The organism is Arthrobacter sp. MP_M4, assembly GCF_035984855.1.
GTDB lineage: Bacteria > Actinomycetota > Actinomycetes > Actinomycetales > Micrococcaceae > Arthrobacter.
In genome coordinates, this window is the sequence record NZ_JAXCHX010000022.1 from 1 (window position 1) to 56,453 (window position 56,453).

A 56,453-nucleotide genomic window follows, 5' to 3' on the forward strand; every position below is an offset into this window, starting at 1 on the left:
ATGTCTGCGTGCCATGATTCGTGAATTTCCTCCTGTGTCCATTCTCGGACACGAAACTCACACAAACACTGGACTTCTACATGGGGACCCAACCAATACCAATATTGCCACTACCATCGTCAGGTAGAGCAAGGCCGGGGGCGTCAAGACTACCCATACAGCCCTTCGCCGCGCCTCTCAACTGCTCTGGGGGCGAACTACACCCCACAAGCAAAACGGCCAATGCGCATGACATAAATCCAAGACTCTTCACGCCCCAAACACTACTCAAACGAACCCAACGTTCCTCACGAACCGCGCGGAAGGGACTGCCTGCAAAATGTCCGGTGAACGTGCCCTAAACGCTACGCTCCAGGTCGTCTCTCAACGCTAGGAGCACTGCCTAGAGAAGATATCGGTAGACAGTAGCGCGGGAGACTCCGAGCATCTTGCCGATGTCGGAGGCACTGATTCCCTTGCCTTTGAGTTCCTTGGCCCGGGCAGCGGCAGCGTCATCTACTTTGCGGGGTCTTCCGCCGTGGCGGTTGTTGGCCGCGGCCGCAGCGAGGCCGGCTTTGGTGCGTTCGATCATGGTGTCGCGCTCCAGCTGCGCGAATGCGGCCACGATCGTCAGCATCGCGGTGCCCATGGGCCCGGTCGTGTCCAGACCCTCGGTCAGGGACCGGAACCCTGCCCCCCGTTCTCGGATGTTCTCGATAAGGTCCAGGACGTGCCGGGTGTTGCGTCCTAAACGGTCGAGCTTCCATACGGTGAGTACGTCGCCGGTCTCCAGCCTGTCCAGGGCTTTGGACAGCTGAGGGCGTTCGGCGGCGGATCCACTGACGCCCTTGTCGGCAAAGGTCCGGGCGGCGCCGGCCGCATGGAGTGCCGTGAGCTGCAGATCAAGGTTCTGTTCCGCGGTGGAAACCCTTGCGTACCCGATTACAGCCATAAGACGTCCCCGTATTCTCGTAATGCCGAGCAATTTGCCGTTGAGAGACTATCTGTTGTTGGACGGCATTCTGAGACTTTGGAGGGGCGTGTCGAACCGCGAGTTCCTCAACATTCCTTACGTCCCTTGGAACACGACTCGACCGTCTCAGCAATGGATCGTTTGTGAGACTGAGGTGTGTTCAGGATTTAGGCCAGTGCCTGACACTGTGGGGGCTGTCGGGGAACACGACGGAGATCCCCGAAGCTGTTCTGCACGTCTTTTCGTGGAACATCTTCGTTGAAGATAGCTGTCGAACGAGACCGCCGCGCGAATCTCCGCATTCCAATGTCATTTTCATCCACTTGCCTTTATGCGCTTCCGCGTCTTCCCCGGGACGTAACGTGTCAATACCGGATGCGTTCAGGTCTGAGCGCCGGCATCAACCGCAGGGGAACCTCCATGCCATCGAGCAGTTTAGGCTCATTGAAAAGTTCATCTCAGGGAAAATTGGAGCGTTACACCTCTACGACCCGTGGGTACGCCTTTAATACCTACGATCACCAAGGAGAGGCTGACGGCCCCCTTGCCCCAGCGGACGTGCTTATGGCGAACCTCCTGAGTCTTCAGCTCAGCGCCCGAGACGTGATTCCGCTATTCACGGTCGGTGACGGACCGCCACAGCGCCTGCGGCAGTCACTCGACATAGCACTGGTCGATCTTCGGGACGCCGACTGCTTTGAGTCCTACGACGAGCTGTCCGGGTTGGAACGGGCCGTGGAAAGCCTGGCCGCTGCCAACACAGCAGCCTTGTCGGTCAAATGGTGGACGGCCGTAACGGTTTCCAAGGTCCTTCACCGGCGCCGCCCGCACATCGTGCCGCTGATCGATTCCCGGGTGTACGAATTCTATGGAACGAAACACCCAGGTCCGGTTCGCAAAGCACTTTGGGAAGACATTCGCGAGAACTCTGGTTGGCTTACCGATTTGGCCGCGACCATGAAAACCCCCGACGGCCGCCCATTGTCCCTCCTGCGTCTAGCAGACATTTTGATCTGGACGCCCTGACCGGAACCCGGAATCGAACGAGACTCCACCTCAAAGTTCATCGGCGGACCCATGCTGGCGCTCATCCCTCCGGCCGAACAAGTGGGGGCCTTTTAAGTGACGACGGCCCGCCGGGAGCTCGACTGCAGGTAGTTCCTAGCCCTCAGAAGCAGTTGCTCGGTTACGTTTCCGTCTTTTGCCACACGGTCGAACAGCACTTCGCGTCTCCGGCGCGCACCCTCAGCGAACTCCTCCCGAATCATCTGCAAGAGATCTTGGAGGACGGCCTCAGTAGGAATATCGCTCATCTGGGCAATCTCTGCTGCCGTCGGTCGGTTCTTTCGCGTCGCGGCGATTGTCGCCAGCATGCTCAGGTGAAAGCAGAAATCTTCAACCTGACCTCGTGTGGTGGCCTCCGCACGCAGAAATCCCTCGCATTCCCTCTGCATACGAATTGCCGACAGATAAGCACCGATTGGATGCGTGGAAGCAAATAGGAGGTCGTAGACGTCGTCCTCAAAGACTTTGCTTACTTGGCCTCGAGCAACATGTGGCATCTGGACAAGTCCGGCGAGGAGCGCTTGTCCCATTTGATCGATGGATACAAGATCATCAACGCGTATTCCCCTGTTACTGTATAGGTTCTTTCGGCGCTCGTAGTAGAGACCGTTCTTGAGTAGATACTCTTCAATTTGTCGTTGGACCTTATCGGTAGCTCGCAGGGAACTCAGGCTTAGGTTGGTCTGGCTATTAGTTGCACGAATTATTCGGTCGCGGACCGTATCGTCCTCTGCCTGGATAATTTTGACGAGGACGCTGCGATTCTCACTGCCGGTGGCCGCTCCTCTGCCACGCTTATAAATCTCATGCGACGTCTGCAAACCGTTCACAATCTGCGGTGATTCGAGTTCAAGCAGCTTGTTGGCGGGTTGTACACGATTGGCGACGATAGTGACACCGTTATTTAGCCACCAGAAATCTACGTTCTCATCATATTTCTCTAATGTCGCCTGGATGCTCCGGTTGACGATCGTTTCACCCTCGTAGTCTCGGACATTGGCTTCAAAGAGAGAAGCGTCAAGGTTGCCGCTGTCGTCCGTGATGAACTTCTCGTACTCGTCTAGTCGCACTACGCCTATGTAGCCACCTGCAGTATCTGTTGATATCGGATTCTCAGCCAATGCGATGGATCTAGTCACAGAAGGTTTTTCACGAGCCATGTCAGAAAGAGCTGAAGCATCGATGAAGTCAATAATGGGGCTGCAAGATGCAAAGGACTGGCGGAGAACATCGCCAACCAAGTTGGATTTTTCGACGGTATTCGGGTGTAGTTGATCCGCTTTGAGTGCAACGAAGCAGGTGAAAACCCTAAGTGTCGGCATTTCAAGTGCGCGATAAGCAGTTAGGAACCTACGAGTAATTTCAATTACTCGCGGGTTCAGTGTCTTCGCGAGCGTCTCCTCGTTCCTTCCGAAGTCCAAGAGACGAGGGAGATTGACAACGAGCTTGTCTATCGCTGATTCGCCAAATCCCTTCGTGTTCTTCACTTGAAGGACGACGAGGTCCAGTTGAGCGTTCCGACCCAGTCCTTTCAGCGGCGTGTCGTCTCGGATGCAGAACCCATTGGCGAACATGTATAGAGCATCGATGCCGCCGTCTTGAGCGCCGTCCACAATTCCGGAGAGAAGGTCGTCGTGCGTGGTGTTGAAGTGACGTAAGTACTGCTTCGCACTGAAGTACGTTTCATGTTCCGTGTCCCCCAGGACCGGGAACGTTTCTCCTCTAGAACGAGTGAGCATATCTGCCAATAGAACGACGTCGTTGCTTGTCATTACTTCCCTAAGTCACAGTACTTTGGAATGGCATTTCACTGCAGAAGCCAATCGCATGAGTCTACGGGAGGGGAATGCATAACGTGCCTTCGCGTGACTTAGAACTGGTCCTGCCGATCAGTGTCGAACGGTGCATACGTGAAGCCGACGATGCCCGTATCAGGTTTAGGCCACGTTTCCTTGTGGGCTGGATAGCCCTGAGCGGCGTCATGGGCCCGCTTTATGGCCTGGCAGATGCGGCCACGAGGGCTGGGGTTGTACCCGTTCTCGGTTGCTCAGTTAAGGATCTTCTGGGTTTCTTCACGACCCACCAGGCCGGCGTGACGCTAATCCCGGCCATCCCATCCTTCTCAACCTGGCCGGAAATCGGTCATCGATCGCTACCACCAGGAGAACATCCAATCCAAGTTAGCCATCCCGTTGATGCCCTGCTCCATCATGGCATTCAGGGCATCAACACCACCTCGGGCGGTTCCGGTGGCGACTAGATATACCAGCTTCAAGATCGGCGCCTTTACCTTGCCAGCATCGGAAGCCGGTGAGTGAATCTCTCCCTCTACCTCAGTAGCGACAATCTGCGCTTCGGTAGTTGCGTCATCCGGCGTGATTACAAAGCCCTAAACTTTTCCTATGGCACAAAGAGTAGTAACCCTTTTGGAAGATGACTTCGACGGTTCCAAGGCCAGCGAGACACTTTCGTTTGCCCTTGACGGCGTCGAATACGCAATCGATCTCAATGATGCTCACGCACGCGAACTGCGTGAAGCATTCAGCCGCTACACCAAAGCAGCCCGGAAGACCGGCGGCCGGGCTCGGACAACTCGTCCAGCTTCCTCCAATGCCCGCGAAGTCCGGCTTTGGGCTGTCGGCCAAGGCCTGCCAGTCAATGCCCGGGGCCGAATCCAGGCTGACATCATGGAAAAGTACGAAGCCGCGCACTAGCTAGGCCTCGGTTCGGTTAATTCCGGGGTGCGACTACTGCGCAGGGCTGTCTGTCCTGAGGTACTGGTAGAGGGTTTCGCGGCTGATGCCGAATTCGCGGGCCAGGCCGGTCTTCTGCCCCCGCCGGCCCGCCGACGCAACTCTCCGGCTTTCCGGTTGAGGGGGCCCCAACCAGACGGTCAAAAACGCTCCCCCATGCCTGTCGACCAACTTTAATATCGAACTTGAGTTCAGACCGCCAGGGCCAACTTCCGCGCGTGGTCAGCATTCGACATTCCGCCGCCCAACTACAAGCCGTCACGGTGCATATGCCGTCTCCCCCGGCATCAAGTCGATGCCGCCCAAGGTGGCACTCCCGAGAACGTCAGTAAGGGTCGCTTTTGAGAACGACGCGGACGAAGGGCTCTTGTTGTCGGCGACGGTCTAAAGGCGGGCGGCCGTAGATTGACGCCAAAGCCCCATCCAAGCGATCGCGCGATCATTCAGCAGTCCTCCACGGCGTTGGATTCGCGGCCGGAGCCTTCAGAACCTGCAGGCAATCCGCACAGCGCGTCAGTGTCTCGCAAGTTAAAGCGTCCCGCTGGAACCTGTGCTTTGGGGGGCTAGTTGACCTTCGTCACGCTTGCGCTGTCCTTCAGATAGCCAGGCGGCTCTTCCGTGTGCTCCCCGACGATCCTCCGGTAGACCTGGAGGTCTTCAGGCAGGGGTCCCGTTGAGATGATCAGCTCCATCTCACTGAACCCGGCCACTTCGGGGCTGTTGAAGAAATCGACGGCATTCTGGTTGCACACACTAAAGCCCGAAGCATCGTAGATCGACGTGATGGCCTCGCGCGGTGTGAAGCGGCCGCCGCCATTTCGGGCACCGTTGATCGCCTTCGTGCGTCCCTCACTCCATCTGAAGTAAGCCTGCTCGAGCGCAGTAGCGCAATCCACTTCGACATCCACGATGGTCACGTCAGCATATTCGTGAAGTTCCAGCATCTGAGCGTACTGCCGTGGAAGACCATGCCAGGACATAGTTCCTTCGATGACGACGTTTTCGCGCGCTTCGAGGGAGCGTTCGATGAGTCGGTCAGCCAGCAGAACGGATTCGTTGTGAACCAGGCTCGAGAGTTCATTGGGCATGATGAAGAAGCCGTCGGCCAGCCGCCGGACGAGAATCTTGCCGAAGATCCCATCACGCACCGCGGCCTCCAGCAGCCTCAGCTTGATCGCATCCGCGTCGATGACGCGCCAGCCGGGACCCCCCAGATGAAGGTTCCTGACCATAGTGGATTTGCCGGCGCCCGGCGGGCCCGCGGTCACCACAGCAGCCAGACCGTCCTTTTGGACGTCCTCTTCGCCCTCGGCGATGAGCTCGTCAAGGAGCCGACGCTGAAACCGGATGCGGTCTGGGCTCACGAGCATCCCGGGCCGATACGTGGCCAGGGGCGAGTGCCGGTGCAATTCCCCGCCGGTCGAGGTGAGGGCACTGAGCTCCGCCTCTACCCTGCGCAGAGTTGCGTCGTCCACTACGCGGCCGTCGGATGGACGGTCAGAAGTAGAGCCTCGTAATCGGCAACATCGATGAGGTCGCGGTGCACAGCGTCGACGATCTGGTCCCAATCGCCGCTCGTCAAGGCGCCCTCGGGGTTGCCCGGTTCGGCGTCTTCGGCGAACGTGTAATGCCAGTTTTTCAGCTCGTGCATCATTGCGTCATGGCTGATCTTCTCGGCATGAAAATCGAGGATGACCTCCCGAGGTGTACGCATCAACAGCTCCGGGAAGTTCTCGATCTTGCGGAGAATCCGGTGGACCTCGGGCTGGGAAATGGAGAGCCGTCGGGCTATCTCTGCCTGGGTCAGCCCCTGGGCGTGGGCCATCGAGCAGGACCGCAGCATGTCGATTCGATTCAGCTCACGGTTGGCGAAAGTTCGGGCCAAGTGGTCTTGAATGGTGAGCATCGCTTCCTCCTCCCATAGCAAAATACATTTTGTATATGCCTCACCGTACCCCCTTCACCTCCCAGGCAGAAGATCTGGAAGCTGTGAGCTGAGCTACCACCAGTTGCAAGGTCCCCTCAGGCAGGGTTCTGTAGTGCCAGCACGCCAGCCTGGCAGGTGTGTTGCGTACATGTGCCGCTCCAGCAGGCGGATGTAGCGGACGTGACGCAGCCGATTTACTGCGTGACCGTCGGTGAGCGCCGCGGGACCCTACTTCTTAGGAGCCGCCGGCCTGGCGCCAGGCTCCATAATAATCGGCTGAACACGAACCCCCGCAGGCTTTTGCCCTTCGGAGAACTTGGTGGTTCCCGAACGGCCAGTGGTCCGGGAGTTGCTAGATTTGTCGTCAGCCATGTCATATCCCCTTGTCATCGTTGTTGCCCCATTATGCAGCAGGGACATTTCCTTAAGGAATCACGGTGCCCACCGAACCAATAGCCGCCCTGCTCTACGTTTGTCTGCTGCTGCCCGGCATCGCATTCATTTGGCGGTATGAGGGCCACAGCTCGACCATCAAGCGGTCAGCCTTCCGAGAGACATCGGCAGTGGTGATCGCCAGCGCAACGTCCCTGATCGCCGTTTTCATCATTCACTATGTGCTGGCCTTCTTCTTTGAGCCTGTTCGAACCACGCTCAGACAATTCTTCTTGGACCCTGGAGAGCTATTCCGTCAGGACTCGCAGCTATTTGCCGGGATCATCCTCGCCGACCTTGCCCTGGCCGTCACGTTCGGGGCGTTCTTTGGGAGTGCCGCTGCCAGTCGACTCATGAAGGTGTCTTGGGCCGGCTGGCTGCGGCTAAGGAAAAAGAAGCCACCGACGCTGGAGCGAAATCAGTCAGCCTGGAATGCGGCCTTTGACAGGTTCCCTGACCACAAGGTAGTTGTGGGCGTTCATCTGAAGAGCGGGGCCTGGATTCAGGGAGTACTGGATACTCACAGCAGGACCGGGGATGAGACCCCCGATAGGGCTTTCACACTCGTCGGAGATCTTTGGTACCAAACAGCTTTGGGCAAGAAGGCTCACAGGCTCGAATCCCATGCGGCTGTCATTATTCAGGCTCCAGAGATTGACTACCTGACTGTGGGATACCAGCTACCTACAGCAGAGGACGATGTTATTGATTGACTCTTATGACTGCATCTGGCGCACCGGTCGGCCCTCGGTAGTTAGTGCAAACCAGCTCGAAGACGCGCCATGCTCCGTGACAAAGGCTGCTCGACCAATCGGGGCTCATAAGTCGTGGGGCCACCAGCGCCCGCACCAATGATCGGGAGGATTCAGTAAGTGCCGAATACCGTACAAACACGAGGCGCGTAATCGACACAGAAGGCGCTTACGCAGAAATGGGCCTCACGATCCGGGGACCAGTCCGGACGGCTGGCAAACTCCTGGCTATCCGCACGGACCACTCAAAGGCCGAACCGCGCCGGTCGCCATAAAGGAATCAGGCCACGCTGCTTCAGCTGTCTTTGAGCCGCCTGCCCCCGGGAAGATTTTCACCCCAGGACGGGTACATCGCACCGTCGTTGTGTTCGGCTTCGCGGCGGGCGGTTTCTGCTTCGATGGCTTTCGCCACGAAGTGACTCCAGGTGTTATCCCCTTCGGCGTAGCTGGTCGCCCGGTATGCGGCCCGCGCCCGGTTCCGCAGCGCGGCGGGGATACTCACCGTCATGTTTGCTGTGTCGGCCTCTTTGGGTTCTGACCTCTTTGGCGTCTCCGGGCGGTGCCCGGGGAGCATCCTTGCCAGCGGCGCTTCAGCGGCCGGCGCCGCTGTGCGCCGTGGGGGCAATCCAAGTGCGGGGCGGCTGGGTGTCGGTTCGGCGCTCACGCGTTGACCTCCTGGGATTCTGCGACGGCGATGCGGCGGGTCACTTCCATGGCGACTGCGTGGAGGTCTTCGGCCACGCTTGAGGCAGATTTTGGCCCGGCGTTGCCAGCCTTCGCTTCACCGCGCAGGACCTCCCACCATTTCGGTCCCTTGCTGAGCTCCCGCTCGAGCTCGTGGGCCAGCAATCCACGCTCCCGGCAGGCCTGAGCGGTGGCCTCCGCGTGGCGGATGCTCATCGGAAACAGCACTTCGTCTGTACCGAAATCGGCGATGAGGTGGTCACGGGTGACCTTGTGAACCTGCTTGGAGTTCGTACCGGTTCCTACGAGGACAACGCCCAGCAGATCCAGCGAGGGATTGAGGCCGACGACGCTGTCCATGCGTGCCGCGACGGCGGCGACACCCTTCCGGCTGGACATGTCGGTCTTCAACGGCACCAGTGCGAAGCGGGCGGCAGCTACCGCGGCGGCCTGCAGGGGCTCATTTCCGGGCGGGCAGTCCAGCAGGACCAGATCGTACTCCCCCGCGACGCTGGCAAGCAGTTTGGCCAAGGCCAGCTGCGCAGCGTCACGGTCCTTCTGGGCTTTGGCTCCAAGGAATGCCGCGGCATCGTCGAGATGAGGTCCGCCGGCAATGACATCAAGGTTGGCTCGGACGCCGGTCAGCAGGTCGGGTTCTCCCCCGAAACACAGCGAAGCCGCCAGACTCCTGCCGCCGTCACCTTGGTCGGCGTAGCCGAGATCCTCGGCGAGGTTTCCTTGAGGGTCGAGATCCACGAGGAGCACACGCGATCCGCCTTCGGCGAGAAGTCCGCCTACGTTGGCCACCAGGCTGGTCTTGAAGACCCCGCCTTTGCCGTTGATTACCGCGATAACGCGGCTTAGGGCACCGCGGTCCAGATCGTGTTTCATCAAATCCCCTTCCAGAGTGATCCAAGCGTAGCCAGTAACACTGGCTTTACTTGTGAAGCTTGCTTACGTGTCTTCGCTTTTTTCACTTGTGAAACCGGCGAAGCAAGCAAACACTTAGCAACTTGCTTTGCCGGATTTACTGGTTTTACTGTCTTAGCTTTTTTCACTTGTGAAACCGGCGAAGCAGGCAAACACTTACCAACGTGATCTGTTGGATCCATATGGTCCACGAACGCCGGCACTTTACGCAGCTCGCCACAGCGTCCCGATCAACTCCACTTCGGTTTCCGAGGGCGGGATCCAGTAGAGATCAGAATCAGGTTCGTCCACTTCGTGTTCCGCCAGTTCGGGCGCGAGGTTCCTGTCCAGCCATGCGTGCCAGGCTGCGCGTTGCCTTCGGTGAATGCTGATCTGCTCTGCGGCGTCGTCAAGGGCACCGAGCCGCCGAGCCAGGGCTGTCAGGCTGGTCCCGGCTGTGATGCTCCAGTGCCCGTGCCGGCGTCCGATCATGTTGTAGCTGCTCATGGCGCCCAACGCCGTTTCAACGGCTGTGCGGCTGAGTCCTGTGGACCGGACTATTCCTGCCGTGGTGGGGGAGAGGCGTCCGCGTTCGATGGATTCGTAGACGAGGGCAGCGACGTCGCCCAGGGCACGGAATACAGGGCGGATGCCATGGATCTTCCCGCTGCGCCAGGAGAGTTCCCGGGCAAGTTGTTCAAAGTGCTGGGGGAGTTGGATCACGTAGGTGTCGGCGTTGCGGCCGCGTGCATCGGCAATTTTGGTCAGGATGCCGTCTGAGGCTTGTTCGAGCATCGGGAGCAACCTGGAGATGGTGCCGTGGTGCTTGCCCAATGCAGTGGCGAAGGTACGGCAACCTACATCCAGCACGTCAGTTTCCATGGTTCGCATGTAGCCGAGCACTGCGCGCAGCAGCAGGCGCAGGCTGAGGCCTTCGCGGCCGCGTTCTTTGAATCTGTGGTCAAGGACTGCGTACAGGACATTTTCAAGATCGTTTACGAGCTGGTGTGCAGCAGCTTTGCTGCTGGTTCTACTGGCCCCCCCTGTGGGTATTGGTTGGCTTGTGTCGTTAATACGGGCATTCCTTTTGCCCGATGGCGGGGTTCCCGTTTTCTGGATCCAGCGGCAGGCCTCAGCCCACTCTTTATCGAGAAGGCGTTCCTGCCGGCGGGCGTCGGAGTAGAGGGCCGCGAGGCCGGGGAACTGGCCTCCCAGCTCGAGGCGGACCTGATCCAGGGTCCAGCCACAGGCTGCGAAGTGGTTCAGCACTGCCATGCGGGCTTCTGACGGGCTGGCGTACCGGGCCGTGTCATACAGGCCGGTTCGGGCCGCCAGACGCAGGGGGGACTGGCTCCCGCCAAAGGGGACCGGACTGACACCATTCGCTCTCGCCGGGGCTGCCATCTTGGCGGCGCGGGCCTTTAGCTCGCGTGCACGTTTGAGCTCCGGTGCCAGATGGCGTCGGAGGGCCGCGACAGCGTGGACAGGGTTGCGGCGTCGCAGCACGTCGTATGCCTCGTTCAGGGCGGTGACGAGTGTCTGGTGGCCGCCGCGTTTGTGGGCACTTCCTGGGACCCGAATACAGCCGTCAGTGACGTTCTGGTGCGGGCTGGGATCAAGGCTGGCTGCCGTCTGTGCGAGGGCTTCAATCAGCTCACGAGCCGCTGGTGCTTCCATGCGCTCGGCCAGGGGAATGTAGAGGTGGCGTCCGCCGCTGGGGGAGTAGTCCGCGAGGTATCGGACACCGCAGCTTTTCAAGAGGTTTCCGAGGCGTTGGGCGTCGTCATCGACTACGCCTTGCAGCGCTTTGGAAGTATCCAGGTCAAGGCAGAGCGTAGCCACGGAGCCGTCTGCTCCGTGAATGGGAACCGCTGCCGGCTGCCTTGGCAAGGAAGCGGTGATCCGCGGTGGGTTTTGCGGCCGGGGGTATTGGAATCGGCCGTCGATCCATCGCCCCGGGCGGTAGGTCGGTGCACCGGCGATTAAAGGAGCGAGAGCCCATGCCATAGCGGGTGTGATTTGACGCTCGGATTGCAGCGCGTCAGTTATTGACGGCACGGCCGCTACAGGTACCATAGACAACAGCTAGTCCCTTCGGGGTATAGCGAATGGAGCCCCCCTCGCGGGGGAGCTTGGATAAGTTCAGATCGCTGATCCGCCAAGAAGAGGATCTGAACGCATACTTTTTGAAGGCCCGCCTAGTGCGGGCCTTCAGTCTTTAACTGGCCTTCGGTATAGGCAAAATCTCCTGGTTGCGCAGTTCATCAAGGTTGATGGAATCTATGTGGGCGGCAACCAGCGGAGTCAGGTAGTCGACTGCGTTCGTACCAAGAATCTCCATGATTGCTCGCAGTTTCTCGGCCCGCGCAAGATCGGGCTTTACCACGAACGTGTGCCGGGGTCCCTTGGAAGGGCGGCCTCCTTGAGCAAGCTTCTGAATTGCCATAGTGCCATCTAAGCGGTTTTGATAAACGAAACCGCGCAGGTCCTCGCGGCGTGTCGCTCTTTGGCTTTTGGGTGTTCTAAGACTCTTCAATTGCCAATGCCCCCCGTTGCATCCCATCAAGCTTGTTGGGACGCCCTTCCGCGCGGTCTATCAAAGCACCAACGTACTCACCGAAGGACATGTTGTACCGCTGCGTCGCCTTCCAGGCGGTGTAATGCTGATCTGGGAGCACCAGGCAGTTCAGTGGTGCCTTCTTACCTATCAGCTTGGGTGGGCGGTATTCCTCCATGTCATCACCCTCACTTCGGTTTAAGACAACCTGTAGATATACAGGTCCTGTCGCGGTTGCTCCTTCAAAAGACCCAGCAAGCGACAGACTACATACATGCTCCGCACATGCACAACTCACTGCCTGCACCCTGCGGTAGGCATCGGGTAACATTTCTTGTGTCAGCTGCCCGCCCGCCCTGTGTGGCCGGCCTACACAAGTGGCTGAGCTTGGCTAAGGAGCTGTATAGATGGCAAATGGGGGCCGCAGCGTGTTTCTTACGCAGCAACAGAAGAAAGAGCGGCTAGCGGATCGCATGGGCATCCTGGTGGATATCTGGGAGGCAGATAACAACACTGCGCTCACTTACCCTCATGTCGAAGAAGCACTTTCCGCCCACGGAATCCACCTGTCGCGGACACGGTGGTCGTACTTGATCAATGGCACTGGCAGTCTGGTGACGGATCAAGAACTGCTGAAGGGCATAGCAGAGTTCGTTTTTGCCGTACCAGCCAGTTATCTGTGTGATCTCAACAGCGAGACTCCTCCCGAGGTAGAAGCGCGCATGGAATTCCTTGTGCAGATGCGGAAGCTCAAGGTGAAGAACTTTGCAGCGAGAAACCTGGGGGCCACCTCGCCAGAAACACTGAGGACGATCACGAGGATCATCGATGCATCGATGAAAGACGACGAGAAAGACGACAGGTGAATGGCTCTCCCGCCGGTCCCGGAAAAGGTTCGGGAGTTATGCGGAGACGGCACGACATCGATGAAGGAAGTTGTCGACCGCTTGACCGTGATCTGTGAGAAGCCGATCAATCTGATCGAGTACAAGGAGTCCTGGGGTGCGCTGACGGCCTTCAAAGCCGAATTTGAAGATCGCATAAACGTCTATTTCCCCCCGCAGAAGTCGCGGCACTACAAACTTCACTGCATCTATCACGAGCTCGGCCACATCTACTTGGAGAGCTTTCGGATTTCCTTGGCTCTGCCGGATCTTTCTGAAGAGATGCTGAAGGAAACCGCGGACGCGATTAGCGTTACCTGCCGGTCCGTTCCGAATCATCCTGTCGAACGGTGGGTGGAGGATTTCGCTTTCGAGATGTCAAAGAAGACCCGTGGACGCGGCTCGTCCGATCCTGATCCTTTCCTCAGCTAGACCATGAAACTTTTGCTCTTTGCGCTCCTGAGTGCCCTATGCCTCCTTCGGGTCCCCTCGGTGGTGAAGGTGGCGGAATCCCGGGCGTCGTGGCTGGCATCGATGTTCGGTCTGACGGCGCTCTATGTCCTGGGGACGGTTACACCGCTCGAGGTCATCGACAGCTACCTCGGTGGCATCAACGTGACAAACCTGCTTCAAGCCATCTTCGCGCTACTGGCGATCTTCTTCTTCAATGACAGCGTGCGGCGTCTAGCGAACGTACCCATTGTCAGATGGACCTACTACGCCCCGTTGCTGAGCATTCCCATCATGATTGTCAGCTTCGCCCTGATTAAGGACAAAGCTCCAACAGCTGCGGACTTCATTGATACCCGCATGGACCAGCTCGCAACTGCCACGTACAGCGGCACATACATGCTCGCGTTGTTGTTCACCGTGCTCAGGATCATCTACATGCTTCGGCACAAGGCGCGGGGCCCGTATGCAACATTCTCAGCGGGCCTGCTCGTGGTTGCGGCGGCTTGTTCGTGCCACATTACGTACGTGGTGCTGTTCCATTTCTCACCCTGGGATGCCTTCGCCCAAGCGATCGGATCCTGGTTTGACCGCCTTTTCTATGTAGGACTCTCGGTGACGGCGGCGGGGTGGCTGATTCTTTTCCTGTCCAAGCAGCTCCCGAAATTGCGGCTCTGGATGATCGATGCACTCTGGCTTACGGCGTTGAGGATCCGGGTAAATGCAGATCAAGCCCGAGTCAGCCCGGCGTGGGACCTTTTCAATGAAACGCTCGAAAACGGGGTCTACAAAAGCCTCATCGTTCTGCACAACTACCAGCGGGGGAACATGACGATGTTCCCGGAGTCTGTTGAGGGCAGAATCAGCAAAATTGAGGCCAAGCTAGACGCACAGACCTAGCCCTGCTCAGCCAAGATCGTCTTGCTGACCCAAGCCGTAAGTTCGTTGGAGAAGGTACAAGGCGAGGCATTCCACTCCTGGGTATGATGCGCCTCAGGTAGGGGAATCAGGGTGACGGTGTCAGGATTCGCGCGTTGGAACGCCGCTGAGATCTCCCAGGGAACCTCTTGATCTGTGTAGGAGTGCAGGACCAGCGTCGGGACTGCCACCCGCTTAGGCACATCGACCCATTCAAGTGCATCGAAATCGATCGGTTCCTCCAACCCGAGCATCCTCGCGAACGGGGAAGCCTGCAACAGGCACATGACAAGGCCGGCACCAATCGCCGGCACGCCAGCCCGCACCGCCCCCGCCGTGATGGTCTTGCGCCAGCTCGTGACCGGCCCTACCAGGACGACTCCGACGATCCGGTCCCGATGGGCGCTGCGCTCCGCTGTCAGCAGCGCAATGGTCCCACCCATTGACCAGCCGGAGAGGATGATGCGTCTGGCTCCACGAGCGACGGCGTAGGACACAGCGCTTTCCACATCACGCCACTCCGTTTGCCCAAGGTGGCTCGATTCGGCCTGTGGTGGGCTGACCTCCGGGTCGCTGCGAAATGTGGGGACCAAGGAGGTGAATCCTAAAGAACTGAATGCGTGGACGTCCCGGAACATGATCGAGCGGTCGGTCCAGCTGCCATGGATATGGATCACCCATACGTCCGTGTTCTCAGCTTCAAATAGCCATGCAGGCGCCGCACCGTACGCGGTGGGGACGTCCACCTCTTCGAACCGTCCGCCGACAGCAGAGGGCTCGAAAAACACGTCCGGAGTCCAATCGACGATTGGCCCCAGACGTCCCGGCACGGACCCAAGAGGATCAATCCGCCGTTCTACGTACTTTTGATCCTCATTGATCAGCGTGACCTCGCCGACTCTCGTGTACTTCTCTGTCGCGGGGTCGAACACGCCAAAGTCGCCCGGGGCTTTGGTGTAGTCGTCCAAATCGATGCGGACTCTACGGCCATCATCTGTCAGTTCGGCACGACGGTAGTCCTTTGGTCCCCGTTTAACGATCTTGCGGGCCATGACAACCGCGAATCCAGATAGTGCGGCCGCCGGTACAAGGAACGCGAGGCAGGCCAGGCCGCGCCGTGTCGTCAGCATTAGGTCCCACCCTCCAGCGCCGAACCAGGAAGAGGAACGGCACTCAATCATCGTAACGTCGCCTGAATCCCTCATATCTGAACAATTCATGCCCACTACAGGCGTTGTACATGTTCACTACAGGCGTGTAATCTTTTGGTTGAGCCAGTCGACGTCCAAGGGGGAGGGGCGAATCTAATGCAGCGCACATCGCTTGGCCTAGTGGCCATCATTGCCATCCCCGGGCTGTTCTTCGGACTGATCTTCTCCATGCTTCTGCTTCTCGCCCCCGCGAAGCCAGCTGCCGCCACCTGCGGTCCGGCCGTCTCTGTTGTCATCGATGATGACGCCAAGGTCGAGGGCTACACCGAGGAGCAGTTGAAGAACGCCGCGGCGATCATGGGTGCCGGTAAGGCACTGGACCTGTCCGTGAAAGGGCAGATGATCAGCGTCATGGTTTCCCTGGGGGAGTCGGGGTTGCGGGTCCTGGATACCGGCGACGGCGCCGGCCCTGACTCGCGGGGGTTGTTTCAGCAGCGCGACAACGGCGCGTGGGGCTCCTACGCAGACCGCATGGACCCCGCCACGAGCGCCACCAACTTCATCAAAGCCCTGAAAGGCGTGGCCGGCTGGGAACTGTTGGAACCGACGATTGCCGGCAACAAGGTCCAGCGCAACGCCGACCCCTACCACTACCAGAAGTACTGGCCCGAGGCCGTCAAACTCGTCCAGGCGCTCTCGAATTCGAAGTTCTCCCTGCAAGGCAGCGACTGCGCCATCCCCGGACAATCCGGCGCGGGGGATGACTACCCGTGGAAGAACTCCCCGACCTGGCTGCAGGTCGGCGCAAACTCGGCCAGCACCTCACCTCTCGGCATGTACTACCGCGAGTGTGTGGACTTCGCCCTGTGGCGGGTGAACCAGCAGATGGGTTCGACCGGTGCCCCGTTCAAGTTCCTCAACGGCACGTTCCGCCCGGACGGGCAGGGCCTTGGCTCGGCCCTGACGTGGAAGGCCGGCTGGGATGCCAAGGGCTGGGCTGCCGGCAACACACCCCGGGTCGGCGCGGTTGTCTGGTATGCGCCGGGCGCCGGGGGAGCGGACCCGAGCTTCGGCCACGTCGCGGTGGTCAAGGAAGTCAAGGAAGTCAAGGACGACGGGACTTACGTCGAAGAGGGCTACAACGGCAACCCTGCCCCTGCCGACCACGCCTATTACACCCGGACAGTGGCCAACACTGTTCCCTCCGCCTTCCTGTACCTGCCCACTCAAGAGGAGAAGAAGTGAAAAAGTCTTTGGCTCTGCTCGCCGTGGCGCTGCTCTGTGTTTCCTGCGCACCGGCGGCGAACACGACGACGGCACCGGCGGCCTCAGACACCGCCAGCCCCACAGCGTCCGCGCCGGTCTCACTGAGCGCCAACAGCGGACCACAGGCGCCGGGCGGCACGATCCCGCCCACGATCGGCATCACCTGGGATCAGGCCAGCAAGGACAAAGCGGTGGAAGTCGCAGGGAAGGCCATAGCGGACTTCGCCCGCCCAGCCATGGAGGAAAAGCAGTGGGCCAACGACCTCGCCCGCTGGCTGACCCCGCAGGCCACCGCCGACTACTCGGCAGTGGACCCGGCCAACATCCCGGTCAGCCGCGTCACCGGCCCCGCCACGCTGAACGTCGATGACGACAACGGCTTCGGCGTCATGGCAGCGGTCCCCACCAACGCCGGGACCTACACGGTGCAGCTGCTCCGCACGGGCAAGGACGCCCCGTGGAAGGTCAACCGCCTCACCCCGCCGTCGCCCTAAGCACCGCACCTCCGCATCTCACACCCACGTAAGGAAGAAGCTCATGGGTACTACACCAACCGAAGTCATGGCCTTTCCCAACATCCGGGCCATCGTCCGCGACAACGGCACCGCCGAGGTCGTCGTCGCGGGCAACTCCCGCGTCGTCCCGGCCGGAGACTCCGTGCAGGAACTGCGCAACAACGCCCTGGCCCTCATCGTGGGCGAGGCACAGACCCTCCAGCGCCCCGTGCGGGTCCAGATCGAAGACCCCGAGGGCCACGGTGAACTCATCGTGCACCCGGATAACAAGATCGAATCCGTCTCCTACGACCCCCGGCAGACCCGCCGCCGGGCAGAAGCTCCGGAAACCACACCCAAGGCAGTCGTGCCGGCGATCATTGAGACCATTCCTGCACAGGAGCCCGTGGCCACTCCAGCAGAGTCCGCGCCAGTTCCTGCCCCTGCAGCACCGGTGGACACCCAGCCCTGGCCACCCGCCCCCGTCGCAGCCGATACCGTTCCGGTGCCGGCCAACCCCGAACCGCAGACAGCCGCCGTTGCCGGGGAAGCGGCGCCGACGCGGCGCAGCTTGAAGGAAACCTCGTTCCTGGTCAGCGAACCGGTGCTGGAACCGGCCACCCAGGGCTGGCGGGGAACACTCACCCGTCTGGGACTCCGGATGGACCCCTCCGAGGAAGAACTCACCGAACGCGAGGACATCCGCACGGTCAGCCAGCACTGGCCCGGCCCGCGCACCATTGCCGTGGTGAACCGCAAGGGCGGGGCGAACAAGACCCCCACCGTGGTCATGCTCTCGGCCATCCTCGCCCGCTACAGCGGCGCCGCCACGGTGGCGTGGGATAACAACGAGTCCCAGGGCACCCTGGGCTGGCGGACGGAAAAGGGCGCCCACGACCGGAGCGTCCTGGACCTGATTGATTCCTCCACCGAACTGCTCTCCCCGTCAACGAACGCGGCCGAAATCGCCAAGGTCGTCCACCACCAGACGGCGGATAAGTTCGATGTCCTGCGCTCGGATGAAAACGAGGAAGGCGATCACGAAGTGACCGCCGAGGAAGTCGACATCGCCCACCAGGTGCTCACCCGCTATTACCGGCTCGTGGTGATGGACTCGGGCAACACGGCCCGGGCCGCGAACTGGCGGCGGATGATCGATCACACCAACCAGCTCGTCGTCCCAGTCACGGCCATCGAGGACCGCGCCGAAGCCGCACGGCTGACCCTGCAGACGCTGGAGTCACGTGGTGGGCACGACGCGGAGCTGGCACGGGGCGCCGTTGTCATCGTCTCTGAGTCCACCGACGCCAAGTCCAGCATGAGCGGGGACGCGCTCAAGCGGGCCAAGGACGAGGCCCAGCGGATCGCGGACGGTTTCGCACCCTTCGTCCGCGCCGTTGTCCGGATTCCCTACGATCCGGCCCTGGTCAACGGACCCATCCGCTACGAAGCCCTCCAGCCCGCCACCCAGCGGGCATGGCTCGCGGCCGCGGCCGCCGTCGCCGCCGGCTTCTAAACCACCCACCACCGGACTCTGAAAGGAGGCAACCATGCAACAGTCCCTGAACCCCTGGATCACCCGCCCGGCTCCAGCCGACGGCGCGGACACCGCAGCCCCGGAAGCGCATGTGCCGGCGCCGGCCGTGATCAGTGAGCCACTGAGGGGAATGGTCGAACCGGACGCCGCAGACCGTCTGGCCAGCCGCACCGTGACAGGCTCTGCAGCGCTGTGGGTCACCGGCACCCACGGGGGATCCGGTGAAAGCCGCACCGCTGACCTCCTCAACGGGGCACGGGTCACCGGTCACTGCTGGCCCGTTCTCCAGGACGGCAGCAAGCCTCGGGTGCTGCTGGTCTGCCGCGCCGATATGCGCGGCCTGACAGCTGCACAAAGCGCCCTGACGCAGTGGGCATCAGGCGCGGCACCCGCGGTTGATCTGCTCGGCCTCGCCGTTCTGGCGGACGCACCGGGGAAAACTCCCAAAGCCCTTCGTGATTTCGCCGCCATCGTCGGCGGGGGAGCCCCCCGCTTCTGGACCCTGCCCTGGGTCGAAGCCTGGCGACACGGAGACTCCACCACCCCGCCGCCGCCGGCCCGCGAATATCAACGCTTCATCAATGACTTAGCTGCCCTGGCTACCACCACCTCACCCGGCACCACCCACTGAAAGGTCTCACCATGAACTCCTTCTCCGCACTGGCAGCAAGCGTCATCCCCAACCCCACGCCGGTTGTCCCGGCACAGGCAGGTGGCCTGCTCACGATCCTGAACTGGGCCTCCGGCATCGGCTTGGTCCTCGGCGTCCTGGGCGTCATCATCGTGGGCATCGGCATGGTCATCCAGCTCCAGCGCGGCGAGGGAGCCCAAGCCATCGGCAAGCTCGGCTGGGTCCTGATGGGCTGCATCATCATCACCGGCGCCGCGGGCATCGTCCGCGCCTTCGTCTAAACCAGCACCAACAAAAACGGGAGGTTCACCATGAGCCAGTCAACAGAGAGCACCACCGAAAGCAATCCGTTCACCAAACCCGGTTTCATCATTGCTGCCGCGCTGGTGGTCGCGCTGATTGCAGCAGCCGTCGTCATCTTCCTGCTCCCCAAAGGACAGGACACCGCCCAGCCAGCGCCGGGAACAGCAGCATCCGCCAACCCGGCCACAGCCAGCCCCAGCGCCACGACAGGTGCAGGAAAAAGCGTCTGCGGACTGCCTGGGAGCCAAGAAACTGCACTTGGAGCAGCGCCTAAATCCAAATGGGACTTGCTCGGAACCATGGCCGTTCCCAGCGCTCCATCAACGGCCGGCCCTGGCACTGTGGGAAAGGACGGTTTGAGGTCGTGCTTTGCTCAATCCCCTACAGGAGCCCTGTACGCAACGGCAAATATCTGGGCAGCGTCGTTTAACGGCTATGCAAAACAGGTTTACCTGGAGCTTTCAGCTGATAGCCCTTCGCGGGACAAGGCCGTGCAGGCCATAAAGGAAGGGAAAGACGTCGGCGGTGCAACCTCACCGAAGGTTCAGATCGCCGGCTTCATCATTCATTCGTACACGCCTGGAACGGCCGTCGTGGAGCTCGCTATCAAGAGCGCCGACGGAGGATACGGTGCTTTTTCAACGTCGCTGCTTTGGGAGGACGGCGACTGGAAACTGGATATGCCGGCCGCTGGCGGAGGCGCAGTGCGCCAGATCAGTGACCTGAGTTCATTCATCCCCTGGGCCGGCGTCTGACATGGCAGATAAAGCATGTGAAGTCTGGGACGGGGCCTGCTGGGCCGCAGCAGGTGCCAGCAATATCGCGGCGGGAATTGCAGACGACGCCATCAATAATCTTGCCAAGGCCATCATGGAGGGCATGAGCCAGATGGTGACGACTCTGTCGACCTTTTGGGTGTCCATGCCCACGGTGAACCTGGCCAGCTCCGACGGTGCGACGCCGAGTCCCATCGTCTCGCTGGTGAACAGCGAATTGATGGTCTGGACTCTGACGCTGGCTGTCCTCGCGGTCATTCTCGGTGGCATCCGGATGATCTGGGAACAACGCGGGGCACCACTGAAGGATCTGCTCCGGTCCCTCATCACGCTGGCTTTGGTCTCGGGGCTTGGTCTGGGGGTCATCTCCATTCTGGTGATCGCCGCGGATGCTTTCTCGGCAGCCATCATCGACCGATCCACGGACGGTAAGGGCTTTGCGGAGTCGATGAGCCTCCTGGTCGTGTCCGGCCAGACAGGGGTTGGCGTGTTCATCCTCATCGTTCTGGGATTGATCGGTCTGATTGCCTCCCTCGTCCAGGTCGTTTTGATGGTGGTCCGCAGCGGCATGTTGGTGATCCTGGCGGGCATCCTGCCCACCACCGCGGCCTTCACCAACACCGAGATGGGGAGGCAGTGGTTCCAGAAAGCAGTTGGCTGGACTATCGCGTTCATCCTCTACAAACCTGCGGCCGCCATCGTGTACTCGGTCGCATTCCTCCTCATGGGTAACAACAGTGGGAAGGATTCATTGATCACTTCCATCACGGGCTTCACGTTGATGATCGTCGCTCTGTTCGCTTTACCGGCGCTGATGCGTTTCGTCACCCCGATGGTCGGGGCCGTCGCCTCCGGCGGGGGAGCGGGAGCTGGAGCTGCCGTTGGGGCCATGGCCACAGGCGCCGTGTCCATGGGCCGCAGCGGAAGCGGTAAAGGCAACGCCGCCCCGACACCGGCAAGTACACAAGGCAACCAGTCAGGCGCATCTCCGAAGGGCAGCAATGGAACGCCTGGCCCGAAGGGAAATGGCGGCCAGCCAACGCCCGGGGCTACCGGTCCGGGCGAGGCCACCAGCGCCATGGCCGGCGCAGCAGGCACTACCGGAGCCGGGGCAGGGGCTGCCGGCGGCGCCGCGGCGGGTGCGGCGAAGGCTGCAGGCCCGGCGGGCATGGCCGTCGCCGTAGGAGCACAAGCAGCGTCCAAGGTTTCTCAGGCCGCACAACAGACCGCGCAGGATTCAACCGGGGAGGGCCCCAGTGGCAGCAATTAATACCGAATACAAGGAACCGTCCTACGGCAACTGGCGCGTCCCGCGCTCTGCCGGGCTGGGCAACCTCGGCGCTATCGGCACGGGCATTGTCATGGCCGGGTTGTTGCTGGGCATCATCAGCTTCGCCATCTGGGGCCTGTTCCCGGGCCTTGCAGTCCTGGCCGTGGCCGGGGCGGCCGCCCTGTTGCTGACGGTCAAGGACAAGCACGGCCAGTCCGTTGTTGACCGTTTCGGAACACGGATGAGCTTCCGTCTCTCCAAGTCCTCCGGAACGAATCTCTACCGTTCCGGCCCCCTCGGTGTCACGGAGTGGGGCATGTACCAGCTGCCCGGACTTGCGGCGAAGTCCACCCTGTACGAATTCTCCGACTCCTATAAGCGCCCGTTCGCACTGCTGCATGTGCCTTCCACCAGCCACTACACCGTGATTTTTTCCACCGAACCCGACGGTGCGTCCCTGGTGGACCCGGAGCAGGTCGATGCGTGGGTGGCGAACTGGGGCGGCTGGCTCGCCGGCCTCGGAGACGAAGCGGGCCTGGACGCCGCCGCCGTAACGGTCGAGACCGCACCGGACTCCGGCTACCGGCTCCGCAACGAAGTCACGATGAACATCGACCCGAACGCCCCCGAGTTTGCCAGGAACGTGCTCAACGAGGTCGTCGACACGTATCCGGAAGGTTCGGCCACGGTCCGGGCCTGGGTCTCCCTGTCCTTCAACGCCTCTCTGCGTGCCGGATCGAAGAAGCGCACACCTGAAGATGTAGCCCGTGACCTTGCGTCCCGGATCCCCGGGCTGTCGGCACGGTTGCAGTCCACCGGCGCCGGGATCGCCCGTCCGATGTCCGCGCAGGAGCTCTGCGAGGTCGTCCGGATCGCCTATGACCCGCCGGCTGCCCTGATCATTGACGAAGCGCACGCCGCCGGGTCCCCGGTGTCCCTGACTTGGGGCGAAGTTGGACCCTCCGCGACGCAGGCGGGCTGGGATGACTACCGGCACGACAGCGCGTTCTCAGTTTCCTGGACCATGACAGGTGCACCGCGCGGTTCGGTGAACTCCTCGGTCCTGTCCCGGCTGCTGGCCCCGCACGGGGACATTGACCGCAAGCGGATCTCGCTGCTGTACCGCCCGATGGATTCGGCCCGTGCCGCGGCCGTGGTGGAGCGGGACCAGAACAACGCCAACGTCCGCATCACCTCCGGAAACCGGCCCTCGGCCCGGGCCCTGGTCGATGCCCGCTCCGCCGTGCAGACCGCGCAGGAAGAGGCCCAGGGCGCCGGGCTGGTGAACTTCGGCATGGTCGTCACAGCCACCGTGACCGATAAGGAACGCCTCGCCGATGCCGTGGCCGCCGTGGAACAGACCTCCGGCACCGCCCGGGTGCTGCTGCGCCGCGCCTACGGAGCGCAGGACACCGCGTTCGCCGCATCCCTGCCCCTCGGGCTGGTCCTCCCCAAGCACAGCCTCCTGCCCTCCGAAATCAAGGACGCCCTGTAATGGCTCTCAAGGACTTTTTGACGTCAAAGACAGTAAAGCCAGTAAAGGGTGCGCCCAAGGACAAGGCTGGAAAGCAGCCACGTCAGGCCGGGCCGGTTGCCCGGGGCTGGACCGGACGCGGCGGCGGAATGGCCCAGCTCGTCCCGTCCGTGAAGGAATACCGGGGAACCACGGTCCAGGTCTGCGGGCTGTGGCCGTTTTCCTCCGGGGCGTCCTCGCCCATGATCGGCGTCCCGCTCGGACGCCACGAGGAAACCCAGGCCACGGTCTGCTGCGACCCGATCAGCTGGTTCCAGCGGGCACGCCTGATTTCCAACCCTTCCGCGTTCATCCTGGGCAAGCCGGGGCTGGGGAAGTCCACCGTGGTGCGCCGGATGTTCATCGGTCTCTCCGCACAGGGCGTCCATCCTCTGATCCTGGGGGACCTGAAAGGCGAGCACGTCAAAGCGGTCCAGGCACTCGGCGGCCAGGTCATCAAGCTCGGCCGCGGTGTCGGTTACCTGAACATCCTCGATCCCGGCCAGGCCGTCGAAGCCGCGCAGCTGCTCGAAGACAGCGGCCACCATGAGGACGCCGCCCGGGTCCGCGCTGACGCGCACGGCCGGCGCCTGACGATGGTTGTCTCCCTGATCACCATCAGCCGGAACAATCCGCCCACCGATCAGGAACAGACGATCCTGGACCGTGCCCTGCGGGTCCTCGATGATCGGTTCGACGGTGTTCCTGTCCTGAAGGACCTGCTCGACGTGATCGTCTCCGCACCCGATGAGCTGCGGCAGGTTGCGCTGGACCGCGGCGATATGGCCGTCTACCTGCAGGAAACCCGGGCCTTGGAAGCAACCCTGCTGGGCCTGACCGGTGGCGGGAAGCTCGGAGAAATCTTCTCCCGGCACACCACCAACCCCATGATGCGCGACCGCGCCGTGGTCTTCGATGTCTCCAGCATTGACGAGACCGAAACCGACCTCCAAGCTGCGATTTTGCTCGCGTGCTGGTCCTACGGTTTCGGCACCGTCAACGTCGCCAATGCCCTCGCCGACGCCGGTCTGGAACCGCGCCGGAACTACTTCGTGGTCCTGGACGAGCTGTGGCGGGCGCTGCGCGCCGGTAAAGGCATGGTGGACCGGGTGGACGCCCTGACCCGTTTGAACCGCTCCGTGGGTGTCGGGCAGATCATGATTTCCCACACCATGTCCGACCTGCTGGCGCTGCCGGCAGAAGAGGACCGAATGAAGGCCCGCGGCTTCGTCGAACGCTCCGGCATGGTGATCTGCGGCGGCCTACCCGCCTCCGAGATGCCGTTGCTGACCTCGGCCATTCCGCTGTCAGGTGAGGAGCAGCAGAAGCTCATCTCCTGGCAGGACCCGCCCGCCTGGGACTCCCGCGGGCTCGACGTCGAACCTCCCGGACGGGGGAAGTTCCTGATCAAGGTCGGCGGCCGTCCCGGGATCCCGGTCCTTGTGGGACTGACATCTTTGGAGCAAGGCCCGGATGGAGTCAACGACACCGAGGGTAAGTGGCGTGAAAACGTTGAGAAGTTCGCGTGAATTTTGACGCTTTCGGCGCGAACCTGAGCATGCCCGGGGGCTGCAGCGGGTGTTGGTGCTCAGGTTCGGGGAACCTGTTCGCCCTCAAGGGTGAGGTCCAGGTGCTCGACGGTGTTGAGGTAGCGGGTGGCGCCTTCGACGCTGAGCCCGAAGAGATCGCAGATGCGGCGGACGTCGCCGCCGGTCGCGTGGATCTCGTGCAGGATACGGTCCTCGCGCAGCGCCTGGGGCCGCAGCGTCAATCCGGTCCAGGGGAACTGCCGACTGACGGGCAGGAGCCTGGGCGCCGTACGCCGGTTGATGAGCAGGTGCGGGTTGGCACTGCCTGGCCAGGTCCGGTTGCGCTGGTCGAGCCAGGCCGCCAGACGGGTGCGCACGGGCGAGGCCAGCGGAATATCGCGCTTGCCCAGTACCAGATGTCCGTCGCTGATGTCGGTGAGCCGCAGCTCGCTGAGCTGTTTCTTGGTCAGCGCGTGGAAGGCGACCAAGGCAACCGCGAGGGCGACCACCGGCTTCGGGGAGTTCAACTCCTCGCGGATCACTGCGGCGTCCAGAGCGAGAGGGATAGTGCTGCCCTTCGGGGACGCCTTCATCCCGCGGGTCGGATTCGCGAAGATGAGCCGGCGGCCTTTGAGGGTCGTGAAGAGCGACTTGAGCCCGTTCCCGGCGACGTGGCGGCGGACCCTCGTTTCGTCCAGCGCGGCTGTGATATCGGAGCGGGTGACCTCGGCGAAAGACTGCAAGCCTGCCTCGGCCCAGGCGTGGATGATGGGTTCGATGCCCATGATGTGCGCCCTGATGGTCCCTGGGTCGCGCGGGATCTGCCGTGGCGCCTGGTGGGCGCCGTTGGTCAGAACTTGCAGCCACACCTCGAGCTGGTCCTTCATGACCGGCGGCAGGGTGCTGGTCTTGGCAGCGAAGTAGCGTTCGAGCCGGGTCGGCCGGTCCTCGATGAGCAGGCCGGCCGCGGCCAGCACGTCGATCGTGGAGAGGACGTTGCCGGAGTATTGGCGCAGTTGGAGGACCTCGGTGGCGCGGATCTTCGCGGTCGGGCTGAGCCGCAGACCCTGCAGCAGCCGCAGCGACCGGGTCACGTCGTTGCGTTGCCGCTTGCTCCAGCCAGCCCTCGCGGCGTGGTCACGAACGATGGCGGCGCAGGAGCGGGTCAGGTCTCTTTCTTCGAGGCGGGCACGCGCCGCGACAACCTTCGGGTCGGGCGCCAGGTCGAACAACGTCATCTGCACGCCGTGGTCGGCAGCCGAACCGGTGCCGGGCAAGTAGTTCTTGTCCCGCCGCTTCCATGGGGCGCGTTGCTCCGGGCTCAATGGTGGTGCTCCACGGCGGTGGAAGCTCATGTTGGCGAAGAAGAGCTGGTGCCCGGCCTTATTCGCACCGACCAGGTCCAGGCCATGTCCGGGCTCCTGGATCATGCGGGCCTGTTCCAGACACAGCCGGCAGGCCCGCCGCTCCCCGATACGGGCGGTGCGCCCGCAAAAGTCGCAGATTCCTTCCGGGTTGTGGGAGCGCCACCAACGACAAGGCCAGCACGTCCAGTTGTAGCGGCGGTAGACGCCCCACGCCAGACAGCCCCTGCACGAACCTGGGTATTGCGGACTGCCGGGATGGCAGCTGGCACACAAGCCTTGGCTGAAGTAGCCCATGCTGGTGCCGCACTTGGAACACGGCGGTGCGATGAACGGGCCGCCGGGAAGGCAGTCATAGCAATAGTCCACCCGGGGGAAGGTCCACGCGACCCGGTTGATCTGGCAGCGGGGGCACATCGACGGCGGCCGCAGCGGCGCCGCCGGGCCCGGGGCAGGACTCACAACAGCCCTGCCTATAGGGGCGGCTCGGACCGCGGCCTGCCGAATCGCGGCGTGACGGCCGGCGATACCCCGCCGCCACTGCCATGGCCCTGGTTATCGCCGTTGACGGTCTCGGTGGCGCGTGGACGACGTGCAGCGACCTTGTCCGGCTCGGGACTCATCAGGTCCGTCGGCGTGCACTTCAACACCGAGCAGAGCACGTCCAGCTCCTCGAGTCTCATCGTCGCCGGTGTCCCGGCCCACCACGAGGACATCTTCCCGGCACTGATCTCCAGCCCGGCATCGGCGAGCATCCGGCGCATCTGCGCCGACTTCCAGACCCCGCGTTCGGCGGCTCTGATCCGCAGATTCCACAACACGGCCTCATCCTTCCTTCTGTGTAGTCGCGAAGCGGGATTCGACCCGCTCATTGGCGTTCTTCCAGGCCAGCTCGACGTGCTCGCTGCGCACGTGGATGTAACCCGAGGTAGTCGCGAGCCACTGATGCCCCAGCAGCTCCTGAAGCGCCTTAATGTCCATCCCGGCCCCGTACAGCGAGGAAGCGCAGTAATGCCGCAGAACGTGGGGAGTCATCCTTCCCGACCATGCCGGCAACCACTGCTCGACCTGCAACCCCAGGCTGCGCCGCAGCGCGTTGCCACCGACCCGGCCGCATCGTCCCAGCTCGCGGTCGAACCGCTCCGAGGGGAGCAAAGGTGCATCGGGATCAGACCAGTCCTCGCCGTACTGGTGCCGGACCTCGCCCAGCCACCAGTCGATCAGCTCTGCCGCGCCGTTGATCGCGGGCACCAGACGCGGCTTCGGGCCACGGCCCTGTGCTCCCTTGCCGAACCGGACATGAAGCTTTCCGAACCCGCCCAGGTCCGGGCGCCAGTCACGGATGTCGAGCATCACCGTCTCGTTGATCCGCAACCCCAGCCGACGCCACAGCGAGGCCGCGAAGTAGTCCCGCGCGGCGGGCAGATACTTGCGGGCCTGCGGGATCGAGTGCCGCCAACAAGTAAAGAACGTCTCGATCTCGGCATCCGACGGCGGCACTCTGACGTTGCCCAGCGACGCCCCGGACTGGCGGTTGAACTCATCGATGGGCTGCTCGACCAGCACCCCGGCCACCCGGTGGATCCGGCCCTGGTAACGGCTGATCATGAACTCGTAAAACAACGCCAGTGTCCCTGCCTTGCCGGCCCTGGTGCTCACACTGCGACCCAGCCTGCGCTGTTCGGCCAGGAAGCGGTCGGCGTCCTGGCAGGTCGCGGCCCACAGCGGGCCGGTCACCGACCGGGCGAATTCGATGATCGTCGCCCGGGTATTGCGGATATGCGAGTCGCTCAAACCAGCCGCGGCCATCGCCAGCGCGTACTGGTCAACGATCTCCTGCTCGAAGTCCTCGGCCGCCTGCGCACTCCAGAACGCCGGATCCATGGCGCCGCCACCGGGCAACGCCACCAGCACCATCAGCTACCAACTTCAGAAGGAGCGAGCATGCGTCGACATTACGCCCAAACCGTCACTCTCGTCGATGGTTCGTCGATTCGAGCCCCTAAGGGCTCCGAACCGACATCACCTGCTCAAACGCCACTCCCGGCCGCAGAACGGGCCAACGAACCTGAGCGAATAGAGATACCGGCAGAGTCCCTGCTGGAAACGGCCGCTCCGGTCCAGGAAGAAGGTGCGGCATGAGTGCTCCGAATCGTAAAGGCACAGGGCTCGGCGATGCGCTGGGGATCTGGCTGGCCATCGGCGCAGCTGTCGTCATTGGGGGCGGCAGCTGGGTCTCAGCTCATCTCGGATCCTGGATGGCCGGCCTCGCTTCGCCCCCGGCCCACCCGATTGATCTGGTGGCCGGACTGGCCAAGGGCCGGGTGCCCTGGCCGGTCCAATCCACCATCGTCGCCTGCGTGCTCCTCGGTACATTGATTGCCCTGACGGTGACAGTGCTGGTGGTCCGCTCCCGGACAGCGCACAAGCGCACCCGGGTGGATAAGGCCGCCGTCCACATGGGCCGCGGGAAAGACCTCGATCACCTGGGCACCAAAGAGGCCACGGCCACGGCCGTGCGTCTCGGCGTGGAGAACTCCACGGGGGTGCGGCTTGGCCGCAGCGTTGCCGGGAAGCGCCCGCTGTGGGCCTCCTGGGAGGACATGCTGATCCTCATCGCCGGTCCCCGCACGATGAAGACCACCTCCTACGCCGTCCCGGCAATCCTGGATGCACCCGGCGCGGTAATCGCCACATCGAACAAACGCGACATCGTCGACGTCACCCGTCCGATCCGGTCAGAGGCCGGCGCCGTGTGGGTCTTTGATCCGCAGGCCGTTGCAGAAGAAGATCCCACCTGGTGGTGGAACCCGCTCTCCTATGTGAAGAACGAAGCCACGGCCGGGAACATGGCCCAGCACTTCGCCAACGGCTCCCGGGAACCCGGGACCAAACCCGATGCCTACTTCGACCCGGCAGGGCAGAACCTGCTTAAAGCCTTCCTGCTCGCCGCCTCACTCGACTCGGCCCCGGTCACGCAGGTCTACACCTGGTTGACCCGCCCGCACGACGAGGCCCCCGCAGAACTGCTGAGGACCGCCGGCTATGACTTGCTCTCGGACATGGTGATGGGCCACATCCGCGAACCGGAAAAGCAGCGGGCCGGTGTGTACGGCACCGCCCGGCAAATGGTTTCCTGCCTGACCGACCGCGACGTCAGTCAATGGGTCACCCCGCTGCGGGACACCACGGTGAAGAATGACCCGCGGCCGCAGTTCGTCCCCGAAGACTTCGTGCGCGGCAAAGGCACGCTCTACAGCCTCTCCCGCGAAGGCGTCGGCACCGCCGGCCCCCTCGTCACCGCCCTGACCGTCGCCGTCGTGGAAGCGGCCGAAAAGTACGCCACCTCCCAACCCGGCGGCAGGCTCGCGACACCGCTGCTCGGGATCCTCGATGAGGCGGCGAACGTCTGCCGCTGGAAGGCCCTGCCGGACCAGTACAGCCACTACGGCTCCCGCGGCATCATCCTCATGACCATCCTGCAGTCCTGGTCCCAGGGCGTGGAAGTCTGGTCCCTGGAAGGCATGCGGAAACTCTGGTCCGCGTCGAACGTGAAAATCTACGGCGGCGGTGTCTCCGAGGTCGGCTACCTCGACGAGCTCTCCCGCCTGATCGGCCAATACAGCTACATCAACGTCTCCCGCAGCCACAGCAAGACCGGGTCCTCGTCCTCCCGGCAGGAGAACAAAGACGAGATCCTGTCCGTGGCCGACCTGACAGCACTGCCCCGGTTCCGGGCCATCCTGCTCGCATCCGGCGCCCCGGCAACCATGATCGAAACCATCCCGTGGATGAACGGCCCCCACGCTCAAAAGGTCAAAGACTCCCTCGCCACCCAGAAACAGCAGCAACTGGAACCGGTGACGATTCCAGCTCACAACCCCTGGACCGACGGTGACGGACGATGAGCGACGACTTCGGAGAAGATACCTTTCCCGATGATGAAGTGGAACCGACGGGGCCAGAGCACTCCCATGGAGAACCTGCAGCAGAGTTGGTCTATGGCAGCGCCGTTGAGTTCTTCACCGAGCTGCTGGCCCAGTCCTATGTCCGTGAAGTCAATGAGGGCGCAGCCTTCGCCTGGTGCCCCGAGTGGTACAAACACCCCGAAGCCCTGATCAGGATGGAAGCAATCTGGCGCGCCTGGGAACACCTCCGTCTGGAGCCTGCCCTCGGAGTCAGCACCTGGTGGCTGAACCACGCCGACCCGCACATGCGCGTCCTCATGGACAAAGAAGGCCCCTTCAAGAAATGCGCCTACGACGGCCACAAGCCCCCACGCGCCCCCGGCCTCGCAGCGCTCCCGCACACGGAACCCGAGGCTGGAATCTTCGGCTAGAGACCACCAGCGGGCCACGCCACACAGATCCGTCCGGGATGCTCTTTAGGATGGAACCCATGACCGAACCGCGCGACCTCGCCCTCCCCACCGGCTACACCGCCCTCCTCGGCGAGCTCAAGGACCGGGTCAGGGCCGCACGCACCAAGGCACTGCGGACCGTCAACACCCAACTGACCGAGCTGTACTGGTCCATCGGCCGGACCATCCTGGAACGCCAGGCCATCGACGGCTGGGGGAGCGGTGTCATCGGCAGGCTGGCCGAGGACCTCGGCGCAGAATTCCCTGACATGACAGGTCTGTCACGGTCCAATCTGCAATACATGCGCAGCTTCGCGGAGGCCTGGCCCGCGTTCGACGCAAATGTCCCACAGCCTGTGGGACATTTGCCCTGGGGCCACATCCGCACCATTCTGGACAAACGACTGGAGCCGGAGGCACGGGACTGGTACGCCGCGGCCGCCGTGGAGTACGGCTGGTCGCGGAATGTGCTGATGAACATGATCATGAACAAGACCCTGGAACGCACCGGGGCCGCGCCATCGAACTTTGTGCAACAGCTCGTTGCACCGGATTCGGAACTGGCCCAACAGATCGCCAAAGACCCCTACAACTTTGAATTTCTCGGCCTGTCCGGCGAGGTGGTCGAACGTGACCTCGAGAACGCCCTGACCAGCAGGATCACCGAAACCCTGCGCGAACTCGGGCCAGGATTCTCCTTCGTCGGGCGGCAGGTCCACTTTGACGTCGACGGGGATGACTTCTACGTGGACCTGCTGTTCTTCCACATCGAACAATCCCGCTACGTCGTCGTTGAGCTCAAGACCGGCAAGTTCCAACCCGAATACGCGGGAAAGCTCAACTTCTACGTCGCACTCGTCGATGACGTGCTCCGGCGCCAACACCATAACGAAACCATCGGGATCCTGATCTGCGGCAGCAAAAACGACCGCAGCGTCCGGTATAGCCTCGGACGCGCGACCTCACCCATGGCCGTCGCCTCCTACACCTATGACAGTCTTCCTCTGGCAGAGCGACAGGCACTTCCGACCGAGGGACACATTGTCGCAGCGCTGGAGTGGGCCGAGCCTGACGCCGTACCGGGGGACGACTGAAGCAAACCTTGAGCCCGTTCGATGCGTAACTGGCTAATTCTGTTGGGACAGACAATCAACCGTATTTTCGGGGAATTTCTCGGCGGCGTCCAATAACGGAGCTGATGATGCCCGCCAGAATACGCCGGCAAACTCAACTTTTACATCGCCCTGGTCGACGACATAATCCGCCGTGAAGCCCACGCTGACACCGTCGGAATCCTGATCTTCGGCGACAACACCGACCACACCGTCCGCGACTGCCTCTGACGCGCGACCTCACCCATGGCCGTCGCCTCCTACACCACTGAAAACCTGGCCGGCGGACGTCCGCACCAAGCTGCCGGACGCCCACCGGCTCGCCGCCGCCCTGGGCTGGACAGAAGAAACGGAATCACTGACCGCCGCAATCACGGGCACACCATGGAGACCGCGCTCGGGCTTCGATGCCCGCACCCGCGGCTGGGTCCTGGACACATTCAGGGTTTCCTGGGCCCGTCCGCCGGTGCTGAAAGGCGAATACCGGCGCACTGGTGTATGTTTCAGTCCCGTCAGAGAAGAACACCAGAAATGAGAATCACCTAAGTGGCAACCGATTACGACGAAGTCCGTTCCGACGTCAAAGAATCCCAGGACCGTTCCCTGGAGGCTCTGCAATCTGCAAACGCCCCCGATGCCCGAAGCGTCGTCCGCGAGCTGGACGAGGCCGATGCCTTCGACGAGGCCATCGTTCCCGGTGGAGAGTTTGTCGCCGAGGAACTCATCGTTCAGGTCATCCCGCAGGCCAAGGACGAGTTCACCTGCTACTCCTGTTTCCTGGTCCGCCACCAGTCCCAACTCGCGCGCGAAAGCAACGGCGACGCCTACTGCATCGAATGCGAAGGCTAAGGCGCTGCACATCCACGGTGTCCAACCGGACAGCAGTCGCATCAGCGCCGCGCAGTCCGTGCGGTCGGCGTTGAGACGCCCGCCAGTGCGCCCACGCTGAGGGCGAACGGATCAGCGGGCGTAACGGGGTAGCGTGCTTTTCATCGCTAGTGGTTCGAACCAGTGCTCCAGTGTCATGGGCCCGAGCCGCACTCGATGGTTCAGATCTTCATCGTTTTGGAAGCCACCAAGACTCCGATCATCGGGCAGGTCGCGATCCAGCCCGGGTCAAGATCCCACCCGTAAGTCTCTGCGTGACCTCGACCTGGTCCAGAAGGCACCGGACCGCAAGCTCTACGAGATGATCAAGGACCATCCGCACGGCGGGCCGACGACAATCATGGAAATCGCCAGCTAGCCGGCTAGATGTCGTTCTGACCCGGAATGCTGGCTTCACTGGACGTGATGGGTGTGGTGCGTGCCCGCTCGTTCGAGACTTCCCTGTAGCTCGTTGCTATGCCGTGACCTTCCCCATGGCCCAGCCGTGAAATTTCAACGGCCCTTCCAGACAGCGCAACCCTGATGGTTTCCCCGGAAGTTCTCTTGCCCATCACGAGCTTTTCGATTGAGTTGTGCGGTGCGTCCAGGAGCAGCTTCGACCCAGCGTCGCAGTTTGCAACGAACACGAGTCGCTCGCCCGTGAGGACGACGAATCCCGATTCGTCGTTGAGTTGTCCTTTCCCGACAGCACGGACAGCTTCATATCGATCAAGGACGCAGACAAGGCCACGCAACTCCTTTTTACCGCCCAAGGTGAGCCCTGCCTTCTCCGCGGCATCCGTTAGTCCGTGGTCGTACATGACTCCTTCCGGGAGGTTCTCCTCGATACTGAGCAAGTGCTCTTCGAGCCCGGGTTCGGTGTCTTCCGATGTCCATAGGACTCCGGTGCCCCGCGCGGCTGGTGCCACCGAGCCAGTCAGTCGTGAAGCCCGCCGTCGCCTGCGCAGGGACCGTGGTACATCCACACGTATTTTTGTTGCGGCGTGGACTTCCGTTTTGAATCCAGTATCCGCGGCGGCGCGATTGATAAGGTGCAATGCTTCGTTAGCGTCTGCGAGTATCGTCCAAAGGACGGTTTTTGCAGCATTCACGGTGTGTAGCCTCCTCCATGGTTCGTTCAGGCGACAGGCAAAATCGGTATCGGTGGGGTGGGCCGCTGTCCGCTCTGCGCGGGGGCAGCTAAGTCTCGATAAAAGTGCCCGGGTGCACAGGGGTGCTGCCGGATCGGCTGTTGTTTGGCTCCGCGCCCGCTGGCGATGGCATGCTTCGGGGATGCCTAGCCCTCTTGAGAGTGCTCTTGTCGGTGGTTACCGGCGTGGAGTTGTTCTTCGAGATCAGCTGCATCGACGGGTTTGCCGAACAGGTAGCCCTGGGCGCGTTCGCAGCCCATGGCGCGCAGGGCATCGAGCTGGTCGCTAGTTTCCACGCCCTCGGCGACAACGCGCAGTCCGAGTCCGTGGCCCAATCCGACTATCCCGGCGATGAAGGCGGTTGATCCGCCGTCTGCGAGCCGCGTAGTGAAGGACCTGTCGATCTTGACTTCCGTGACCGGCAGCCGGTGCAGCTGGGCGAGGGAGGAATATCCGGTTCCGAAGTCATCGATCGAAATGCCCACCCCAATGGACCGGAGTTCGCGCAGGGTGCCGTCGTTCACTACGGATTCGGACACTGCCTGTGATTCAGTGACTTCCAGGGTGAGCGCGGCGGCCGGGAATCCGGTTTGTGCCAGCGTGTCACGGACTACAGCCGGGAATCCCGTGTCGCTGAGCTGGCCGGCTGAGACGTTGACCGCGATTTCGATGTCGTGTCCCGCTGCCCGCCACTGGGCGCCGGTTCGGCAGGCCTCGGCGAGAACATGGGCCCCGATTTCACTGATGAGGTTGCTGTCCTCGGCCAAGGGAATGAACTCCACGGGAGGCAGCAGGCCAAGTTCGGGGTGATGCCATCGGACAAGGGCTTCGGCGGCGATAATTGTGTCCGTTGCCAAACAGATTTGGGGCTGGAACTGGACCCGCAGTTCGCCGCGGCCCGCGGCGCCGCGCAGGTCGGTTTCAAGCCGAAGATAGTCCTTGCGCGGCACTCCCGGGGGTGTTTGGCCCCGGGCCCTTGCTTTAGCCCGGTACATGTCGAAATCCGCTGCCTCTATGAGCCGGCGGGCTGACTCCGAATGTGTGTCCGTATCCCCCGGGGGGAGGGCGCAGCTGACGCTGGTTCCGATGGCAACATCAACGAAGATCTTCCTGCCACTGACCTCGATGGGCTCGGCAAGGGCGGCGCGGACTCTGGCGGCGACGTGGTCGGCTTCCAACGGAGTTTGGATGTCGGGCAGAAGAATAACAAACTCATCGCCGCTGTAGCGGGCCACGGTGTCACAGTCGCGGACAGCAGCCGCGATTTGGGCGGCGACGTGGCGGAGGACGCTGTCACCGGCGCCGTGGCCGAGGCTGTCGTTGATCCGCTTGAACCGGTTGACGTCGCAGAAGAGCAGACCAACGCGGCGTCCGTTCCGTCCGGCCCGGGCCAGTGATGTTTCCAGCCGGTCTTCCAGGAGCGCCCTGTTGGGCAGCCCGGTCAGCGGATCATGCAGGGCCTGCCGGCGGGCATCCTCGAGCAACCGGATGTTATCCAACGACACCGCTGCCAGTGCCGCCAGCCCGGTAAGCCGTTCTATCAAAGCCCCTTCCAGGGCTTTCGACGCCGGCTGGTCGGCCCAGTGAGCGAGCACGAGGCCTTTGAGTTGGTCTCCGGCCATGATTGGTACAGCCGCCAGTGCTGAGAGGGCGAAGTCGGCGAGCATCTTCCTGGCCCAGTCCGAACTGTTCCCGTCCACCAGCAGCGGAACGCCGCAGGCGATCACCTCGGAAAGCTCGGGACTTTCCTGGGCGGTGGTCTCGTAGGCGGCCAGTTGGTCTGCCAGTTCGCCGTGCCACCCGTTCATGCCGGCGATCCGAAGCCGGCCGCTTTCGCTCTCCCAGAGGGCGACCGCTGAGCGGTCGGCTCCCGAAAGAGAAGGAACTGCGTCGGCAATCGATCCGGCGAGTGCTTCCACCGTCGAGTGCTGCGCCAGCGAACGGGAGACGCCCAATAACAGCCGGGCTGTTTCGCCGTGTTCGCGGGCTTCGGCGACTATCCCGGCAAAGTCGAGACTGACGGCCGCGTGTCGGGCATAGGCCGAAAGAGCGTCAATGTCCTCAGCAAAGAATTCTTGTCCGGGGTGCGCCACGGCCGCCAACACACCATAGGAATGTTGCGCGGAGGCGACAGGAACGCTCAATACCGGCAACGTTGCCAGCGAGCTGCTCTTCAGAGCCATTTCCTCCCCGTCAAGCTCCTTCGCCAGGGCTCCCCCCATGCCGCGGACCAGCACGTGGCGTCCTCCCGCGGGCGTTCGTACTGCCAGCAGGTGCCCCGGAGCGTGCACGGCGCTGTCGGCGCGGGAGAGGATCTTGTCGAGCAGCTCCTCCAGCGGAGTGCTGCTGGCCAGGTCGGCCGCCGCGCCTTCGAGCATACGGAGCCGGTGTTCGGCGGTTGAGCGCCGAGCGATCACTGCTTCATCCCTCTTCAGCCTGCCCAGCAGCCTACGCAGGCGCTGAAGTCGGGGTGCGGACCAAACCACCTCGTAGACGCACTCCGGGGCCCCGTTGACCTGGCAGATCCCGCCGTGGTCTACGCGCGCCGCTGGCAGCCCAAAGAGCACAGGAATCTCGGCGAGAAGGCCAATGTTGCAGTCGCAGTCGAACCGGCTGGGTCGGTACGGTGGGAGCAAGTTCCAGGCCAGCGCAGCTGAGCTTTCCTCTACCCACTCGCACTTGAACACGGCGGCGGAATCGAAGCGTGTAGAGATCTGGGAGATTCCGCGGAACATGCCTGCCGGGGTACCCTGCGCCCGGGCCAACCTCCGCCACGGCTCGATTGCCGGGTCCAAGTGGGACGCCTGGGCCAGACGGAGTCCGATCCGGGGATCCGCGAGCTCGGACGCGGCGGATTCGAAAAGCCGAAGTTTGTCCGGATAGGAAATCCTTTCTCCGACGCTGTGCAGCTGGTCCGCTTGGGCACGCAGTCCGGCACGCTCCAGGACACGATCAACACCCTCCGCGCCGGCCTGCTTCGCCACGACCTGCAGCAGGACTCGCGTCGTCACCGTTGACGTACCGGGCACCGCCGGGGAATTTCTAGGCATGAAATGACACCCTCAGATAGAAAATTAAGTGGGAAGCAAGTTCAGAAAGCCACAGACAGAATTAGCCCACGGGTCGGGGCGGCCTGCACATGGATTGGATCGCGGGAACCGGACGGCAATTCCCCTGAACCGGAACGGCACCACGGGATTACTCGACGCCGTTCGCCCAGCCCAGCCAGCCGCCGGGAAATGAATTCTAGGTGCTGCCTGACCCTCGCTTGGAGCATGGGAGGACAGCCTTGGGTGCGTGAGCATGCAGGAGACCTTCGCTGTTCGGCGGCCCGGCTGACCTCGTGGGCCCCGTGGCTTTGCGTCCCCGGCTCACACCGGGTTTGCCTTTATCGACGAGCGGATGCTCAATCGACCGTCATCGTAGCAAATAGAATTGCGGTTGAACTCGTGGCTGCGATAAAAGCCACGGACCTGCAACGTCCAGCGGCACTTTTGTCGGATGGAAAACCGAGTGCATCTCTGGCCAGCGTTGAATGTGAGCGCTTCAGAAGCACTCCGAGCGCTGGTAGAGAGATCAAACGGATGAATTGGAACTTGCTGGGCCCATCAGCCGTCCCACGACTATTGGGGAGCTAATTGGTCGTTCGCCGTCGAGCTTTTGAACGGGCTGTTTCGCCCCTCGGGGCGGGGCATATCAGCGAGTCCTATTCTGCAGATTCTGCAGTAGGATCACCTCAACACGACATAACGTCGATTATCGGCGTAATGGTCAGGCCCGTGGCCGGCGGCCAGAAGGGGCATGTTTTACCGCCCGATAGGGATCAGTCAGTCGGCGGTTGGACTGCCCGGCGATCCTAGTTGCTGAAGATCATTTCGAATCTTTGGTAAGCCTGGTGATCAGCGACTAGCGCTTCTTGTTTCCGCGCTTGCTCCTCAGTCGGACTGTGCTTCGTCGAGCACTGGGAGGGAGCTTACTGAATGTCATCGGCAGGCTTCGCAGCGGTGCAATGTCGATGGCCCGGTCGCGGTCAGCCGTTCGTGCTTCAGGCCTGTCGCGATAATGAGACCCGGTGAGCGACCCATCATCTTCATAGAGCAGCAACATAGATCGGCTAGAACGCGTCTGGTACTGCTTCGCCTCCATGTATTCGGGCAGGTGCTCGGTGGTAGCTCCTTGCGGCACGACCGCCAACGTGAGCAACCAAGATCCATGGGAAGCGGCGGAATGCGTGGTCAAGCTTCGCTCTACGGCGCTTCCACGTGCCCGGCGGCATTGCTCCTTCAGGCCCTTTCCGATGTCGCGCTGCGCCTTTTCACTGAGTCCGACCAAGTCCGCACCGAATCGCAGCCAGCCGGGAGACTGCACCGATTCTCCCGTGGAGAGGTATTGCTCAACCCAGGGTTGCTCTCGTCGGGTCGGCTTCTGTGCGTCTGATCGCGAGAGACCTTCCTGACTGTAGAACCACCCATCAAGTGGGTCGGTAAGCGTGCCGAGGCGGACACGCGGCTGTTCCTCGTAGCGGCGTAGCTCCGATGCCTTTACCTTCGTACCAGTAGGGATCTGGTCGGCAATCTCGCGGGGATCGGGGTCAAAGTACATTCCTCCATTGAGGAACCACATGAACATGTCGAGCTCATCGACACCGTTCACCATCGTCGCGAGCTTCCGGCCCCGTCGGCGGCGCAGGTACTCGAGGAACTGGGCCGGGTGATCGACGGTGCGGCTTATGACCATCAGATCGTGCATGCTCACAATCCAGGGCACTTCTTCGGAATCGATGATGCCCTTGTGCGCGAGTTCGTTCATGGACAACGACAGCGGGCCCATGTCATCGAGCATCACGACGATTGAGTGGACCTCACAAACCGAGGCGAGGTCTATCCACGATCCCTCGGCGCTCCAGACTCCCCTGTTGATGGCAATCAGCTGCGTCAATCGATCGGCTTGTTCGTTGCCTTCTTTGAGTGTCTTCTGCAGATCGGTGGCCAACCGCGTGGCGTTGCCAGCCCGGGACTTCTCGTGGATGGAACCAGCTTTGACCTCAACGCACAGGGCGACTCCATCGACGACGAAAAGCAGGTCAGACTCAAACTCACGGGCAGGGATTGCCGTCCGGTCTGCATCCCTGCTCAGACCGGGGACATCATTCAGGCTAACCGGGCCGATGTATTTCTGCCCGACCCACTGAGGTTCGGCACCGTTCAGTAGCCTACTGAGTGTGCCGGCAGCCTTCGATTCGGAATAGACAGCACGCCGTTTGTCGTACTTGGGCCACAGTTTCCCTGCATTCCCGCGCCTCCCCGTGGTCGCCGCGATCAGGCCCCGCTCAATGTCGCGGCGCAATTCGTCTTCACCCAGGAACCCGTTAAGAATCAGGTACTCGCCGTCGTCGGCGATAGAGCCCCACGGTGCAGGGCATGCGCCCATGGCGAACTTCATAACGGGGTTGGGGTCATCTTCTGCGGGCCGGGATGCGCTGAAAAAATCCAGGACTGCACGCGTCGTCGGTTCCTCGATTCCAGCGCGGTCGGCGACATCAGAGGGCACAACGGCGCCGAACAGCCGACATTCATTCAGCATCAGGTTCATGTCGTGCAGGAATGCCTCAGGGTCTGTATTAGCACCCTTTTGGCTGGCCTCCCCGATACGGTCACGCGCACCAAAGAAGCGCTCGTTCATCAGAGCAGTTGACGCCTCGCGGACCGCACGTATGTCTTCGAGGGTAAATCCGAGCAGGTTCTTCGTGATCGTTGCAACGGTCGGATGGCCTAAGTGCTCGGTGTTCAGTTCTGTTGCAATCGATTCATACTGCCTGCCGCGCACGGATAACTCGTACCCTACGAACTCACCAGCGAGGGCGCCCAGCGGCTGTAGGGATCGCCCGCCCCGCAAGAGGGCGCGCGTCCGTGCGGCAGTCACGATGTCGGCTGCCAGCCGCAGTGCTTTTGGAGGATTGGGCTGCCCAGAGTTCTCCCCCGTCAATGGCAGTCGTGGCAGCCCCATACCCAGAAGTGTCAGCGCCACGACGTCCTGGGCAGCTTGGGAATTTTCTAACTGGCTCTCGCTTTCTCGCACTTCGGTGAAGTCCCACGGACCCGCGGCAAAACGCAGAAAGGCTAGCGTGTCGAATGAGTCATAGCCCCGCAGGCACTCCTCGAGAGCGTCGCGAGCATTGGCTATGGCGTTTCCGAAGTATGTCTCGGGGTCGTCCTTGTCCGTCATCTCACGGGCGACCTGCTGATAATAAGCCGCAGCTTGGTCCAGGCTGGTCGTCGAGTTGCTGCCAACGATGTCCAGCCGTTCAGTTCGGGATTTCACACGGGCAAGTATGACAGTCGCCTCTGACACTGGATCGGACTTGACTCAGCGACATTAGCGGAAGGACAAGTTGACGAAAGATCCATTATCGGTAGTCGAATATCAGTTAACTGTGTGCCTATGAAATCTCTCTAAATATCGACCAAGGGCTTCAACTCTGGACCGACGACAAAAGATAGGATCGCCTTCGCCGGTCCCATCTTCCATTCTTTGATTCCCAGTCGCCGGGAGTTACGACCGTCGTATGAGTCACCAGTCCAGGACCATATGAACACTTGCGGCCTACACTTCTGGGAGAGACGCTCAGTGGAGCTGTCCAGCAAGGATCTAGGGGAAACGTTTGTCTTCATCCTGGCGCTCACGGAAGCGCCGCGAACTTAGTTGGTGGTTCCCTGCCTCAGCCGCTGCCGTCGGAGCCTTGAGCTTATTCCTCGCGAGTGTCGGATGGGATCCTTGGATTCTCGTACCGCTCGGCATTGTGGGGCTCGTGGTTGGGGCGGTCACAGCGATCCTGAAGGACAAAGCCAAGGTTAACGACGCCAGCGCAGATGTTCGCCACCAATCCATGCGGACCAGTGGGCCGGAATCGATGCTAGGTCCGGCGGCAAAGAACATTCCCCTCAGCACGTGGGGTGTCCACAATGCCCAAGTCAGAATCCCCTATCTCCACCGGGATGCCGAAGACGAGGCCAGGAAGGCCATCGCGCTGCTGCAGCCGCTCCTCATCCTGGGGTCCTCCATGGCCGGGAAAACTCGGATGGCAGCCGAACTCGTGCAAGAGCTCTTTCCCGAAAAACATGTGTTCATGCCAGATCCTCCCGACGGCTTCGCAAACATCATGAACGCTGGCGAAATGCCCAAGCAGCATGTGGTCTGGCTTGATGATCTCGAAAGGTATCTCCAAGATTCAAAGAACTTGAAGGCGAGGTGGATTGAGGACCTACAGAAGAACGAGAACGTCGTCGTGGCGACCATGCGGGCGACCTCCTATGAAGCTTTCATGCCGAGCAGCGATCAGCCCAGAACCCAGTGGGAGACCCTGCAATGCTTCACGAAGGTGCATCTCACCGATCAAGCATCTGAAAGCCAGAGGTTAGCTGCTCTTAGCGGCAACCCGCAGGTGAGTAAGGGCGTACTTGACCACGGTCTGGGAACCTATCTGGGTGGAGGATTCCTGGCAGTAGAGCTGTTGGACGCCGGTCGTTCCACCAACCCCGTTGGAAGAGCTCTGGTGCTGGCTGCCATTGACTGGCAGCGGTCGGGAATCGGTGAGGTAGTTCCCGAGGCGACCGTTCGGAATCTTGTGTCCCCCTACATGGATAGCCTCAAACCTCAGCCATCGAATGAAGACATGGACGCTGGCTTGAAGTGGGCGACTGCGAAGACAGTTGGGGGCAATCTCTTCGGTCTTTTGGCAAGGAACGAGGATGGATCTCTCCGGGCCTTTGACTACTTGGTTGACCACATTGCCGCCTCTGGTGAGCCGATTCCTACGCAGGTGTGGCAGACCGCCGCGCAGTCTGAGGTCTCAGCCGGATTGTTGAATAATGCAGGTATCACAGCGCAGTTCATTGGCCAGGATGACATCGCCTCCGTGTTCTTCGAACGAGCTGCCCATATGGGGGATCCGGACGCGATGGTCAATTATGCGATCACACTTGAACGCCAAGACCGCATCTCCGAAGCGAAGGCTTGGGATACTCAAGCCGCTGAGGCCGGAAACCCCCGCGGATTGACCGGCCTCGGAGTCATGCTGCTACGAGAGGGAAAAACAGAACACGCTGAGAAGCTCTTCCGGCAGGCCGCAACCGTCGGCGACGGATCGGCAATGACGAACCTCGGCCACATACTCATTGGCCGGGGTGAAACCGCCGAGGGAATCGAATGGCACAAACGGGCTGCAGAGGCAGGGAGCGCCCTCGGTATGACGAATTACGGCCTGCAGCTGGAGCTGCAGGGCGACACGGCCGCCGCTGAGGTTTGGTATCGGAAGGCCGAGAGCAAAGGCGACGGCGCGGCCCTATTCCAGTTGGCCATGCTGGCCAACAAACAAGGCAAGACCGAAGAAGTGGAACCCCTTCTGCGCGAAGCTGTGAAGCGGGGGAATCCCTCGGCCATGGGCTGGCTGGGTTCGATACTGGCCGCCAAAGGCAAGCACGACGAAGCCGACAACCTGTACCAGAGAGCCGCCGATCGCGGAGGAGCGGTCGGACTTGCAATGGTCGGAAAGAAGCTGGCAGAGCTTGGGAAGTACGACGAGGCGGAAAAGTTGTTCAAGAGAGCGGCCGAGGCCAAGCTTCCTTGGGCGATAACTGGTCTAGGCGTAATTTACGCGCGCACCGGCCGCGTAGAAGAGGCTAAGGCTCAATATGCGTTGGGTATTGCAGCGGGCGATGATCAAGCCAGGCTTAATCTTGGCCGACTTCTCATTGATGAAGGCGAGCTGAACAAGGGTCAAGCCTTGTTCCGCACGGCAGCCAATCTGGGATCGTCGGACGGAATGTACCTGTTGTCGCAGTCTCTATTACTGGGCGGAAAGACGGTGGATGCCGCGGAAGCGGCCATCCTCCTTGAGAAAGCAGCGGTTTTGGGGAATCTCGACGCACTCTGTGAATCCGGCAAGAGAGCTGCTGATCAAGGTGACAGCGACAAGGCATTCCAACGCCTGAAGCAGGCGGCGGATGAGGGGCACACCCACGCTGCCGAGTGTCTTGCTTTTCTGAAGTCACAAACTGGTGAGGAGTGACACTCCGGCATAGGTATTGGAGAGGTACCACCGCTGGCGGTCCCTCTTCAGTAGTGCTTTAGCGTTCCAGTCCGCCGCGTTCCAGTGTCCTGCCATGGCCGCCTTGTTTGGCCATTTTGGATGTCTTGGCCAGCGAGGGCTTCTGCGCTACGGCGGCCGACGGGTGGGTGCCCTGGTGCTTGTCTGCCAGGAGGCGGGAGTTCACGGCTTCGCGGTCGCCCTTGCCCTCCAGGCTTTGAGCCAACTGCTGGCGTCGTTCTGCGGAGTTCCACGCCGGTTCGCTTCTGTCTTCCCGGTCCTGTCGGTTGGCGCCGGCAACTGCTGCGCCGATCACCACTTCATCGGTGCGTGCGGCCGATGCTTTGGTCCGTTCATTTTCTGCTTCGGAGCGGGCCTGCTGTGCTAGGGCAAGGGCCTCGGAAACGGATGCCTCGTCCGCTCCGGTGCTGTTCACGTCGATGCCGTACCGGCTCTGGACCTGTTCGCTGATTTTCTCGGATGCCTGGGCGGCTTCGGGGTCGTAGGCCTTCCATGCGGTGGCGGTCTCGTGAACCCGTTCGATCATTTCGGGGGTAGCTTTGTCCCACCAGTCCTCGCGGCCGACCGGCGCCAGCTGCGCCCGGGCGGCAGCGCGCTGGGCGTCGAAGCGTTCCTGCAGCTGACGGGCTCGTTGTTCCTCTGCTGCGGCGATGTTGCGTTGTTCCTGTTCGCGCATTCTGGCAAGCTGCTCGCCAATGCGGCTGGCGACCATCAGCCCGGTACGCATCGCCCCGTCCACTGCATCTTCCATTCCGTCTGCTTCGCTCATGCTCTTCCCCTATCGCTCGATGCCTGGATTGTTCTGCCGGTGGGTATCTTCGGTCCGTGACTGCGCTCCCTGCAGCTGCGCTGCGTCCTGTCGGGTCAGAACGGGAGGCAGCGGTGACCCGCCCCGTGAACGTTCGACCAGGAGCCTTGATTTAAGGGCTTCCTCGGACGCTTCCGGGTGCTGTTGGCGCAGCGTCTCCATCGACATCGGCTGTGCCTTGAGTGTCTGTGCAGTGGCGCTGGCTTCGACAACCTTGCTGGCCGCCCGGACAGCTGTGGCGAGACCCCGGACACGGCGCAAATCGTCGGTGGCCTTGTGCATGTCGTGGATGGCCCGGGCCGTCTGGGCGAGCTGCCGGAACATGAGGGCGTAGGCGGCGCGGTCACTCTTGGAGGTCGCGGCCAGGAGGACCATGGTCGCCCCCCGTGCCGACGGCAAGGACACTGCCGGGCCTGACGGGTAGCGGCGCAGCTGGGCTGACTTGGCGAGTTCTCTGGCGGCGTCCGCCAGCGGTCCCGGCATCGGTTCGATCCGCTTCGACCATGCACCGAACGCCGCGGAAGTTTCGCGGGCTGCCTGCGCCCAGGCGGCATGATCATCGTGGCCGGTGGTGGCCAGTTTCTCCCGGAGGGAACTGACGTCATTGGCGTACTTGCTCCACAGCTCAGCCGACGGCTGCAGCGTCTCCCGGCCAGGGCTGACCGGCCGGCGGTTGCGCGCCGCAGCGTTCCATTCCGCGACAGCGCTCTCCGCTGACTCCGGGGTGCTCTCCCACTCAGCCCGAAGCTTCGGCAACGCCAGGTCACGTCCCAAAGAGTTGCCGCCGAACCACACGGCACGCTCACCCTTGCGAGGGCGTTCGGCCACGGAGTATCCGGTCACGACGTCGGTACGGCCGGCCGCGTAGCGGGGGCGCACGAGCATGCCCTCCTGGCGTGCCCGGCGGACAAACTCTGCCTCATCTGTCGATGCTCCGGCGCAGACGCGCACCTTGCGGGCGAGGCTGTGGCGCTCGACTTCCGGCAGTCCCTGGCGGATGGCTTTGGACTGTTCTGCCGGGGTGAATCCGCGCTCGGCACGCAGGGTCCCGACAGCGTTCAGTCCGTACTTCTTCTCCAATGTCCTGGCCGCCTGCTGGGACTTGTACTTGCTCTTCCAGCCGTTCCATTTGGTGCCGTCGTCCCGGACCATGCTGGCCACGATGTGGATGTGGTCGTTGCCGTTCTTGCTCAGTCCGTGACGGACGGCAACCCACCGGGCGGGGGCTTTCCCGCCGTCCTCGGTGAAGTCCATTTCCTTCATGAAGTCGTCCGCGATGGCACCCCATCGCTCATCGCTGAGCTGGCCTTCTTCGGCGGCCAAACTCAAAGAGCAGTGGAAGACGTGTCCGCCGTCTACTTCGGTTTCGAAAAACTGCTTGGCCCGGTCGAGTGCATTGGCAATATCCAGGGCAGCATCGCGGTTCAGCTCGTTGTCATCGTGCCAGGCCATGAGAGCCGAATCGCCCGCAACGAGGTGCGGTTCTTCGTGCTCGTTTGCCCGCCCCGGGCCCGCGAGGTAGATCATCAGACCCGCCACGCGGTCGCCCTGGGTAATGTTCGGAATCACGTTGAAACTACCGCCCGGCCATGTCGGCGAGCTGACGGTCAATCCGGATGATGACAGCCCGTGCGTGGACGATGGAAGCCGCAGCTTCTGCCGGCACTTCCCCCGTCGAATTCGCATGCCGTGCGATCTGGTTGATGTTGTTCGCCACGGTACCGACGAGACGCTGCAACGTAGAAAGCTGCATGAACTGATCCCGCCGCTCCGACGGATTTTCTGTGCCCTCACTGAGCGCAGCCTCGACCAAAAGCCGCGGGATGGTCACGCGGTGCTTCTCCGCCAGGGCAAGGAGCTTGGCTTCCTCCTCCGGGCTGACCTTAACTTCATGACGATGCATCCGACCGCCGTCAACATTCGCCCGCCGACGACGGGACTTCCAACCGGCGAAGCCACTGCCTTCACTCACTTGCCCCGCCCTTCGAACTTGCCAGCGCAGCGAACCCGGAAACCCGGGGACCACACGGACAAGTGTGCCGCATCCGAGACCACAAGTCGAGGATCGAGCCAACTTAGCCGTGCTAAGTTACCAGCTTGCTCTGCACGGTCTCCTCTGGAGGTTTTTTCGCCTTTCGCATTTGGTCTCCGAAAACCAGCATTCGGGTGTCAGTCGTGGCCGGTAGGGTTTTGGTATGGACATCAACGACATTGCCGCAAAAGCCGCCGCCAAGATCGACGCCGCCAGGGACACCAAAGTCAACGCCGTTAAACAGGCCGCTGCCAGCGGCGTCGAGGTTCAGGAAGCAGCGCAGCTGCTCGCTGCCGCGGAACAGAAATACGCCAAGGACTACCAGGCTGCCCTGCGCGCCGAGTGGACTGAATCCGACTTGCGTGGCTTCGGACTGGACGCCCCGACCAAGAAGGCCGGCGGGCGTCCGCGGGGCCGGAAGGGCGCGCAAGAGTCAGCTCCCGTCGCTGGCGTCTCCGAGTAGTAACCCCTCGCCCACATGGGCACGGCAAAAGCTATTTCCTACGGGCTTTTCCCGCACACATCTGGACGACGGGACCCACCTGACCGTCTGCACACAACCACCACGTCACCATCCCAGCGCACGTCCCCCTGGGTGAGCGGTGGCCGTGCACAGTCTCCATATGGGGCGGCCGGCTCGGAGACAGTCAAAGGGAAACCACTGAGCCGTAGGAACTGCACCTCCCAGGTATAGAGCCGGTCTCCGGTTTGCCGTCCGGGTGCGTGTGGTTAAACAGAAGAGGACCGGCCTGGTGGCCGGTCCTCTTCTGCTCCTCGGACAAAGGAAATCTGTGATCCAGCTTAGCTGAATGTTGTACCTGCGCTGAACGGCTGACGTGTCATCGTGTCGCCGGAGCCGCGGCACCTGGATGGTCCCGGGAGGTCGCGTCAAACGGCGGTCCGCCGCCGGTGAGTGGCTGCTGTGGTTCGCACCGTGCGGCGGACCGCCCGATCTCTGGAAGGTTCCTGACCCTCATGCGCTGAGTGGCCGGGGGCCTTGCCGGGCGGCTGGTGCTCCGCCCGGCAAGCGGTCCTTAGGCGGCTGGGTGTTCCTGGGCGGGGGCGGCGCTGTCGAGGATAATTTGTTCGACCGGGCTGGCCGTATACCCCCAGGCAATGAGCCGGGTCAGGTAGTCGATGTGGCGGATGCTCGGTGACCTCCATGAGTCCTTGGCGATGGTCTTCTCATACCCGGCGCAGACCAGCGCGATCAGGGATACCTCTGGCCGTGCCGTGGACTTGGCCACGTGGTCCCTCAACGGGTTCCAGCCCCACCGGTCCGAAGTCTCCCCCGTCTTGGCTCCTGCCATCTCGGCGGCGACGGTTCCCTCGTAACCGCTGGCCGTTTCGGGATGGTGGGTGATGGCGTGAACGGTGAAGTGCTGCCAGCCCTTCGGAGGCTGCTTCTTCGCCAGCAACGACTTCACAAAGTCACGGCGGACCACAGTAGCCGACTGCATCAGCTTGTTATTTTCGATCAGGGTTTTCCGCTCCGCCTTCTGCTCCTCCGTCATCGGACCCTTGTTCGCCGACGACGCGCCGTAGCCGCTGTACCGGAGAGTGAAACCCAGCTCCCTCCATCCGGCCACGACCGGGACGGTGGAGTGATGGCCGTTGTAGGACGTGACAATGTGCACGGCGTTGGCCTCCTCCTCGGTGGCCGGTTCCCCGTCTGCCCGGTTCAGCGAGGACACCCGAACGTTCTCGCTGTCCCCGTCGTATCCGGCCCGTTCCACTACGGTGGTCCCGGCGGCTTCCAGCTCGGCGGTCAGCGCCGCGAGGGCGGCCGCGCGGTCGCGGCGGTCCCGCAACTGCTGGGTGACGTGGGCGAGCATGTCCGGTTCATCGGCGATGACCGATTCCAACTCCTCCACCGCGTCACCGTCAGTGGCAAACTCGGCCAGAATCAGGGCCGCTTCAATCGTGTACCCCTTGCCCAGGGCGGCGGATCCGGTGTCGGTGGATTTGGCTTTCAGCGCGCCCTCCACGGTCGTCTTGGTCCGTCCGGTCTTCTTCGCGATCGTGGCGGCTGAAACGCCGATCAGGGACAGCTGGTGGTAGGCCTCAGCCTCGTCCGCTTCGGTCAGTTCCGCGCGCTGGATGTTCTCCACGACCTGGGTCACGATCCGCTCGGCTTCCTCGGGGGACTCGATGAGCATCACCGGGATACTGGTGCGCCCGGCTTCCACAGCGGCGCGGGTGCGGCGCTGTCCCATCAGGACGTGCACGCCTCCGTCGTCCTTGCGGTGGGCGATGACGGGTTCCATCACCCCGTGTTCCTTGATGCTGGCGATGAAATCGGCGGTCAGGGCGGCGTCTTTGCGGACGTTGATGTCCACGGTCAGGGTGGCCGGGTCGAGCATTTCGAGGGTGGGTGTGGTGTTCATGGTGTTGCTCCTTCTTGTCCGAGAAGTTGGGGTGAGTGGGGCGGCTTAGGTGACCGGCCAGCTCCCCTGCTCCCCCGTTGTTTTTTTGTTGCTGGCAAGCTCGCTTGCTCGGCGGCCGACGGAGGCCTGTCCACCTTGGCAAGGGGGAGGAAATTCCTGGAGGGAATCAGCGACGAAGGAGCGCCGGAGGGACATTTCCTGCACCGCAGGCCCCGACGAAGGAGGGGCTGGACGGGCTGGAGCGGACGCCTAGAATCCGCAGGACAGCAACACAAAAACGTCGCAGACGTGAGATGCGGGCCCGGGTCACCGGAGCCCTGCGACGGAGGCACTGGACCCAACAGCCGGCCGCGCCAGCGGACGCCTCTATTGGGGTGAGCGCTGCGAACCATTCATGAGCACCCCGGGATCTGCTCATGGTGTGCTGCGGGTGTCTTGCCGCGCCGCCCTGCCTCCCGCGCCTGAGCCTGCGGTTGGCGGTCCGCCGCCGGTAACCAGAAGCGCCCGCCAACCACGGGCGGCGGACCGCCAGACGGTGACCGGCCATGAAGGGCCGGCCACCGTCTGGGGTGTCAGCTCACCGGCTGGTGCAGTCCGAAGAGTTGCTGTGCCAGGTCGATCAGTTCCTCGGGTACGTCGGCCTCGCCGCCGTTGTTCGTCTCGCCCAGGAATACTGCGTTCCCGCAGTAGACATCGGTCAGGACTCCGGTTTCTTCCAGGACCAGCGCAGCGGCGCGGCGGTTCGGGGCGAGGTTCAGAATCTTGCCTTCCTCGTTGAGGTAGAAGTGCCAGTCGTGGCCGCTCACGGCTTCGATGTTTCCGGCCACGAGGGTTTGCAGTTTCTCCAGCGATGCGTCGATGGTTTCGACCCGTGCGGGTTCGCGGCCGTCGGCGGGGATGATCAGGGCGGTGCAGGTGCTCATCAGGTGTTGTCCTCTCCAGTGGTTTTAGTGGAGTGCGGTGCCCCGCCGCTGTCGGCGGGGCACCGGCTCTGGCGCTGGTTAGGCGGCGTTGACCGTGTAGGGGATCCGGTAGCGGCTGGGTAGTTCGACGGCGGCTTCCGGGAGGTCGTCCGGGCCGTGGGCCTGTCCGTTCTTCCAGTGGAAGAACGCCTGTTCGGTGATCGCGTCCCACTGCCGGGCCTTGGTCCGGTAGAACGTGCAGCTCACGTCTCCCTCGCAGTACGTGGCGACTCCGAACAGGTTGCCGATGCTGTCAGCGGTCCGCGTGGCCGCGACCATGACATAGGGCCACTGGCCCAGATCCCAGCCATCACAGCCCCAGCTCGGGACGACTGCCCAGCCTTCGGCTTCGATGAGTTCCATCCAGTCGTAGCCGCCGTTCTCGTGGTAATCGCCCAGCACGGTCACGCCGTAGATGGTCTCCCCGGTGTCCTTGGTGGTCACGGTCTTGGTTGCGATTGCGTTCATGGTGTTGCTCCTTCTTGTCCGAGAAGTTGGGGTGAGTGGGGCGGCTTAGGTGACCGGCCAGCTCCCCTGCTCCCCCGTTGTTTTTTTGTTGCTGGCAAGCTCGCTTGCTCGGCGGCCGACGGAGGCCTGTCCACCTTGGCAAGGGGGAGGAAATTCCTGGAGGGAATCAGCGACGAAGGAGCGCCGGAGGGACATTTCCTGCACCGCAGGCCCCGACGAAGGAGGGGCTGGACGGGCTGGAGCGGACGCCTAGAATCCGCAGGACAGCAACACAAAAACGTCGCAGACGTGAGATGCGGGCCAGGGTCTCCGGAGCCCTGCGACGGAGGCACTGGACCCAACAGCCGGCCGCGCCAGCGGACGCCCAAAACCTGGTTGGAGCGCAGCGGAAATCAGGGTCTTGCTAGGGTGGACGGGTCCCGCCGGTTGCAGGTACTTCTCCCCCGAGTAGACCTCCTGGCCAGGGCTTTTCATTCAAAGGGGCAGCGCATGGGGCTACGGAGTATTTTCAGGAAACGCCCGAGGGCCGCCGGCACGGGTGTGTTGACGCCCGAGACCGGCGCCCTGGAGACGAGGGAGCCGCCGACGACCGAACAGCTCATGGACCTCGAAGAGGCGTGGGCCGAGCTGGCGGTGGCCCAGGAGGCATCGGAGCTGACAAACTTCCATGCCTGCACCCGCACGGGCCGGCCCTGGACCGAAGACCCGGCAGCAGTCAGAGCGGTAGCGGCAACGCTGCGGGAGTTCCCGGCAGCGGAAGCCCAGCCTCCAAGGTAGCGGCGGGGCGGGCGGCCCGGCGCCGGTCTAAGAGTCCTGCCAGAACCGGGCCCCGCATACGGGCCTCACAAGAGGCAGTCGAGGCTCGCCAGCGCCGTCAGTGCAGCACGAAGTTCACGAGAGTCAGCGGTTCCTTGAGGGGACTGTTGCCCCGACTCAAGAGGTCAGGTGGGGTAGCTCGGCAGCTCAACGCCGGGGCCGACTCTACTGGTTCGTTTGGTCTTGGTCGTTCTTGTCCGGGGTTTCCGGCACGATGCGCTGCAGGAGCGCGTCGTGGGCGTTTTGCAGGGTCTCTGCCCGGGCCTCGGCAGCGGCCACCCTCGCCGCTGCGTCGGCGGCGGCGGCGCTGGTCTGCTGTTCGGCGGCGCGTGCCTGCTCCAGTTGCGCCGTCATCTCTGCGGCCTGGGTTTCCAGTGCGGTGACCCGGGCCGTGAGTTCGGTGACGGCGGCGTCTTTCTCGCCCGTGACCTTGTCCAGGTCAGCGACGAGCTCGGAGATCTCCTGGCCCAGGTCCTTCTTCTCCTGCGCCCAGATAGCTTCCGCGGCGGCGTGCCGCTCATTGGCCACGGTGGACGCTTCGGCCCAGCATGCCCCGGCCAGCCGCGCGGCCTGTTCCAGCACCGTCGCCGGCGTCGCGGCGACCTGACCACCCGCGGCCTGCTTCTCCTCGACCCACTCCTTCAGGTAACGGGTGGCGTCGGCGTTGCTCACACCCGCCGCCGCCCGCACCGTCGAGACGGTAGGCCGGCGCTCGGCACTGATCTGCTCAGCAGCAGCAAACACACGGTCTTTCACACTCAACGCCACGGCGACAACCTCAAAAATAGTAGTAGGAGTAGTAACAAAACTACTACTCCTACTACTTTATGGCAATACCGCCGCCGCATTCCCTGGCCCGGCGACCCCTCTCCTCCGCCGGAGCTCCGAGGGCCGGTCGGGTTACCGGCCAGGCTGGCGGCGGTGGGTCGCCACGTCGCCGGCCTGCCTGGCGGGGTGGTCGTGGCAGGATGGGCTCCATCATGGACAGGCGGTTACGGCGCGCTCCGGACGCGGAATGGGTGTTGATGTACCGGCTCGGACTGAGCCGGCAACGCATCGCCGATCTCGTGCGCGCCGAACCCACCACTGTCGGGTATCACCTGGTCATCGCCCGCCGCCAGGACCCGGGACTCGAACCCGCACACCACGCCGCGGCCGCGACCATGGCCGGCCCCTCCCCCATGGACGTTGCCCGTATGGAGGAGGTCATCGCGTGGATTACGGCCGTGGGCCGGTTCCCGCGCGAACGGTCCGGGGACAAGGGTGAGCGGTCGATGGCGCGGTGGCTCTCGGAGCGCCGGCGGGAAGCAGCCGACGGCGCCCTCGATCCCGCATACCGTGAGGGCCTCGCCCGGGTCCCCGGGTGGGAAGGGAACTCCAGGGCGGCCGCGGAAGAGGCCCGGTGGCATGACCGACTCGCCCAGGTCGTGGACTTCCGCGCCGGGGGCAATGACTGGCCCCGCCACCACCACTACGCCTCAGAGCAGGAGCACACGCTGGGGGTGTGGATCCACACCCAGCGGTACAAACACCGGCGCGGCGACCTCGCCCCTGAAAAGGCCGCGCTTCTGGACGCCGCCGTGCCCGGGTGGCAGATCGGGCGGACCCGGGGCCGCCGCCCCCGGGTGTGACCGGAAGCTCCCGTTTCCCGGCAGCGTGACGGCCAGGGTGGTCAGTAGAATTGCTTTTGGTTCTCCAGTCCCCCCAGCTTGGAGAACCGGGAGCCTCCACGCTTGAGTCCTTGATTCGCGCGGAGGTTTCCTTATGCCCCGCCCAAGGCCCTCGTCCCGACATTCCCTCGCACAGCGTCCCGCTTGGCCGGGTTGTGCCCATTGGGGTCAGGTGGAGCCCTCCGCACAGCTCAAAGCTGTCCCCACTGGCGTGCAACCCGGCCCCCGGCCGGAGGTCGGTCCCAGCGTTTGGTGCCTGCTGTCGGTGCCGGGCGGTATGCTTTATTCGAAGATATATTCGAATAAAAGGTGTGTTGTGGGCGTTCTTATTGGTCCCCGCGTGATAGATGCGGGTGCGTCGTTGTTGTCGGTGCTGATCTCTCCGGTCGCTGTCGCGGCCGGGTATCCCTCGCCCTCGCAGGACTACTTCGACGGGCGGATTGATCTGAATGAGCACCTGATCAAGGACGTCACGTCCACCTATGTGGTGCGGGTGTCCGGGGACTCCATGACCGGCGCCGGGATCAGCGACGGTGATGAACTGATCGTCAACCGTGCCCTGGAGCCGGTGGACGGGTCCGTGGTCGTCGCGGTCCTGGACGGGGAACTGACCATCAAACGGCTGCGGATCACGGCGACCGGGGTCGTGCTGCAGGCAGAGAACCCCGCGTACCCGGACATCCGGGTACCGTCCCTCTCCGAGCTGGTGGTGTGGGGCATTGCCGTCCGATGCCTGCACCACCTTTAAGGGCCCGGGCCGTGTCGAAACCGGCGGTGATGCGGCAGCTGCCGCAGATCGCGCACGTGGATGTGAACTGCTTCTACGCCTCGGCCGAACGGGCGTTCAACCCCGCCCTGGAGGGCCGGCCTGTCATCGTCCTGTCGAACAACGATGGCTGCGCGGTTACCCGCTCCCCCGAAGCCAAAGCCCTCGGTATCGCCATGGGTGAGCCGTGGTTCAAACTCGCACCGCGGGCCAGGGAATGGGGACTCGTTGCCCTCTCGAGTAACTACGAGCTCTACGGCGACATCAGCGCCCGCGTGATGGAGCTTCTGGGCCGGTACTCGGCCTGGCTTGAGGTCTACAGCATCGACGAGGCGTTCCTCGGCGTCAAAGGCACCCCCGATGAGCTCCTGGCCCTGGGCCGGGACATGAAAGCCGCCGTGCGGCGGAACGTCGGCGTGCCCGTCTGTGTGGGGATCGGACCGACAAAGACGCTGGCGAAGCTGGCGAACAAATGGGCGAAGAACAACCCCGTCTTCGACGGGGTCTGCCATTGGGACTCCGTTCCCGCCGCCGAAAGGGAAGGGCTGATGCGACGCCTGTCCGTGATCGAGGTCTGGGGTGTCGCCACGCGGTTGACCAAACGCCTCAACGCCCTGGGGATCCATTCCATCCTTGATCTGGCCCGGGCGGATCCGGTGATGATCCGGGACCGCTTCTCTGTGGTCATGATGCGCACCGTCCTGGAGCTGCAGGGCACCCCCTGCATCCCGATGGAGGAGGAACGGATTGGCCGGGACCAGCTCATCTTTTCCCGGTCTTTCGCCACCCCCATCACCACCGCCGCCGGGATCCGGCAGGTCATGAGCGTCTACGGCCAGCAAGCCTCGGCCCGGCTGGCCAAACACTGCCTCCAGGCCAAAGTCCTCACCGCGTTCGCCGGCACCTCCCACTTCAACCCGAACGACACCTCCTACCCCTCGGTGTGCGTGCCCCTGCCGATGCCCACCGCTGATCCGGTGCTGCTCACCAAGGCCGCGCACGCCCTCCTGCCCCGCATCGTGGAGGGCATCCGCTACGCCAGGGCCGGGATCATGGTCACCGACCTGCGACCCAGCGGCAACCAGGCACCCCTGTCCCTGTTCGAAAACCCGCACGAAGAACGCCACATCGGATCACTCCTGGAAGACGTGACCCGACGGTACGGGCGCGGCTCCATCGGTCTGGGCCACGGCGGAATCCGCGGCGGACCTGACTGGACCATGAAACGGGACATGCTCTCCCCCCGCTACACCACCCACTGGGACGAACTCCCCCTCGTCAAAGCCGCCTAAACCACCTGCACGACAGAACCACGAAAGAACCACCACCCCATGAGCACCATCACCGACACCGCCCCCAAGACCCACGACCTGCAGGTCCGGACCGACACTTCGGGCAAACCCCTCGCCATCCGCCACGACGGGCAAATTTGGCTTGTCGATCCCGACACCGATTCCCAGCACTGGTACGGACGGGACGCGTGGTGGGACACCAGGCGCACAGCCGCCGTAGGCAGCGGCGACATGGTCAGCATCGAATTCTGGCGGGTCCAGGTGCGCCTGGGTACTTCAGGCTCCGCCCTGAGGACGTTCACGCTGCGCCGGAACCCGCTCTCCACCCAGTGGCTGCTGGAAAACATCAGCGACTAGACCGGCAGCGACATTGAAACCCCAACCGATCAGCGATCCAACCTGGGCCGGCTTCCGGGCAGAATTCTCCCTGCCGCCCCTGGCGCAGGTGTGCCGCCGGCTCTCCGAACTCATGGAAGACCCCGAACCGGTCATGCGACAGCTCGTCCGCGTCTTCTTATCCGGCGCGTCAGTTGGCTTCCCACTCGGCCGTCTTAGCCTCCAGCTCCACGAACCTGGCGGCCATTGTCGCGTTGCCTCGTGTGAGCTTCCTAATTGTGAGGTCTTCGGCCTTGGCGTTCGCAAGCCGCAGGTTGTTGGCCGACTTGTGCAGGGCCTCTTTCGTCTTCTCCAAGTCTTTGATCGCTTCGTCGATGCGCTTGATCGCCTCCACGAAACCGTCGGAGGCGAGCCGCCAGTTGCGGCCGAACGCGTCCTTGAAGTCATCGATCTGCTGCTCGAAGTTCGTGATATCGAGGTTCTGCGCCTTAACCAGCGCGAGCTCGGTCTTGTACTTGAGCGAGTTCATCGCGGCGTTCCGCAGCAGCGCGATCAACTGGATGAAGAACTGTGGCCGGATGACGTACATTTTCGGATAGCGGTGAGAGACGTCAACGATCCCAGTGTTGTAGAGCTCGCTGTCGGGCTCGAGCAGAGAGACCAGCACGGCGTACTCGCACCCCTTCTCGGTGCGGTCTTTGTCCAGCTCCTTCAGGAAGTCTTCGTTCTTGTGCTTTGTCGCGGTGCCGTCGTTCTCGTTCTTCATCTCGAACATGACCGAGACAATCTCGGTACCAGCACTGTCGGAATCGCGGAATATGTAGTCGCCCTTGCTACCGGCCCGGGCATCATTGTCCTTCTCGAAATAGGAGAGCGGGAAGGCTGTGGCACGGATGCGGTTGAACTCGATCTCGCAGTGCTGTTCAAGAGTTTCACCGACCATCTTGGTCGACAGCTTCGCCTTCAGGTCCCGCAGACGCTCAATCTGTTCTTCACGGTCCTTGATCTGGGTTTCGTACTTGTCCTTCAGGGACGCCTCCCCGAGCTGCTTCGCAAGCTCGGCTCGTTCGAGACCACTCTTGAATTCGTCCCGCTCCTTTTCGACAGTGCTGACTGCCTCGGTGATCGCAAGTCTCTGCACGATCTCAATAGCCTCGAGCTTTGCCGTGAGCTCCTGGATCGCGGTGTCCTTCGTCGAGGCGGCCTTCTGAAGTTCGTTGACGAGCTTCGCTTCGGCCAGCTCCACCGATGACTGTTTCTCCAGCTTCGTCTGTTCGAGCTCGTTCACGAGCGCGTCGCGCTCCTTTTCGACGACACTAAGCGCCTCTGCTACAGCGAGCTTCTGTGTGACCTCACCGGCATCGAGCTTCGCCTTCAGCTCCTGGATCGCGGCATCCTTGTCCGCCGCAGTCTTCTGAAGTTCACTGGCGGCCTTCGTCTCCGCGAGTTCGAGGGTCGTGGCCTTGTCTTGCTCGGCCAGCTCGAGCCGCTCGTGGAGCTGCTGTTCGAACTCAGCATCGCGGATCTGCTTGACGATGTCGGCGTAGCCGGCCTCATCGATAGTGAATGTCTGTCCGCAGTGCGGGCACTTGATTTCATGCATAGCTGGAACCCCAATCAGGCTATGTCGGCCCCGAACGGCCGCACTTGTGTGCCCCTCTGGTCTTTCAGAGGGGAGAAGAATTCTCGAGATACGCCGGTCTCCGGCCTGGCGGCATACGAACCGACCGCCGGAGCGAACAGCGGCGTGCTGGGCTTGTTACGGCGCGGCGCCGAGTTGCCCGTAAGTCAGTGACCCCCAAACTATCCCCCCGGGTGGCGCCGCTGCGCCTTCCGTTCGCGCGGCCGGCGTCCTCCCGAGAGATGTCTAACAGTTGATGTACATGTCTGTCGAGAATTGAGAACTTGCTCCGCTACGCCCCCCGATGTGATGGGCAATCCTTTACCGGACACAAGCCGACGTTCGGCGCAGATATTGGTGATGTCTCGGGAGCTGCTGAAGGCTGAATGTCAGCTTGTCAAGCAAATCTTCAGCAGTCCCATCTGGTTTACCCGGGGATCTGGATCCGTGCGGCTTCCTGCATCAGCGGGGTGGAGATCATCACGGTCGAAGCACCGGGCGCAATATCGAAAGCAATGAATCCGCGAGTCTTGTCACCCGGCAGAACGTCACCGGAACCAAGCTGGTTGTCCGCGAAGAGGC

Annotated in this window: 54 protein-coding genes and 1 riboswitch (1 of these 55 running past the window's edge); of the genes, 26 read left to right on the forward strand and 28 right to left on the reverse strand. The window is 62.5% G+C overall.

Annotated elements, in window-relative coordinates:
• Positions 1-382 precede the first annotated feature (382 nt).
• Positions 383-931 carry a recombinase family protein gene (locus RCH15_RS14545; RefSeq protein WP_326961382.1) on the reverse strand — a complete coding sequence of 183 codons (549 nt, stop codon included), beginning with the start codon at positions 929-931 and terminating at the stop codon, positions 383-385.
• 441 nt (positions 932-1,372) lie between these two features.
• Here RCH15_RS14545 and RCH15_RS14550 point away from each other — a divergent pair, with 441 nt between their 5' ends.
• Positions 1,373-1,978 carry a DUF6308 family protein gene (locus RCH15_RS14550; RefSeq protein ID WP_326961383.1) on the forward strand — a complete coding sequence of 202 codons (606 nt, stop codon included), beginning with the start codon at positions 1,373-1,375 and terminating at the stop codon, positions 1,976-1,978.
• Positions 1,979-2,070: 92 nt separating this feature from the next.
• Here the strand turns inward: RCH15_RS14550 and RCH15_RS14555 are convergent, their stop codons facing one another.
• Positions 2,071-3,789 carry an AIPR family protein gene (locus tag RCH15_RS14555; protein ID WP_326961384.1) on the reverse strand — a complete coding sequence of 573 codons (1,719 nt, stop codon included), beginning with the start codon at positions 3,787-3,789 and terminating at the stop codon, positions 2,071-2,073.
• Between the two features lie 630 nt (positions 3,790-4,419).
• On the opposite strand from RCH15_RS14555, the gene RCH15_RS14560 reads away from it, so the two are divergent.
• Positions 4,420-4,731: a histone-like nucleoid-structuring protein Lsr2 gene (locus tag RCH15_RS14560; protein WP_326961385.1), complete on the forward strand. Its 312-nt coding sequence runs from the start codon at positions 4,420-4,422 to the stop codon at positions 4,729-4,731.
• Between the two features lie 33 nt (positions 4,732-4,764).
• Here the strand turns inward: RCH15_RS14560 and RCH15_RS19115 are convergent, their stop codons facing one another.
• The 3 genes from RCH15_RS19115 to RCH15_RS14575 all read right to left on the reverse strand — a co-directional run bounded on the left by RCH15_RS19115 (position 4,765) and on the right by RCH15_RS14575 (position 6,676).
• Positions 4,765-4,941: a helix-turn-helix domain-containing protein gene (locus tag RCH15_RS19115; protein ID WP_442784523.1), complete on the reverse strand. Its 177-nt coding sequence runs from the start codon at positions 4,939-4,941 to the stop codon at positions 4,765-4,767.
• 392 nt (positions 4,942-5,333) lie between these two features.
• Positions 5,334-6,245, reverse strand: coding sequence for an AAA family ATPase (locus RCH15_RS14570; protein WP_326961386.1), 912 nt, complete (start codon positions 6,243-6,245; stop codon positions 5,334-5,336).
• Complete coding sequence (locus RCH15_RS14575) at positions 6,245-6,676, reverse strand: hypothetical protein (RefSeq protein WP_326961387.1); 432 nt, start codon at positions 6,674-6,676, stop codon at positions 6,245-6,247. Before RCH15_RS14575 ends, RCH15_RS14570 begins: the two co-directional genes overlap by 1 nt.
• Positions 6,677-7,134: 458 nt before the next feature.
• Here RCH15_RS14575 and RCH15_RS14580 point away from each other — a divergent pair, with 458 nt between their 5' ends.
• Positions 7,135-7,842, forward strand: coding sequence for a DUF6338 family protein (locus RCH15_RS14580; RefSeq protein ID WP_326961388.1), 708 nt, complete (start codon positions 7,135-7,137; stop codon positions 7,840-7,842).
• A 334-nt stretch (positions 7,843-8,176) separates the two neighbouring features.
• Here the strand turns inward: RCH15_RS14580 and RCH15_RS14585 are convergent, their stop codons facing one another.
• The 6 genes from RCH15_RS14585 to RCH15_RS14610 form a co-directional block, all read right to left on the reverse strand.
• Positions 8,177-8,389, reverse strand: coding sequence for a ParB family protein (locus RCH15_RS14585; RefSeq protein WP_326961389.1), 213 nt, complete (start codon positions 8,387-8,389; stop codon positions 8,177-8,179).
• A 152-nt stretch (positions 8,390-8,541) separates the two neighbouring features.
• Positions 8,542-9,456, reverse strand: a complete 915-nt coding sequence (locus tag RCH15_RS14590) for a ParA family protein (protein ID WP_326961390.1) — start codon at positions 9,454-9,456, stop codon at positions 8,542-8,544.
• Entirely contained in the window at positions 9,456-9,686 is a 231-nt protein-coding gene (locus RCH15_RS14595; RefSeq protein ID WP_326961391.1) for a hypothetical protein, read from the reverse strand. Before RCH15_RS14595 ends, RCH15_RS14590 begins: the two co-directional genes overlap by 1 nt.
• Before the next feature lie 13 nt (positions 9,687-9,699).
• Complete coding sequence (locus RCH15_RS14600; protein WP_326961392.1) at positions 9,700-11,316, reverse strand: hypothetical protein; 1,617 nt, start codon at positions 11,314-11,316, stop codon at positions 9,700-9,702.
• Between the two features lie 376 nt (positions 11,317-11,692).
• Complete coding sequence (locus tag RCH15_RS14605) at positions 11,693-11,920, reverse strand: hypothetical protein (RefSeq protein WP_226761981.1); 228 nt, start codon at positions 11,918-11,920, stop codon at positions 11,693-11,695.
• A gap of 76 nt (positions 11,921-11,996) precedes the next feature.
• The gene (locus RCH15_RS14610; protein WP_226761982.1) at positions 11,997-12,209 is read right to left on the reverse strand and encodes a hypothetical protein; all 213 of its coding nucleotides are present in this window, start codon (positions 12,207-12,209) and stop codon (positions 11,997-11,999) included.
• Between the two features lie 229 nt (positions 12,210-12,438).
• On the opposite strand from RCH15_RS14610, the gene RCH15_RS14615 reads away from it, so the two are divergent.
• From RCH15_RS14615 to RCH15_RS14625, 3 genes are read left to right on the forward strand one after another with little or no spacing between them, the layout of a single operon-like run.
• Positions 12,439-12,897: a hypothetical protein gene (locus tag RCH15_RS14615; RefSeq protein ID WP_226761983.1), complete on the forward strand. Its 459-nt coding sequence runs from the start codon at positions 12,439-12,441 to the stop codon at positions 12,895-12,897.
• Positions 12,898-13,347, forward strand: coding sequence for a hypothetical protein (locus RCH15_RS14620; protein ID WP_326961393.1), 450 nt, complete (start codon positions 12,898-12,900; stop codon positions 13,345-13,347). It abuts the gene before it with no gap.
• Positions 13,348-13,350: 3 nt separating this feature from the next.
• Positions 13,351-14,265 (forward strand): hypothetical protein, encoded by a 915-nt coding sequence (locus RCH15_RS14625; RefSeq protein ID WP_326961394.1) that lies wholly within the window; start codon positions 13,351-13,353, stop codon positions 14,263-14,265.
• Here the strand turns inward: RCH15_RS14625 and RCH15_RS14630 are convergent.
• Positions 14,262-15,413, reverse strand: a complete 1,152-nt coding sequence (locus RCH15_RS14630) for an alpha/beta hydrolase family protein (RefSeq protein ID WP_326961395.1) — start codon at positions 15,411-15,413, stop codon at positions 14,262-14,264. The two genes, RCH15_RS14625 and RCH15_RS14630, sit on opposite strands and share 4 nt — an antisense overlap.
• A gap of 177 nt (positions 15,414-15,590) precedes the next feature.
• Here RCH15_RS14630 and RCH15_RS14635 point away from each other — a divergent pair, with 177 nt between their 5' ends.
• The 9 genes from RCH15_RS14635 to RCH15_RS14675 are packed head-to-tail and all read left to right on the forward strand — an operon-like array spanning position 15,591 to position 24,753.
• Positions 15,591-16,679, forward strand: a complete 1,089-nt coding sequence (locus RCH15_RS14635; RefSeq protein WP_326961396.1) for a CHAP domain-containing protein — start codon at positions 15,591-15,593, stop codon at positions 16,677-16,679.
• On the forward strand, positions 16,676-17,194 hold the full coding sequence (locus tag RCH15_RS14640) for a hypothetical protein (RefSeq protein ID WP_326961397.1): 519 nt from the start codon (positions 16,676-16,678) through the stop codon (positions 17,192-17,194). Before RCH15_RS14635 ends, RCH15_RS14640 begins: the two co-directional genes overlap by 4 nt.
• A gap of 43 nt (positions 17,195-17,237) precedes the next feature.
• Complete coding sequence (locus RCH15_RS14645) at positions 17,238-18,710, forward strand: AAA family ATPase (protein ID WP_326961398.1); 1,473 nt, start codon at positions 17,238-17,240, stop codon at positions 18,708-18,710.
• A 34-nt stretch (positions 18,711-18,744) separates the two neighbouring features.
• A complete protein-coding gene (locus RCH15_RS14650) occupies positions 18,745-19,362 on the forward strand; it encodes a DUF6668 family protein (protein WP_326961399.1) in 618 nt (205 codons plus the stop codon).
• A gap of 11 nt (positions 19,363-19,373) precedes the next feature.
• A complete protein-coding gene (locus RCH15_RS14655; RefSeq protein ID WP_123256262.1) occupies positions 19,374-19,643 on the forward strand; it encodes a hypothetical protein in 270 nt (89 codons plus the stop codon).
• 30 nt (positions 19,644-19,673) lie between these two features.
• Positions 19,674-20,420, forward strand: a complete 747-nt coding sequence (locus tag RCH15_RS14660; RefSeq protein WP_326961400.1) for a hypothetical protein — start codon at positions 19,674-19,676, stop codon at positions 20,418-20,420.
• Between the two features lies 1 nt (position 20,421).
• The gene (locus RCH15_RS14665; protein ID WP_326961401.1) at positions 20,422-21,711 is read left to right on the forward strand and encodes a hypothetical protein; all 1,290 of its coding nucleotides are present in this window, start codon (positions 20,422-20,424) and stop codon (positions 21,709-21,711) included.
• Positions 21,698-23,206 (forward strand): SCO6880 family protein, encoded by a 1,509-nt coding sequence (locus tag RCH15_RS14670; RefSeq protein WP_326961402.1) that lies wholly within the window; start codon positions 21,698-21,700, stop codon positions 23,204-23,206. The genes RCH15_RS14665 and RCH15_RS14670 overlap by 14 nt, the downstream gene beginning before the upstream one ends.
• Complete coding sequence (locus RCH15_RS14675) at positions 23,206-24,753, forward strand: ATP/GTP-binding protein (protein ID WP_326961403.1); 1,548 nt, start codon at positions 23,206-23,208, stop codon at positions 24,751-24,753. Before RCH15_RS14670 ends, RCH15_RS14675 begins: the two co-directional genes overlap by 1 nt.
• Before the next feature lie 59 nt (positions 24,754-24,812).
• Here the strand turns inward: RCH15_RS14675 and RCH15_RS14680 are convergent, their stop codons facing one another.
• The 3 genes from RCH15_RS14680 to RCH15_RS14690 form a co-directional block, all read right to left on the reverse strand.
• Complete coding sequence (locus RCH15_RS14680; protein ID WP_259678382.1) at positions 24,813-26,183, reverse strand: hypothetical protein; 1,371 nt, start codon at positions 26,181-26,183, stop codon at positions 24,813-24,815.
• A gap of 407 nt (positions 26,184-26,590) precedes the next feature.
• Entirely contained in the window at positions 26,591-26,938 is a 348-nt protein-coding gene (locus RCH15_RS14685; protein WP_123257125.1) for a helix-turn-helix domain-containing protein, read from the reverse strand.
• 4 nt (positions 26,939-26,942) lie between these two features.
• Positions 26,943-28,034 (reverse strand): tyrosine-type recombinase/integrase, encoded by a 1,092-nt coding sequence (locus RCH15_RS14690; protein ID WP_326961404.1) that lies wholly within the window; start codon positions 28,032-28,034, stop codon positions 26,943-26,945.
• 221 nt (positions 28,035-28,255) lie between these two features.
• Between RCH15_RS14690 and RCH15_RS14695 the strand changes: the two genes are divergently transcribed.
• Genes RCH15_RS14695 through RCH15_RS14705 form a run of 3 tightly spaced genes read left to right on the forward strand, consistent with a single transcriptional unit; the run spans position 28,256 to position 31,571 of the window.
• On the forward strand, positions 28,256-30,025 hold the full coding sequence (locus RCH15_RS14695) for a type IV secretory system conjugative DNA transfer family protein (RefSeq protein WP_326961405.1): 1,770 nt from the start codon (positions 28,256-28,258) through the stop codon (positions 30,023-30,025).
• Positions 30,022-30,456 (forward strand): DUF4913 domain-containing protein, encoded by a 435-nt coding sequence (locus RCH15_RS14700; protein WP_326961406.1) that lies wholly within the window; start codon positions 30,022-30,024, stop codon positions 30,454-30,456. Before RCH15_RS14695 ends, RCH15_RS14700 begins: the two co-directional genes overlap by 4 nt.
• Positions 30,457-30,515: 59 nt before the next feature.
• A complete protein-coding gene (locus RCH15_RS14705; RefSeq protein ID WP_326961407.1) occupies positions 30,516-31,571 on the forward strand; it encodes a PDDEXK nuclease domain-containing protein in 1,056 nt (351 codons plus the stop codon).
• A 33-nt stretch (positions 31,572-31,604) separates the two neighbouring features.
• Here the strand turns inward: RCH15_RS14705 and RCH15_RS14710 are convergent, their stop codons facing one another.
• Positions 31,605-31,799, reverse strand: a complete 195-nt coding sequence (locus RCH15_RS14710) for a hypothetical protein (protein WP_326961408.1) — start codon at positions 31,797-31,799, stop codon at positions 31,605-31,607.
• Positions 31,800-32,135: 336 nt separating this feature from the next.
• Here RCH15_RS14710 and RCH15_RS14715 point away from each other — a divergent pair, with 336 nt between their 5' ends.
• A complete protein-coding gene (locus RCH15_RS14715; RefSeq protein WP_326961409.1) occupies positions 32,136-32,438 on the forward strand; it encodes a DUF4193 domain-containing protein in 303 nt (100 codons plus the stop codon).
• A 401-nt stretch (positions 32,439-32,839) separates the two neighbouring features.
• Here the strand turns inward: RCH15_RS14715 and RCH15_RS14720 are convergent, their stop codons facing one another.
• From RCH15_RS14720 to RCH15_RS14730, 3 genes are all read right to left on the reverse strand, one after another.
• Positions 32,840-33,385, reverse strand: a complete 546-nt coding sequence (locus RCH15_RS14720; protein ID WP_326961410.1) for a hypothetical protein — start codon at positions 33,383-33,385, stop codon at positions 32,840-32,842.
• Between the two features lie 368 nt (positions 33,386-33,753).
• Positions 33,754-36,657, reverse strand: a complete 2,904-nt coding sequence (locus RCH15_RS14725) for an EAL domain-containing protein (protein WP_326961411.1) — start codon at positions 36,655-36,657, stop codon at positions 33,754-33,756.
• Positions 36,658-36,929: 272 nt separating this feature from the next.
• Positions 36,930-37,004, reverse strand: a riboswitch (cyclic di-GMP riboswitch).
• 509 nt (positions 37,005-37,513) lie between these two features.
• On the reverse strand, positions 37,514-39,928 hold the full coding sequence (locus RCH15_RS14730; RefSeq protein ID WP_326961412.1) for a hypothetical protein: 2,415 nt from the start codon (positions 39,926-39,928) through the stop codon (positions 37,514-37,516).
• A 418-nt stretch (positions 39,929-40,346) separates the two neighbouring features.
• Here RCH15_RS14730 and RCH15_RS14735 point away from each other — a divergent pair, with 418 nt between their 5' ends.
• Entirely contained in the window at positions 40,347-42,674 is a 2,328-nt protein-coding gene (locus tag RCH15_RS14735; protein ID WP_326961413.1) for a tetratricopeptide repeat protein, read from the forward strand.
• Positions 42,675-42,732: 58 nt separating this feature from the next.
• On the opposite strand, the gene RCH15_RS14740 is transcribed toward RCH15_RS14735, so the two are convergent.
• Genes RCH15_RS14740 through mobC form a run of 3 tightly spaced genes read right to left on the reverse strand, consistent with a single transcriptional unit; the run spans position 42,733 to position 45,493 of the window.
• The gene (locus RCH15_RS14740) at positions 42,733-43,482 is read right to left on the reverse strand and encodes a hypothetical protein (protein WP_326961414.1); all 750 of its coding nucleotides are present in this window, start codon (positions 43,480-43,482) and stop codon (positions 42,733-42,735) included.
• 9 nt (positions 43,483-43,491) lie between these two features.
• Positions 43,492-45,090: a relaxase/mobilization nuclease domain-containing protein gene (locus RCH15_RS14745; protein WP_326961415.1), complete on the reverse strand. Its 1,599-nt coding sequence runs from the start codon at positions 45,088-45,090 to the stop codon at positions 43,492-43,494.
• 7 nt (positions 45,091-45,097) lie between these two features.
• Positions 45,098-45,493 carry a plasmid mobilization relaxosome protein MobC gene (mobC, locus tag RCH15_RS14750; RefSeq protein ID WP_326961416.1) on the reverse strand — a complete coding sequence of 132 codons (396 nt, stop codon included), beginning with the start codon at positions 45,491-45,493 and terminating at the stop codon, positions 45,098-45,100.
• Positions 45,494-45,716: 223 nt separating this feature from the next.
• On the opposite strand from mobC, the gene RCH15_RS14755 reads away from it, so the two are divergent.
• A complete protein-coding gene (locus RCH15_RS14755) occupies positions 45,717-46,016 on the forward strand; it encodes a hypothetical protein (RefSeq protein WP_326961417.1) in 300 nt (99 codons plus the stop codon).
• Positions 46,017-46,587: 571 nt separating this feature from the next.
• On the opposite strand, the gene RCH15_RS14760 is transcribed toward RCH15_RS14755, so the two are convergent.
• The 3 genes from RCH15_RS14760 to RCH15_RS14770 form a co-directional block, all read right to left on the reverse strand.
• The gene (locus tag RCH15_RS14760; protein WP_326961418.1) at positions 46,588-47,940 is read right to left on the reverse strand and encodes a ParB/RepB/Spo0J family partition protein; all 1,353 of its coding nucleotides are present in this window, start codon (positions 47,938-47,940) and stop codon (positions 46,588-46,590) included.
• Between the two features lie 572 nt (positions 47,941-48,512).
• Positions 48,513-48,863 carry a DUF3846 domain-containing protein gene (locus RCH15_RS14765; protein ID WP_326961419.1) on the reverse strand — a complete coding sequence of 117 codons (351 nt, stop codon included), beginning with the start codon at positions 48,861-48,863 and terminating at the stop codon, positions 48,513-48,515.
• Positions 48,864-48,941: 78 nt separating this feature from the next.
• Positions 48,942-49,370: a hypothetical protein gene (locus RCH15_RS14770; RefSeq protein ID WP_326961420.1), complete on the reverse strand. Its 429-nt coding sequence runs from the start codon at positions 49,368-49,370 to the stop codon at positions 48,942-48,944.
• A gap of 489 nt (positions 49,371-49,859) precedes the next feature.
• Between RCH15_RS14770 and RCH15_RS14775 the strand changes: the two genes are divergently transcribed.
• On the forward strand, positions 49,860-50,147 hold the full coding sequence (locus RCH15_RS14775; RefSeq protein ID WP_226761956.1) for a hypothetical protein: 288 nt from the start codon (positions 49,860-49,862) through the stop codon (positions 50,145-50,147).
• A gap of 204 nt (positions 50,148-50,351) precedes the next feature.
• On the opposite strand, the gene RCH15_RS14780 is transcribed toward RCH15_RS14775, so the two are convergent.
• Entirely contained in the window at positions 50,352-50,954 is a 603-nt protein-coding gene (locus RCH15_RS14780; protein WP_326961421.1) for a DNA-binding protein, read from the reverse strand.
• A 212-nt stretch (positions 50,955-51,166) separates the two neighbouring features.
• Here RCH15_RS14780 and RCH15_RS14785 point away from each other — a divergent pair, with 212 nt between their 5' ends.
• From RCH15_RS14785 to RCH15_RS14800, 4 genes are all read left to right on the forward strand, one after another.
• Positions 51,167-51,817: a helicase associated domain-containing protein gene (locus tag RCH15_RS14785; RefSeq protein WP_326961422.1), complete on the forward strand. Its 651-nt coding sequence runs from the start codon at positions 51,167-51,169 to the stop codon at positions 51,815-51,817.
• Between the two features lie 355 nt (positions 51,818-52,172).
• A complete protein-coding gene (locus RCH15_RS14790) occupies positions 52,173-52,604 on the forward strand; it encodes a LexA family protein (RefSeq protein WP_326961423.1) in 432 nt (143 codons plus the stop codon).
• A 29-nt stretch (positions 52,605-52,633) separates the two neighbouring features.
• Positions 52,634-53,914 (forward strand): Y-family DNA polymerase, encoded by a 1,281-nt coding sequence (locus tag RCH15_RS14795; RefSeq protein ID WP_326961439.1) that lies wholly within the window; start codon positions 52,634-52,636, stop codon positions 53,912-53,914.
• 39 nt (positions 53,915-53,953) lie between these two features.
• Positions 53,954-54,271: a hypothetical protein gene (locus tag RCH15_RS14800; protein ID WP_326961424.1), complete on the forward strand. Its 318-nt coding sequence runs from the start codon at positions 53,954-53,956 to the stop codon at positions 54,269-54,271.
• A gap of 169 nt (positions 54,272-54,440) precedes the next feature.
• Here RCH15_RS14800 and RCH15_RS14805 read toward each other — a convergent pair whose 3' ends face one another.
• Both RCH15_RS14805 and RCH15_RS14810 read right to left on the reverse strand, forming a co-directional pair.
• The gene (locus tag RCH15_RS14805; RefSeq protein ID WP_326961425.1) at positions 54,441-55,853 is read right to left on the reverse strand and encodes a DUF2130 domain-containing protein; all 1,413 of its coding nucleotides are present in this window, start codon (positions 55,851-55,853) and stop codon (positions 54,441-54,443) included.
• Between the two features lie 445 nt (positions 55,854-56,298).
• On the reverse strand, positions 56,299-56,453 hold the 3' portion of the coding sequence (locus tag RCH15_RS14810; protein WP_326961426.1) for a DUF4352 domain-containing protein. It continues 487 nt past the right edge of the window; only the last 155 of its 642 coding nucleotides appear in the window; its start codon lies off the right edge, out of view — the gene reads right to left on this strand; it ends in the stop codon at positions 56,299-56,301.

Excerpts from the sequence above, each read along its gene's own strand:
- RCH15_RS14545 (WP_326961382.1), bottom strand. The coding sequence starts at position 931 with ATGGCTGTAATCGGGTACGCAAGGGTTTCCACCGCGGAACAGAACCTT.
- RCH15_RS14550 (WP_326961383.1), top strand. The coding sequence starts at position 1,373 with ATGCCATCGAGCAGTTTAGGCTCATTGAAAAGTTCATCTCAGGGAAAA.
- RCH15_RS14555 (WP_326961384.1), bottom strand. The coding sequence starts at position 3,789 with ATGACAAGCAACGACGTCGTTCTATTGGCAGATATGCTCACTCGTTCT.
- RCH15_RS14560 (WP_326961385.1), top strand. The coding sequence starts at position 4,420 with ATGGCACAAAGAGTAGTAACCCTTTTGGAAGATGACTTCGACGGTTCC.
- RCH15_RS14575 (WP_326961387.1), bottom strand. The coding sequence starts at position 6,676 with ATGCTCACCATTCAAGACCACTTGGCCCGAACTTTCGCCAACCGTGAG.
- RCH15_RS14585 (WP_326961389.1), bottom strand. The coding sequence starts at position 8,389 with ATGACGGTGAGTATCCCCGCCGCGCTGCGGAACCGGGCGCGGGCCGCA.
- RCH15_RS14590 (WP_326961390.1), bottom strand. The coding sequence starts at position 9,456 with ATGAAACACGATCTGGACCGCGGTGCCCTAAGCCGCGTTATCGCGGTA.
- RCH15_RS14605 (WP_226761981.1), bottom strand. The coding sequence starts at position 11,920 with ATGGCAATTCAGAAGCTTGCTCAAGGAGGCCGCCCTTCCAAGGGACCC.
- RCH15_RS14610 (WP_226761982.1), bottom strand. The coding sequence starts at position 12,209 with ATGGAGGAATACCGCCCACCCAAGCTGATAGGTAAGAAGGCACCACTG.
- RCH15_RS14615 (WP_226761983.1), top strand. The coding sequence starts at position 12,439 with ATGGCAAATGGGGGCCGCAGCGTGTTTCTTACGCAGCAACAGAAGAAA.
- RCH15_RS14620 (WP_326961393.1), top strand. The coding sequence starts at position 12,898 with ATGGCTCTCCCGCCGGTCCCGGAAAAGGTTCGGGAGTTATGCGGAGAC.
- RCH15_RS14625 (WP_326961394.1), top strand. The coding sequence starts at position 13,351 with ATGAAACTTTTGCTCTTTGCGCTCCTGAGTGCCCTATGCCTCCTTCGG.
- RCH15_RS14630 (WP_326961395.1), bottom strand. The coding sequence starts at position 15,413 with ATGCTGACGACACGGCGCGGCCTGGCCTGCCTCGCGTTCCTTGTACCG.
- RCH15_RS14635 (WP_326961396.1), top strand. The coding sequence starts at position 15,591 with ATGCAGCGCACATCGCTTGGCCTAGTGGCCATCATTGCCATCCCCGGG.
- RCH15_RS14645 (WP_326961398.1), top strand. The coding sequence starts at position 17,238 with ATGGGTACTACACCAACCGAAGTCATGGCCTTTCCCAACATCCGGGCC.
- RCH15_RS14650 (WP_326961399.1), top strand. The coding sequence starts at position 18,745 with ATGCAACAGTCCCTGAACCCCTGGATCACCCGCCCGGCTCCAGCCGAC.
- RCH15_RS14655 (WP_123256262.1), top strand. The coding sequence starts at position 19,374 with ATGAACTCCTTCTCCGCACTGGCAGCAAGCGTCATCCCCAACCCCACG.
- RCH15_RS14660 (WP_326961400.1), top strand. The coding sequence starts at position 19,674 with ATGAGCCAGTCAACAGAGAGCACCACCGAAAGCAATCCGTTCACCAAA.
- RCH15_RS14665 (WP_326961401.1), top strand. The coding sequence starts at position 20,422 with ATGGCAGATAAAGCATGTGAAGTCTGGGACGGGGCCTGCTGGGCCGCA.
- RCH15_RS14675 (WP_326961403.1), top strand. The coding sequence starts at position 23,206 with ATGGCTCTCAAGGACTTTTTGACGTCAAAGACAGTAAAGCCAGTAAAG.
- RCH15_RS14680 (WP_259678382.1), bottom strand. The coding sequence starts at position 26,183 with ATGATCCAGGAGCCCGGACATGGCCTGGACCTGGTCGGTGCGAATAAG.
- RCH15_RS14690 (WP_326961404.1), bottom strand. The coding sequence starts at position 28,034 with ATGGTGCTGGTGGCGTTGCCCGGTGGCGGCGCCATGGATCCGGCGTTC.
- RCH15_RS14695 (WP_326961405.1), top strand. The coding sequence starts at position 28,256 with ATGAGTGCTCCGAATCGTAAAGGCACAGGGCTCGGCGATGCGCTGGGG.
- RCH15_RS14700 (WP_326961406.1), top strand. The coding sequence starts at position 30,022 with ATGAGCGACGACTTCGGAGAAGATACCTTTCCCGATGATGAAGTGGAA.
- RCH15_RS14705 (WP_326961407.1), top strand. The coding sequence starts at position 30,516 with ATGACCGAACCGCGCGACCTCGCCCTCCCCACCGGCTACACCGCCCTC.
- RCH15_RS14725 (WP_326961411.1), bottom strand. The coding sequence starts at position 36,657 with ATGCCTAGAAATTCCCCGGCGGTGCCCGGTACGTCAACGGTGACGACG.
- RCH15_RS14740 (WP_326961414.1), bottom strand. The coding sequence starts at position 43,482 with ATGAGCGAAGCAGACGGAATGGAAGATGCAGTGGACGGGGCGATGCGT.
- RCH15_RS14755 (WP_326961417.1), top strand. The coding sequence starts at position 45,717 with ATGGACATCAACGACATTGCCGCAAAAGCCGCCGCCAAGATCGACGCC.
- RCH15_RS14760 (WP_326961418.1), bottom strand. The coding sequence starts at position 47,940 with ATGAACACCACACCCACCCTCGAAATGCTCGACCCGGCCACCCTGACC.
- RCH15_RS14765 (WP_326961419.1), bottom strand. The coding sequence starts at position 48,863 with ATGAGCACCTGCACCGCCCTGATCATCCCCGCCGACGGCCGCGAACCC.
- RCH15_RS14770 (WP_326961420.1), bottom strand. The coding sequence starts at position 49,370 with ATGAACGCAATCGCAACCAAGACCGTGACCACCAAGGACACCGGGGAG.
- RCH15_RS14775 (WP_226761956.1), top strand. The coding sequence starts at position 49,860 with ATGGGGCTACGGAGTATTTTCAGGAAACGCCCGAGGGCCGCCGGCACG.
- RCH15_RS14785 (WP_326961422.1), top strand. The coding sequence starts at position 51,167 with ATGGACAGGCGGTTACGGCGCGCTCCGGACGCGGAATGGGTGTTGATG.
- RCH15_RS14795 (WP_326961439.1), top strand. The coding sequence starts at position 52,634 with ATGCGGCAGCTGCCGCAGATCGCGCACGTGGATGTGAACTGCTTCTAC.
- RCH15_RS14800 (WP_326961424.1), top strand. The coding sequence starts at position 53,954 with ATGAGCACCATCACCGACACCGCCCCCAAGACCCACGACCTGCAGGTC.
- RCH15_RS14805 (WP_326961425.1), bottom strand. The coding sequence starts at position 55,853 with ATGCATGAAATCAAGTGCCCGCACTGCGGACAGACATTCACTATCGAT.